Here is a 57,671-nt window from a genome sequence, read left to right on the forward strand (position 1 = left end):
GACGGGAGCCACCGGTCCGACGGGAGCTACGGGTCCGACGGGAGCCACCGGTCCGACGGGAGCTACGGGTCCGACGGGAGCTACGGGTCCGACGGGAGCCACCGGTCCGACGGGAGCTACGGGTCCGACGGGAGCCACCGGTCCGACGGGAGCCACCGGTCCGACGGGAGCTACGGGTCCGACGGGAGCTACGGGTCCGACGGGAGCTACGGGTCCAACGGGAGCTACGGGTCCGACGGGGCCAACGGGTACAGCAGGATTATCGACGTTTGGTTATGTTTATAACCAGTCGATACAGAATGTACCTGTAGGGTCAGATGTAATCTTTGACACAAACGGACCTCTAGTTGGTATTACCCATACACCCGGGACAACGCAAATTATTCTGCCAACAACGGGTCATTATTCTGTACTTTTCGGGGTTACAACTGTAGTGGGAACTGGTAAACAATTTGCTTTATTCCTAAATAATAATTTGGTTCCTGGTTCGATATACGGCACCAATAATACTCCCCAATTGAATGGGAGAGTTATTGTTAACGTAACCTCTGCTCCAGCGACACTAACTTTAAGAAACTTCATATCCCAAACGGGTACCGTTACTTTAAATACACCCGTTGGGGGAACGGAACCAACTGTGGACGCTTCGGTGCATATTATGAAGTTAAATTAAGATAAAAAACCGGCCGATTATACATTGGCCGTTTTTTGTTTCAAACGGGAATATTTTTTGTATCTTTCCTTTATCATCTAAGTAGTATAATTTAAATTTGGAAAATGAGGTTAGGTGGGGGATTTATGAAAACCAGCATCATCATTTTAACTCACAATCAATTGGAATTAACAAAACGGTGTCTGGAAAGTATACGGAAATATACGCCGAATGAGTATGAGCTAATCGTTGTAGATAACGCATCAAAGGATGGAACAGTCGATTATTTGAAAGTCCAACCGGATGTGAAGGCGATTTTTAATCAGGAGAATTTGGGTTTCCCGAAAGGTTGCAACCAAGGGACAGAAATTGCGACTGGTGACAATATTCTTTATTTGAATAACGATACCGTCGTAACGGAAAATTGGTTAAGGAACATGCTTCGGGTTCTCTATATTAATGAAAAAATAGGAATGGTGGGACCAGTTAGCAATTATTGCGGATATCCGCAACAAATTGCTGTGTCCTATCAAGATGATAGTCAACTGGATGATTTTGCGCGAAAATATTGCATCCAGAACGAAGGACTTTCGATGCCTAGTAACCGCTTAACAGGATTTTGTTTACTCGTTAAAAAAAACGTATTAGATGAAATTGGGTTATTTGACGAACGATTCGGTTTGGGAAATTTCGAAGATGATGATTTATGTCTCCGCGCTAGAATAAAAGGCTTTGAGCTTATGATTGCCCTGGATTCCTATGTACATCATGAAGGCCATTCAACGTTTAATAACTCTGAAGTAGACTTGAATAGATTACTCAATGAAAATAGAGAGAAAGCTCAAGAAAAGTGGGGAAAAGACATTTATTCTTTACTATTGGAATTTGAAAAAAACATCTCAATTAGTTTATGTATGATCGTTAAAAATGAGGAAGATACAATTTCAAGGTGCCTTGACTGTGTAAAAGATATCGTTGATGAAATTATCATAGTGGATACAGGATCTACTGATCATACGAAAGAAATCGTTAGAACATATACAGACTTAATTTTTGATTTTGATTGGATCGACGATTTCTCAGCAGCACGTAATTTTGCCTTTAGTAAATCAACCAAAGACTATATTCTTTGGTTAGATGCAGACGATGTTCTTTTAGAGGCTGATCAGATGAAGCTTCTTGAGTTAAAACGTACCCTAGACCCCACTGTGGATTCGGTAACGATGCTATACCATTTGGGTAAAGATGAATCTGGAAACCCAGTTCTTAGCTATAGACGGAATCGGCTTGTAAAAAGAATCAAAAATTTCCAGTGGCATGGGGCTGTTCATGAGTACCTGGAAGTCGACGGATATATTATAAACAGTGAGGTTATTGTTACTCATAAAGGCATTCATCATAATTCTAAACGGAATTTACAAATCTTCGAACAACGAATCGCCAAAGGAAAAGAGTTTACTCCCAGGGACTTATATTATTTTGCGAACGAACTGCTGGATCATCAACAATACGAAAAAGCCATTGATTACTACCTTGAATTTTTAAATTCTAATAAGGGTTGGGTAGAAGATAATATTTCTGCATGTGGAAAATTAGCAGATATATATTATCATCTGGGTAATGAAGCAAAAGAAAGGGAATATACATTCAAGTCATTTGAATATGGTGTTCCTCGTGCAGAATTTTGCTGTAGGATTGGCTTTCAGTTTTTAAAGAAAAATGATTTTCACTCCGCAATATATTGGTACAAAACAGCCACTGAATTGGAAAAACCGAAAGATAACTGGGGATTTATTAACAAAGCTTGCTGGACATGGCTGCCACATATACAACTTTGTTTATGCTATTATCATTTAAGCGACTATAAAAAAGCTTATTACCACAACGAAATAGCACGAATGTATAATCCGAATGATGAAAAAGTATTGTACAACAAACAATTTTTTGAGGAGTTATTAAAAAAACAGAAACCGGAATTAGAGAACAACTGGATTTTTCATATACCTGAATTTGATTTTGAATTAGATCATCCGTCTATTGTTCAGGGATCTGCATGGGTTGGTCATCAACGTTTTGCCTATGATTTAGTAAGGTTTATGAAGCCTAGGACGATAGTAGAATTAGGAACTCATTGGGGAGTCTCCTTTTTTAGTTTTCTTCAAGCTGTAAAGGATCAAGGGTTGGACACGAAGTGTTACGCAGTAGATACATGGGAAGGAGACCCACATGCTGGCTTTTATGAAGATAATGTATACCAGGTCGTTTCCGAAATAGCAGAGAAATATTATTCAACTAATTCTTCCTTAATTCGCTGCAGGTTTGATGAAGCCCTGAATAGGTTTGAAGAGTCTTCGATTGACTTACTTCACATCGACGGGTATCACACCTACGAATCTGTTTCCCATGATTTTGAAACTTGGCTGCCAAAGTTAGCGGAACGAGGTGTGATTCTATTTCATGATATTGCTGTTAAACGCGGTGACTTTGGGGTTCATTTACTTTGGGAACAATTGAAAACTCGATATCATTTTATTGAGTTTAAACATTCATACGGTTTAGGCGTATTGTTTCCAAAAGGATATAACCAAGAATTTTCCCACGTATTTTCAATGAAAAACATTTTCCAAGATACTTATAGAACCTCCTATTAGGCTTAGATTAATAATCTAAAAGTTTATTATATATTAAAACCTCGATTAATCGGATATCGATGAATGGCTGTTATTCTTATGACGACGAAAGTTGCAGGAGGTTGGTTGTTAAGTTGAGAAAGACATTAGATGAAGTCATTTTAGCTTAGGTTCCATATTGGGTTTTTAATGAACTAACAGAAGCGTGGAGCTGGCTTTAAGGCAGCTCTTTTCTTATGGAACTAAAGGGGCAGGTAAGTTCAACAATTGGGCAAGATTAGAATAACACTTGGAAGTTAATTTGGATATTTTGGGGAATTAACTTTTTTGCAACATGAGTATAGACCTTCCCTCCTCAACCATCTCAATGAAATTCATATTTTCTTATTTTACTAAAAAAACCCCAATTTATAAAATGTATTTAAGTCATTTTTACTAAAATTCGCATGAGGAATGCTTTTTTTTAGATCATTCAAAAGAAAGATAGGTAGAAAGAAATGTGAAATAACCCCAATAGCAATTCAATAGAAAGGCAATTAATATTATTATATAAATCTTTTGAATTTTTAGAAAGATATATTTTTCCGTAAATCTTCTATTAACTAAGAAAGTAGGGAACATATGAAAATTTATTCATTCATTAAACGAACAGCGGCGATTACGCTGTCAGCTGGCTTGCTGCTATCATCAGCAAACACGCCTTTCATTCCTTATGCAAATGCAGCGAACATAAAGGCAGAAGACGTCTTGGCTTCGTTGACCAGTGAACAACGAAAAGCATTAAATCAACTTGAAATGACGGATAATGTCGGATTGCAAGGATTTAAAATGGCAGAGTTAAAAAAGGAGAAAGAAATCTCGGTCATTGTCCAGTTTAAATCAAAGCCGGGGAAAGTTGCAGTCTTGGATGCGAATGTAAAAGGAAAGAAGCTTTCTAAAAAACAAGCGGATGATCAAGTAGAAAAGGAACATGCTCAGTTTAATAAAGACATTCAATCGATTCTTCCATCTACTAATCTTAAAAGCAAGAAAACAGGTCATAAAATCACTTCTACCTTTAAGACCGTTTATAACGGGGTAGCTATGAAGATGCCAGCTAATCAGGTAGAGCAGCTTTTACAATCCGAAGTCGTAAAAGCAGTATATAAAGATGTAGAATTTAAGGTCGATCCGATCGCCATGGGAGAGAAATCAGCCCCTGGTACATCCGTTGAAAGTATTCCATATTTAAAAATTGACCAGCTGCACAATGAAGGTATTACAGGAAAAGGAATCAAAGTTGGGGTTCTTGATACAGGGATTGATTACAACCACCCTGATCTGAAGGGTGCATATAAGGGCGGTTACGATTTAGTTGATCAAGATAATGATCCAATGGAGGCAACGTACAAGGATTGGCAAGCGTCGGGGCAATCAGAATTTAGCTGGTCCGGTTCTTCCTATTATACTTCCCATGGAACACATGTTGCAGGTACCATTGCTGGACAAGGAACGAATGCAGAGGTTTCTGTGAAAGGTGTGGCTCCTGATGTGGGATTATACGCGTATCGTGTTCTTGGACCATATGGATCAGGATCATCTGAAGGGGTCATTGCAGGTATAGAAAAAGCTGTAAACGATGGCATGGATGTTATCAACCTTTCCCTCGGATCGGACATCAATGATCCTTATGATCCAACCAGTACTGCCATTAACTATGCTGTCCTTAATGATGTAACAGCAGTTGTAGCAGCCGGAAATGCAGGATCAGATGGCTATACATTAGGTTCACCTGGCTCAGCAGCACTTGCTTTGACAGTCGGGGCGAGTGACGTACCGATGGCGGTTTCTACTTTCAACGGGAAAATCGGAAATAAAGATTTGATCGAACTTGTTAGTTTGGCACGCCACTATTCAGACCATTTAAAGGAATGGGAAGGGAAATCCTATGAGGTAGTGAATGTCGGTTTAGGAAATAGCTCTGATTATTCCGGCAAGGATGTAAAAGGGAAAATAGCACTTGTGGAACGCGGAGAATTCGCCTTGGCGGAAAAGGTCAGCAATGCAAAACAAAATGGAGCAGCCGCCGTTCTTCTCTATAACAATGTGGAAGGGCAAATTAATGCCAATCTTGGAGAGTCCGTTGACTTTGTGCCGTCATTTTCTTTAACAAAAGAAGCGGGAGAAAGCATTAAAGCACAGATTCAAGCAGGTGAAGCGAATTTTACTTTCTCCAAATACGCGGATAAACAGACAGAAGGTGACCACTTAGCGGACTTTAGCTCAAGAGGCCCGGCAAGAGAAACATACGATATGAAGCCAGAAGTGACGGCACCGGGAGTAAGTGTTCTCTCAACAATCCCTTCTTATATGGTGGACGCTGAACATCAAGAAAACTATCAATATGCATATTCAAGATATTCTGGAACATCTATGGCTACTCCTCATACAGCGGGGATTGCAGCACTCATGCTTCAAGCGAATCCGCAATTAGAGCCGGAAGATATTAAAGCTGTTCTAATGAATACGGCAGATCCTCTCAACGGAGACTATAGTGTATTTGAAGTTGGAGCAGGAAGAGTTGATCCATACCAGGCTGTGTATAGTGGAACAAGCTTCAAAATTAATGATAAAACATTTGTTCCAGGTGCTGAGGAATTAATCAAGGTAAAAGAATTGACGGGCGGACTCAGCTTTGACGTTCACTATGCAGATAAAAAACTAAATCTAAAAAAATCAATCACTATTGAAAACCATGATAAAGTAAACAAAACTTTCAGTGTATCTGTAACTGAATCGAATGGTTCAAACAGCTTGAAGGAAAATGGAGTGAAGCTGGATATTCCAAGCAAAATTTCTGTAAAAAGTGAAGACTTCAAAAAAGTAACACCACGTTTGCTTATCCCTAAGAAAGCAAAGGATGGAATTTACGAAGGCTATATTACATTAACAAACAATGCAAATTCATCAGAGCAGTATCGGATTCCTTTCAGCTTCCGGACAATGGAAGATGGGTTTAATAAGGTTGGACTACTAAACCCTGCCTATTCCCCAAGCCATTTAAACCAAGTGGCATGGGATCCTATGCGTACTCCATTTGTATTTGCTGATTTTAACCTTCGTGCACCAATGGAAAAAATGGATGTCATTCTTCAAGACGGCAAAACAGGAAAGGACCTCGGGTTGGTCGGAACAATAAATTTAGAAAGCGCTTATGACAATGTAGATTATGGATTAAATGCATTTAATGGAGCTTATTATGAGTTTACAGGAAACTCAAGACAGCCCATTTCGGAAGAAGCAAGTTATGTGAAAAAACGGGGACATTACAAGTTGAAATTCATTGGTACAGGTTCTTCCGGGAAGGTTACAACTGAAACGCAGCATTTGCTCATCGATCTCGATGCACCGAGCTTCAAAAGTTCACTTGATGGAAAGTCTCCATTTATTGAATATAAGCCAGGTCAAGAAACATATCCATTCGAAATTCAAATCACAGATCCAACCATTGATGAACTAAAGAAATTGGGCGTAAATATCGATCAATCATCGAACTCGATGGTGTATTACTGGGGTCAAGGTGGTTTCCCTTCTACGCCAATTCCAATGGATAAAGAAGGAAAGTTTGTCGAAGAAATCGCCCTGGATGAATCCATCCCAGCACTTCAATTCCGCATGAATGGATATGATATGGCAGGAAACAAACCGGCAACAAAGCAATATTACTTTGTAAAAGAAGGTACACCTGTCGCGTATGCTATTGGCGAAAAATATGAGGTGAAAACAGGCGATACGGTAAAAGCAACGCTATCATTAGATAACCTTAACGCAGTGTCAAAAGCGGAATGGAACTTTAATGATGACGGAGGCAATGACAGTGGTTTAGATAGCGTAGAGTTAGTTGATGCCAAGCTTCACAGTGAATTCTCGGACAAAGCCTCTTTAACGATTAAAGATAATGTCGTTACTGTCCAATTTAATGAAGAGAGTAAAGCATTAGACCATGCAAAAGTCGTTGAGGTTACCTTAAAGGTGCAGGATGATCAATATACCCTTGGAGCAGCCATTAAACCGATTGTGAGCGTAACTGATGCTAATAATCAGACAAGCAGTGTGTTAAAATCTGATTTAAGTTGGAAGGTTAACCCTCAATTCTCAATGGCTAGGGGTTATGTCACTCCGCAAGGATTTAAAAATGAAGATGGTACTGTTACAGAGAAAAGGGATTGGAGCAAGGTTGGCGGTACAGTGAAAATCTTTGATTCAGAAGGAAATGAGTTCGATGCGACATCAACGGTAGAAGAAAATGGACAATATGTATTCAACAAGCTGCCGTTAAGCACAAATGACTTCACGATTGAAATGAAAATCCCAGGCCACTTTGTCACGAAAGAAAAACTAAATTCTGGTATAGGTTTTGAGCACAATGGTGAGTTATACGGTCAAAATCGCTGGATACCTGCCCTTGATATTACAGCAGGTGATGTGAACCAGGACAATGTCATTGATGTTCTAGATGCGATCGAAATTCAAAATGCTTGGAAAACAAAGAAGCGTGCAGCGGATATCACCTTTGATGGAATGGTTGATGCCAAAGATATGAAATATGTTCAAACAAACTATCTCAAGCAAAATGAGCATGTTGTGGATGCCCCAAAACCAAAGAAGAAGTATAAAGGTAAGACATTAGAATCAATTTTAGTTGAGTTGGGAATACAGCCATAAATATTAAAAAACACGATGAAAGCTTAATTTCATCGTGTTTTAACTTTTAAATAAAGTATAAAACTTTCCAAAAGTATTTATAAAGAAAGAGTATTCCAATAAGGTTGCGTTATTTGGATTTTCTTTTGAATAAAATATTGAGGTGGTTGGGAATTCGTAAAAAAGGAAACAATAGTGAATATTGAAAAAGCTAATAAATAGAGGAAGGGTATTAAAGTAGTCTTGCGCTTTTCTTAATTTTACTAGAATATATAGATTATATATTCATTTTTTCTATATATACTAGATAAAATTACAACCTAGAGGTGAAGCTATGATTGAGGGGAAACTTATCAAGTTTTATCGTGAAAGAGCGGGGTTGACGCAGGGGCAGCTTTGTGAAGGGATTTGTTCGGTTACACATCTTAGTAAGATAGAACGAGAGATAACAGAATATTCAGGGGAAATTACTCACTTATTATCCCAAAGATTGAATATCTGTCTTGATGATGAATTTGTGCGGTATCATAATCTTCAACAGAAACTAAAGTTATGGCACAACACGTTCGTTATGCAACAAAGCAAAGAATCAGAAATTTTAAAAGATGAAATCGAAAAAGAAACACTGATTCAATTGCCAGATTTTCAAGTTTTCTATCAATTACTCTCTGCAAGGTATTATTTATCTAATAATCAATTAGAAACAGCGTTATTAATTATTCAAAACCTGCAAAAAAATGAATCATCTTTTTCTCTGCAAGACCGCAATATGTTAAAGCATGTTCTAGGTATGTATTATTTTTACAACGGACAGTATCGAGATTGTATTCAAATTTTAATATCGATTGATCAAAGTCAATATAATCAATTTGAATATTATTACCATTTGGCACTAGCCTATCATCTTATTCATTCTAATATAATATCGTATTATTATGCAGAGAAAGTTCTTGACTATTTTCAAAAAACGTTAAATGTCATCCGAATAATTGATACAGAGACGATCATGTTATTACAATTAAATGCAAAGGAGCTTCATGATTTTGAAGAGACGAAAGAACGTTACGAACAATTAATACGTACCTGTGATACCATTAATGAAATAGACCGTAAATCAAAGCTCCTTAATAATCTTGCATTTGAACTTTACAGAAGAAAAAAATACAAAGAAGCATCCGAAATATACAAAGAAGCCATGAAACTAATGGATGAAAAGGTTCCTCATTATTTAACTGCATTAGATGGTTATATTAATACTTGTTATAAAGGAAAACTACTTTCAAACGAGACTTTATTGGAATTAGCACATAAAGGCCTTAGAATAGCAAAATCGACAAAATCGTATAACTGGATTTTTTTTGAATTACACCTTTATCAGCTTAATCATGAAGAAGACGATTACTATCATTTTATTGAGACTACAGCCCTTCCTTTTTTTAAAAATATGGGCTTCACCATGTTTATTGAACACTACGAAAAAAAACTCTTCCACTTCTATAACCGAATTGGTGCCGTTCAAAAAGCATTGGACCTTGCCAATTCTTACATACAAGGCAGAAAGAGCTACTATGATCATGAATAAGTCTTGATAAAAAAAGATACTCTATGCAGATGTTAATGCTGCATAGATTGGATTGAAGCTGAAAGTCAGCGTGAAAAAATAGTCAATCAAAGAAGAATTAAAATTGGAAAAGCAATTAAAAGTTTACTTGAAAAATATCGAATAGAAAATATGTAAAGCTGATAAGTCCATCAACTTAAAGTATGATGAACTATCAACAATTCGGCTACCTTACCTAGTGATATTTAGTCAAACAACTGAATTCCATTTATTATATAGATACTTTCCTGATCCATCCTTTATTTTAAGTGGTCTTAAAATGCTTGGAGGACCTCAAGTAGATTCCGTGTCTTCCATTTATAGGAATAAATAAGAAAATGAAACCTAATGACTGTTGTGTAAGGGATTGTTTTAACATTCAATATGATTATCTTGAACCTTTACTAAAAGTTCAGGGCTTTCTTTTATGGATAGCCTAAAAACGCAATCAAAAGTGATAATCTATGTTTTGGTATTTTATCAAAAACCTTGGTAGAATATTTATGAAGGCACTCTTCTTTCAAATAGAAGTGGAATGAGTGTAATAAACAGCGTCGAAGTAAATACAATTGACCCAACTGGTGCAGGTGATGCATTTGTCGGTGCTGCTTTATTTCAATTTGAAAATCTTGAGTCCTATGACACAACTCTTAGTGTTTTTAGTAAGCTTAAAGAGAGCATTCTTTTTGCAAATAAAGTAGGTGCGAAGGTAGGAGCGATTTCTTCTCTACCAAACGAAGAGGATATATATAAGATTTAGTCTTCATTGTTTTTGTTTCGGATTGTGAAATAATCGCGGTACACCTGGCTTAGGAGGCCTAGGTGCATCGCGATTATTAGTTTATATAAGCGGTTGTTCAAAAAAACGATGGAAGTTCAGCAGCCACTGATATAATCCGTAAGTTGATAGGAAAGTTACCACTTTTTCTTCAATAAATCATTTTTGCATCGAAACCATATAACCTATATCATATCAATATGAGATATTTTCCAATGCTCATTCTTAATAAGTTGCTCTAAATTTTCTTTGTCTCTTTTTTTAAAGTAATGGATAATTTGTTTATGCTGTTCATTCATTTGTTCTAATACGGCAAAAAGTTTTTCTTCGTCTTTACTCAAATAAATTTGTCTAACAAAACTGTTTTGCAAAGAATTAAGAAGGTCTATTAATGTATCGTTTTTACACTTATCAATATAAACTTTATGGAATTGATTTTGGTATTTTTGATAATCTGAATAATTTTTTTGTGAAATTGACAGGTCAATTTTTTTAACCAACTTTTCCATTAGATCTATATCACTTTCTGTAATATGCGCTATAGATAATGAGGCTGCTAAGGCGTCCAGCACACCAACAACTTGAAAAACATCAAGCTTTTTATTTGTATCAAGTTCTTTAACGATAAATCCTTTTCGAGGGAAATACTCAAGTAAATTTTCTGAGGCTAATTGTATCAAAGCTTCCCTTACGGGAGTTCTGCTCACTTCTAATTTCTCGCTTAGTGCTACTTCATTTATTTTATGCTTAGGAAGCAATGTTCCATTCTGAATTTCTTCAGCTATATGATTATATACAATGTCTTTAAGTGATTGGTATCTCTTTTTGATAGTCCTTCTCTCCTATGCTAAAAGTTGATACCATCTATTATACAATATACAATATAAAATTGAAAATTCTTGATTTTTAAATTAGCGTCGGCTTCTAAATTCTTCATAGGACTACTGTTTTGTAATATAGTAACTCACTATTACTTTCATTACTATCAGTTTCTAAGTTGAAACATGAAGCGAATGGAACCGAGTATAAGAATTTTTCATTTCAAATGAATTTAAGGAATGAGGGTGAAGGCGAAGGCGATCATTTAAGACTGCTACATGTATATAGAATATGGAGCATTATAAAAACTAGTTGTTTTAATTTGAAGGTATTTTTAAAATTAAATTAATAAAACATTGAAATGGCGAAGAGTCCAGTGTATTATATTTCATAATATGAATGATATTTCTGATTATTCAGCACATTATACAATATATAATATAACTAAAAAATATGCTGAGTTATTAGCTTTTTTAACTAAATACCTTCATATTAAAAATAGTGAAAAGTAATTTTAAGTAAGTAAAAAAAGGTAGTGGTGACAAGTATAAAGAAAAGGAGGGAACATTAAATATACAATATACAATATATAATATAATAAAATTTTGTTATAAGTTGCTAATAAAGCATCATTTTAAAAATGGCAAAGAATAAATTTAAGCAATAAAAAAAGGAGAAATAACAAGTACGGAAATGTAGGTAACTATTCAATATACAATATACAATATATTGTATAAATACGAACAACAAAGAGATGTAGCTGAAAAAACTATGAAAATTAGAGGTGAGAGAACATGAGGAAGCCAAACGATATACGAGACGGTACCAAGGCTGTATGGGCAGGAGAAAAAGAATCTCTTGCTTACAATGCAACTCAAGTTCCCGTGGTGCTAAGTGTAGCCTACAATTACGATGACATAGACGAGTGGCATGAAGTGGCCATTGGAAATAAGCATGGGTATATATACAACCGCATGGCAAATCCTACTGTTCAAGCTCTAGAGGAAAAAGTAAGAATCCTCGAGGGAGCTGAAGCAGCAATTGGTTTCTCATCAGGAATGGCAGCTATTAGTAGTACGCTATATACATTTTTAAGACCGGGAGACCGGGTTATATCGGTTAAAGACACATATGGGGGAACCAATAAAATCTTTACAGAATTCTTACCGAATCTCGATGTCGATGTGCAGTTATGCAACACAGGAAATCATGAAGAAATTGAAGCTGAAGTGACTAAAGGCTGCAAGGTTTTATATTTGGAGTCTCCTACCAATCCTACGATGAAGATTACTGATATTGAGAGAATGGTAAGAGCCGGAAAATCGGTGGGGGCATTGGTCATCATAGACAATACTTTTGCTACTCCCATTAATCAAAATCCGATTCAATTAGGAGTTGACATTGTAATTCATAGTGCCACTAAATTCTTAAGCGGACATGCTGATGCATTAGGCGGTGTGGTATGCGGCTCCAAAGAACTGATGAAAAAAGTCTATCATTATCGAGAAATCAATGGAGCGACGATGGATCCCTGGTCAGCCTATCTTATCTTAAGAGGGATGAAAACGTTAAAACTTCGGATACGTCAGCAAGAAAAGAGCGCAATGGAAATCGCAAAGTATCTGCAAAAGCAAAAGCTTGTAGAAGTGGTCAATTATCCTGGGTTAGAAACGCATCCGCATCACCATATTGCAAAGAAACAGATGAGAGGTTTCGGCGGAATATTAAGTTTTGTATTGAAAGGGGAGATGGACGCAATAAAAATTTTATTGCCAAAATTACAATATGCAAACAAAGCCGGAAATCTTGGAGCTGTAGAAACTATATATGGACCCGCAAGAACTACTAGTCATGTGGAATGTACTCTTGAAGAACGCAAAGCTCTTGGTATTCCGGAAGGTTTGGTTCGTATCTCCGTAGGAATTGAGGATACGGAAGATCTTATTTCTGATTTAGAGCAAGCTTTTGCTCATTTGGAATCACAACTACCAGTATCGGTAGCTGCAAATAAAGATATTAATAATGGAAGAGGTATGGGGATATGACACAAAAAATTGCATTGCTTGGATTTGGTGTAGTCGGCCAAGGATTGGCAGAAATTTTACAAGATAAAGGTGAGTCTTTACGCAGTGAACTTGGCTTTGATGCTAAAATTGTTGCTATTTCCGATGTCATGAAGGGCTCTCTTTATCACCCTGAAGGGTTGGATATCTCTCAAGTATTACAAGCTGTAAAGGAAACGGGAAAGCTGGAGAGTTACCCTGAAACCCCTGGGTTGATAAGGGGATGGGACAGCTTTAAGACAATCCTGGAGAGTAATGCGGATACCATTGTGGAGATTACTTTTACTGATGTAAAAACTGGACAACCCGCTATCGATCATTGTAAGACGGCATTTGAAAGTAAAAAGAACGTAGTAATGAGCAATAAAGGTCCCGTTTCTTTAGCCTACCAAGAACTAGCTGAGTTAGCCAAAAAGAATGAAGTAAGATGGGGCTTTGAAGGAACTGTAATGAGTGGAACACCAGCGTTGAAAATGCCTCTCGTTTCATTGGCAGGAAATAATATTTTCGAATTGCGGGGGATTTTAAATGGAACGACTAATTATATTCTGACCAAAATGGAAGAAGGATTGAGCTATAAGGAAGCATTAATTGAGGCACAAGCTCTTGGCTATGCAGAGGCAGATCCTACCAGCGATGTAGAGGGATATGATTCTCAGTATAAAGCTACTATTCTTGCTAATGTTGTAATGGATATTCCGATGAAACGAGAGGAAGTAGAATGTGAAGGAATTAGTCATCTTACACAGCAAGACATTCAATGGGCAAAATCTGAAGGGAAAAGGTGGAAGCTTATTGCTAAATGTAAAAAGGATGGTGATAAAGTATTCGCAAAGGTAGGCCCTGAAGCTATCCCTCTTACAGATCCTCTAGCTGGAGTTCTGGGAGCACAAAACGCTATTACGTATAACTGTGACTTAGCCGGTCCGATTACGTTGATTGGTGCCGGAGCTGGTCGCAAAGAAACAGGATTCTCTATTCTGATTGATTTAATCAATATGAGCCGTGGGCAATTATGATCTTGTACACCATTCAAGTAATAAGCTGGAAAATTACTTATACGGGGTGATTATCGATGACAATTATTGAAGCGCTTACAAATAAATATAAGATGTTTCTTGCTGGAAAATGGGTATCCGGCGACAAAAAAATTGAAATTCTCGATCCACAGGATAATAGTTTAATTGCAACCGTTCCTGCTGCTAATGAGAAGGATGTACTTCATTCCATAGAAGAGGCAAAAAAGGGAGCGAAAATAGCCGCGGACATGCCAACACATGAAAGAATCGCTATACTAAATCGTGCCGCCGATTGGATTTATGAGCATAAGGAAAAATATGCAATGACCATTGCCCGTGAGGGAAGTAAGACCATTAAAGAGGCGAGAAAAGAGGTAGTGCGTTGTATTGAAACACTTCGAATTAGCGCAGAAGAAGCAAGGCGAATTAATGGAGAAACGATTTCGTTTGACCAAATGCCGGGAAGCGAAGATCGAATGGGATATTATTATCGTTTTCCTGTTGGGATTATTGTAGCTATAACGCCTTTCAACGATCCATTAAACCTTGTTGCCCATAAAGTGGGACCTGCTATTGCTTCTGGAAATGCCATCATCGTAAAACCAGCACCTGCCACACCTTTAAGTGCTCTTTTATTGGCAGAAGCCTTTGAAAAAGCAGGTTTACCGCCTAAAATATTGTCCGTCATTACAGGGTATCCGAGTGATATGGGCGAGAGCCTGATTACTCATTCAGCCATACGAATGATTTCTTTCACAGGAGGACTCGCCACTGGCCAAGCGATTATGCAAAAGGCAGGTCTGAAAAAGATGAATATGGAGCTAGGATCGAACTCACCGGTTATCGTACTGGAAGACGCTGACTTAGAAGAAGCGGTTGAATCGACTGTATCCGGCGCCTTTTGGGCTGCAGGTCAAAATTGCCTAGGAGTGCAAAGAGTATATGTTCAAGAAGATGTTTATAGGGACTTTATTGGAAAGTTTGTTAACCGTACTCAACAATATCGAGTAGGCAATAAACTCTCAGAGGAAACCGACATGGGGCCTATGATTTCAGAGAAAGAAGCAAAGCGAGTTGAGAGTTGGGTAAATGAAGCTGTTGAGAAAGGCGCAAACTTGCTGTGTGGCGGCAAACGTCAAGGTTCTTTTTATTATCCAACTGTTTTAGAGAATGTTCCAGCACATTGTAAGCTGGCAACTGAAGAAGTTTTCGGACCAGTTGTTACCATTCACAGCGTGCCCGATCTGGATACCGCTATTTTCCAATCTAACAATGTGGATTTCGGCTTGCAAGCAGGTATATTCACTCGTGACTTAGATAGGGCGTTTGGAGCTATACGTAAATTGGATGTAGGCGGGGTTATGGTAAATGACAGCTCTGATTATCGTATAGATGCCATGCCTTTCGGGGGAGTGAAGGGTTCTGGTTTAGGTCGTGAAGGAATTAAGTTTGCACTTCAAGAAATGACTGAAACAAAAGTGGTTTGTTTTAAAGTTTCGAGCAAAAGGTGATAGAAAAGGTAAAATGTGATAATGATAGCTTTATAGGAATCGACCCGAGGTCAATCTTCGCGCTACAAGTAAGGTACTGCATCATATATATAAAGGGGGAGACTGGATGATAGACGCCAATAGTACCGATCAAAATCAGTTGAAGCGTTCTATGAAAAGCAGGCACTTGTTCATGATTTCGCTAGGTGGGGTAATTGGAACGGGTCTTTTTCTTAGTACAGGTTATACGATTAATCAGGCTGGACCGGGAGGAACGATTCTCGCTTATTTGGTTGGTGGGCTGATCATGTATCTTGTCATGCTATGCCTTGGCGAATTAACTGTAGCTATGCCTGTAACCGGGTCGTTTCAGTCATATGCTACGAGGTTTGTGGGTCCTGCTACCGGATTTACCATTGGTTGGCTCTACTGGCTTACATGGGTAGTTACGGTAGGTTCAGAATTTACTGCATCCGGTCTTTTAATGAAGAGATGGTTCCCTGAAACTTCCGTCTGGATGTGGAGCGCACTCTTCGCGATCATACTTTTTCTGCTGAACGCCTTTTCTGTAAAATTTTTCGCGGAAACTGAATTTTGGTTTGCCGGCATTAAAGTAATTACTATTATTTTCTTTATCATATTAGGTGGAGCAGCGATGTTTGGCTTCATTCCAATGAACGGCAGTGCAGCTGCTCCGATGCTTTCTAATTTCACCGGGGAAGGAGGCCTTTTTCCAAATGGACTCCTTCCGATATTTATAACAATGATTTCCGTGAATTTTGCCTTTTCAGGAACAGAGCTTATCGGCATTACTGCTGGAGAAAGTGAAAACCCCGAAAAAGACATACCTCTAACCATTAGAAATGTAATTTGGCGAACTATGTTCTTCTTTGTTGGTGCCATTTTTGTGCTATCTGGATTAATCTCCTGGAAAGAAGCGGGAGTCATTGAAAGTCCGTTCGTTATGGTTTTTGATAGCATAGGGGTACCCTATGCAGCGGATATCATGAACTTTGTTATTATTACAGCTCTACTGTCAGTAGCAAATTCTGGTCTCTATGCATCTACCCGTATGTTATGGTCTCTTTCAAATGAGAAGATGATAAGTCCTATCTTAGGTAAGGTAACGTCAAAAGGAGTTCCGTTTAATGCTTTGATTGTAAGTATGGCAGTAGCCTGCTTGTCATTATTCTCTAGTGTAGTAGCACCAGATACGGTTTATATGGTGCTTGTGGCTATATCTGGATTTGCAGTTGTGGCAGTTTGGATGGGAATAGCTTTATCACAGTATGTGTTCCGTAAACATTATCTTAAAGCAGGTGGCGATATTAGAGATTTAAAATTTCGTACACCACTTTACCCTTATGTGCCCATTGCTGCTTTTGTTTTATGTTTCGCTTCTATTGTGGGTCTTGCTTTCGATTCGAGCCAACGAATTGCACTGTATTGTGGAATACCATTCATTGCTTTATGCTATCTCCTATACTATATAAAAAATCGAGGAAGTAAGAATCAAATCGATTCTCATGGTGATTCAGATCAATATATTGAAATTATTAAGTAGAGAGGGAATAGTATAAAAAACCTAATAAACTATAATATCAAATGCGCTTTTTGTCTACATTGGAAGTAAACTGTGATTAGACGAACCCAAACATCTCACTAAAGGAGAAGCAAAGTCAGCTGGTTATAGAGAATCTAAAAGATAATGTTATCGAAAATGGTGTTACTGTTACTTACAGTAACACTCCTCTTTTTATCCCTAGAAGATATGGACCTAAAATGTACATGGATAGGTCATTTGCAAAAAAGACTAAGGCTGCAGAAACAAAGTAGTTAAATTAAAACTATATGTAGCAAAAAAGGGAGCTGGTATCAGTTCAACAATATCTTCTCGCAGCTCATAGCCATTTTGCTTTGCTAGTACTAGTGTATAATCCGTTTCCCCATCCCCATCCCCATCCCCATTACCGTTCAAACGACAGCCGATTCGGGCGGCTGCACTACGGTCTGATGGGAAAAGGGAATCCAGTACGTGTCCCCGATAACCACGGACTGTAAGGCTAACGCCTACATAGTTATATCTAAGTAGATAAGAAGAATACAAAAGTATAAAGAGGACAGTATGAGCCATTTAAAGAGGGAGGGTTTTAATGGAAATGACCATGCCTTCTTTGTACACAAAATGAAGAATAGGGTGGGAAGAACCTTTTCCTTTGATTACTTTCTTTAGAGATATATTTCCCCTTTATATAAATTTCAGCAACCAGTAATGAACCGGGAATAGGGGAAAGCCCCTGTCAGGAAGGCTTCCCTTATTACCAGCAGTTTCATTTATGACAAAATTTTTGATTTGTTTTCCCAAACAACATTGCCGTCTATAATGGTGGCTAACACGGGAATGTCCTTTATCTCTTTTGGAGGGCAAGTTAATGGATCCTTGGCCAATACAGCAAAGTCTGCTTTTTTGCCTACTTCTATTGTCCCTTTTTCATTTTCTTCAAAATTAAGTTTGGCTCCATAAATAGTCATTGATTTTAGTGCTGTTAACACATCAATCTTTTGCTCTTCTCCTAATACACTTCCGTTCCTGGTAATTCGGTTCACAGCTGCCCAAACAGAAAATAGCGGTGAGATTGGGGTGATTGGACAGTCGGAATGCAATGTATACAATAAATCTAGATCAAGCGCTTCGGCTAATGGATTTATTCGTGCAGCGCGCTCTTGTCCTAAAAATATATCTCGATGTCGATCTCCCCAATAATAAACGTGATTAATAAAGAAAGAAGCAGCAATTCCTAATTCCTTCATGGTCTGTAAGTCATTAAATTTTGCTGTCTGAACGTGTTCGATTCTATGGCGATGATCGTCTCTAGGGCTGCCCTTTATGGCTGACCCCAGAGCTTTAATATTAGATTCAATCGCTCGGTCTCCATTCCCATGTATGGCGATGCGGAAGCCTCGATTATGCAAGTCTAATATTTCTTCATTGAAAGCTTCTTGTTCGTTTAAGAGTTCACCATACTCCGAGCCTTTGCTGGAATAAGGTTCCCTAAGCGCGGCTGTATATCCTTGAATGGAACCATCCTGGAAATGTTTGGCGCTATCAAGCCGGATGCGTTTTTCTGACCTTTTGTCGAACTCTTCCTGCAGTTGTTCGACCGTGTAATTAGCAAAGGGTCCATCTTCACGTAATAAATGATTCATGATCATCAACCGCATTTTTAATGGGTTTTTACCCGTATTGACCGCATCTATATGGGCATCAAGTTCAAATAACCCTTTATCCAGTCCTACTCCGGCGTCTGTGCAAGTTGTAATCCCTTGGGCTAAATAAACTTTTGCTCCTTTGGCAATGTTTTCGATACTTTCTTCTTTGCTTGGGATAGGTAAAAAAGGATTAATCATCTCTAATGCTGGGATTTCATGGATCACTCCATCCAATATGCCTTCCTCATCCCGCCCAAAAAAGCCGCCGGGAGGGTCTACCGTAGCTTCTGTAATGCCAGAAATTTCTAATGCTTTAGAGTTTACAGTAGCGAAGTGTCCAGAGATATGTCTGATATAAACAGGGTTGTCTGGTGCCACTTTATCCAAATCAGATTTCATTGGATGCCTTTTTTCATCCAATAATGTATCATCGTATCCCCAGCCCATAATCCATTGACCCGGCGTACTTTGGCTAGCCTTTTCATGTACTTTTTGTGTAATGTTTTCAATGTTTTTATTTTCAGGTGAACGGCAATCGATAAAATTCAACATTTCCCCAAACATAAATAAATGGCTATGTGTATCAATGAATCCTGGTAGAAGGGTCGCTCCGTTTAAATCAATTACTTGTGTATCTGAATTAATTGAATAGCCTGCTGTGTCTGGTTCTGTTTCAGAAAAGATTTTTACAATATCTCCATTTGATGCAATTAGGGATTTTGCAATAGTGTCGCTTTCATCCAAAGTTAAGATATTGGCATTCTTTATAATCAGATCAATATTCATTTTAATGACTCCTTTAGAAGAATAGTGGGTTGTTAGAGAATTGAATATTCGAACATCGACATTTGAAATAAAGAGCCGTGTGGAGCTGGAAATAATCACACGACCTACTTGAATAAATAGAAATGTTAACTGATAACAAGATGATCTTACTTGGGCGGCATGATTTTCAACCTTAGGAGGGGATGAGGCCCCTAGAGTTGAAAATCATGCCTTGGAAGGAATCAACCTCTTAAGCTAATAGGTGCTAATGGGATGTCTTTACTTCTTCTTGAATTTGTTTTAAAATAGCTGCTTTATAATCCAGGAATTCAAATGTTGTAATTACATCAATTGTTCGTGGTCGCGGAAGTTCAATTGCATACTCCTTTTTAATGAGGCCAGGATTACGCGACATCACGCCGATTCTATCACCTATAAAAATTGCTTCATCAATATCATGGGTGATAAAAAGTATGGTTGTATGGAATTGCTCCCATACATTCATCACTAATTCCTGCATTAAAGACCTTGTTTGGGCATCCAGAGCAGCAAAAGGTTCGTCCATAAGCAAAACGGTCGGATCATTGACTAAAGCTCTTGCAATCGCAGCGCGTTGTTGCATCCCTCCAGATAGTTCGTGTGGATAATGTTTTTCAAATCCCTTCAACCCAACTGCCTCGATGAATTTAGAAGACTTTTCTTCCAGTTCATCAGGGGAGGATCTTTTCATTCTTAGTCCAAATACGACGTTTTCATATACTGTTAACCAAGGAAATAGATTAGGAGTTTGAAATACAACCGCTCGATCTGGCCCGATACTTTTTACAATTTCTTGATTAACTGTAACATTGCCTCTAGTTGGTCTTTCAAAACCCGCAAGCAATTTAAGTATGGTGCTTTTCCCGCAACCACTCGGACCTAAGAGGCAATAGATTTCCCCTTTGTTTATGGTTAAATTAATATCATCAAGAACATGAGTCTGTTTACGATCCGAAGTAAAGATCATATCGATATTTTGCATGATAATTTGCGATGGCATAAATCCTCCCCCTTTTTATTTTCCGCTCCAATGGCAGCTTTTCTTTTCAATGATGGAGATGATATTTTCAAGGATTAAGCCAATTAATCCAATAAGAACTATGCCAACATAAACAACAGGCATTCTAAAGAAAGTAGCAGCATCCATGATCATATAGCCTAGCCCTTCTTGTGCAGCCATTAATTCCGCAGCTACTACAATCGCCCAACTGACGGCTAATCCAGCTTTTAATCCCGTCATTATTGATGGCAGAGTGGCTGGAAAGATAACTTTGCTAAATAATTGAATCCGATTTGCCCCAAGGTTCTTAGCTGCCTGGATAAGCCCATTGGGGATTGTCTTAACACCGCTATACGTATTTAAGACGATGTACAAAAAGGCTGACATGAAAATAAGCATAACTCTTGCGACTTCACCAATGCCAAACCACATAATAAACAGTGGTAAGAAGGCAATTGCCGGTATCGGGCGGATAACAGCGAATACTGGACTTAATATGGCTGAAACATATTTATTCATGCCCATCCATAACCCGATTGGGATAGCTAGCAATATAGCTAATACGTATCCTCCAATCGTACGGAAAAGACTTGCAACAATATGTGTAGTTAAGTTGGTCCCTACGTATCCATCAGTAAATAATACCCCAATAGTGGTAACGATTTTCCCTGGAGAAGTGAGATACTTTTCTCCTACGGCTAAGGAAATCATCCACCACAATATGAGCATAACCAGAGGAGTACAAACGCTTACGATTCGTTCTGGTGACAATTTTTTACGCCTTTTCACTTTAACTGGGATTGCAGAGTTAGGCTGGACTGTCGTTCGGCTCATCTTATAAGATCACTCCCATGGATACTTTAATTTTGAAGCTTTTCAACAAACGAACCGTTTATATGCTCTTCTATGTTAGGTTTTTGGGTGATTTTATCATTTTCATCCAAGAAATCCGCTAAGTCATTTAGAACCTTTGCTAAACCCTCATTTTTTTTGATTGCTTCCGGATTCATCGATAATTTATAACTAGGGTCCCATAATTCCTTGTATGTTGGATACTCAGAGTTACTTAAAACAGACTTCGCTTCTTGTTTCTCTAGTGCTAGTGCATCTTGCAGTGCCTTTTCTGATTTTTCCTTATCTTCACTGATAATCGTGTTCGCATCAGCTAAACTCTTTAGAAAAGATTCTACCGATTCTGGATTTTTCTCAACCCAATCATTTCTTGCCATCCACACACCTGAAGCTCCGACTCCTACATCCGCATCCCGGGCAATTACTTTTCCACCCGCGGTTACGAGTTTGCTTACCCACGGATCCCATACCCATACCCCGTCAACATCTCCTTTTTCAAATGCGGGGATAATTGTGGTAATATCTAGGTTGATTATTGTTAGATCTTTTTCTGTTAACCCGACCTTTTTTAAAGCATGCATCATGGCATATTCGGCTGAACTTCCTCTTAATACTGATATCTTCTTACCTTTAATGTCTTCAAGTTTATTAATCCCGCTCTTTTCATTTACAACCAATCCTTCTCCATTTGATGAGTCTACTTCTACTGCAATAACGCTAACGGGAAGGTTTTCCGCCATAGCAATGATAGCGGGCGGGTTTCCCATATATGCCACATCGATACTTCCGCTATTGAAAGCAGCAAACATTGGTGGACCTGCCGTGAATTTTGTATATGCGGGCTTAATGCTATTTTTCTCGAACAATTTTTCATTTTGAGCAATATAGAACTGAGTTTCAACACTAGGCTGCCAACCAATTTTTACTGAATGACTTCCATCGCTCTTTTCAGTTGAGGTTGCGTCCTCATTTGACCCACAGCCCGCTAACAAACCGAGTACGAATAGCAAAATGATCCCAATATAAAAATTTTTTTTAATTGTTTTCATTCCAAGCCTCCCTTTAATAATCTTTTATTTTTTTATTGACAAAACTGTGGTAGGTTACCAAAGGTGGATATTTTCAAATAAGAAAATAAGGGATGTAATCCCAATATTCTTAAAATCATCGAACTTTAATGGGTGGGAACTTAGAAAGAATGAATCCTGGTGTCGACTCTTTTAGTTGTGAATGGTATTAGATAGGTTTTGTAGGGTAATATCTGCAATTATTTTCTGCTGATATCTAAGAAGAGAAAAGTAGTGTGTGTCTCGCGGGTGAGGTTTTTTGCTCTTACATTTCATTACATATCAATCCCCTCCTGGTATGTTAAATCTTAATTAAGAGCTAAGATGAGAATTCATTTACAAAAAAGTGTAAGGATGAGATGTACACAAGATACACCTTTCTGTATTTGAATTAAGATATCATGACATCGTGACGTCATGACGGCTTAGGTGTTATACAATTCTAACAATAATATTCAGAATATTCAATAAAGTTGTGGCGCAAAACTTCAAAATATCTGAAGACAATCCCCCCCACCTGCTTAGGGGAATAGTCAGTTGGTGAAGTATTCCCGCATGACATTTCCCCATATTAGATGAAGAGTTGAAGGTTAAGGATTTACTGGTGAGTGTTCATGGTAAAGAAAAGGGAACCTCAAGCCAAGCCATGAAGGCTATTTTATTGAACTTGGAGGATTACTTTTGATAAGAGGTCAAAGAAATCAGGCACAGAAAGGATAGTTTCACAACTATCCTTTTGATCTTTTGCCCGCTGTGATAATTCCGATGAAAATGGAAGGAGCAAGACAAGCACTTTACAAAGTAATAATAATCCTCAAGATACTCAGTATAATAGAAAAAAGGTAAAGGAGTTGGTTTCTTATGGAAAAGCAATTGCCTGAAACGATACTGGAACCTGAAGTGACCGCTGGAATGGTACTAAAAAGAGCCCTTGCCGATTACAGGAAAGCCCAAATTGAAAAACAAATCGACGACTCATTGAAAAACCGTAATAAGGAAGACTTTATCCGGTTAACAAATGAATTAAAACGGACAATATAAAATACAAACAGAACTTAATAAAAAAAGATGACTCCTCACTTAAGAAAAGATGGATCAGGGCATGCTACTTAATTTGCTGATCCATTTTTTATTTTAAGTGGTCTTAGAATGCTTGGAGGATCTCAAATAGATTCCATGTCTTACATTTATAGGAATAAATAAGAAAGTGAAACCTAATGACTGTTGTGTAAGGGAGCATTGTTTTAACATTCCATATGATTATATTGGACCTTTACTAAAAGTTCAGGGCTTTCTTTTATGGATAGCCTAAAAACGCAATCAAAAGTGATAATCTATATTTTGGTATTTTACCAAAAACCTCGATAGAATATAAAAATTGCAACCACCTTTATCTTAATTTGTCTACAGGCTTGATAGATTCAACCAGTAATGACTGGTAGGTTCCATGCCCACGATGGCTTTTTCCAAACGGTTTATTCGTTTAAGTTCTTTAATCCAACCTAGTAATTTAGTAAATCCCTCATCGTTATTTTCAAAGGTTAGAGGATGACCGATAACAATTCCTCAATAATTAACAACTCGAGCAACATGAAATTGTTGTGCAATATCTATTCCTACAACATGATGACGATTTGTGATTCTTTCAATTAGTTGATTTTGTTTGTTTTGCATTTTAAAATTCATAGTAGAGCTTCCTCCTAAAGATGAGTTTTGGTTTGTGTGTACTCTCATCATACTGAGGGGCTCTGTTTTTTTCAAAGCTGATATTTAACGCTCTACAGGAATGCTAAAGGGGCAGGATAGTGAGATAATTAAAAACAACTTTTATACATTTGAGTTTTAATCTTAAAATAATTGGAGGAGTTAGGATGTCCATAATAGATCATTTTATATAACGTTGTTTATTACTAATTAGAGGACCTCCTAATAGAAATAAGAATTAAGAAATTAACTATTCAGGAGGAGAGAAAATGCGTTCAGAAAAAGAAATGATGGAATTGATATTACGAGTTGCCGAGAAAGAAGAGAGAGTACGAGCTGTTGCAATGAATGGTTCTCGAACGAATTTTAATGTACCTAAAGATACTTTCAGAGATTATGATATTGTTTATCTTGTATCTGACTTTCAATCGTTTCTAATCAATCCTGATTGGGTAAATGTTTTTGGGAAAAGAATAATAATGCAAACACCAGAAGATATGGCAATGTTTCCACCTGAATTGGGTGGGAGATTCACCTATCTAATGTTATTTGAGGATGGTAATAGAATTGATTTAATGCTGATTCCGATTGAGGAAAAAGATATTTATTGTACTGAAGATGGATTAACAGTAATTTTATTAGATAAGGATGGGAATATGCCTAAGCTTTCTGAACCAACAGATAAAGATTACTGGGTAAAAAAGCCTTCTGCTGAATTTTTTGCTGATTGTTGTAATGAATTTTGGTGGGTTTCAACTTATGTAGCAAAAGGGTTATGGAGACAAGAAATACTTTACGCTTATGACCATTTAAGTAGTGTAAGGGAAATGTTACTAACAATGCTTGAGTGGAAAGTTGGTATAGAAACCAATTTTTCATTGAGTGTAGGAAAAAACAGCAAGTACCTAAAGTGCTACCTTGATAACGACATTTGGGGAAGATTAATGAAAACATATCCTAATGGAGATTACGAACAAGTTTGGAATTCGTTGTTTGAAACAATTGACTTGTTTGAGCAAGTAGCTATTGAAGTAGCTAGTATTCTCGAATATCAATACCCCTCTGAAGATGCGAATAGGGTAAAACAATACCTTACTAAAAATTAAACACAATATTTGAGACACTTAAACTAACGGGTGTGCAAAAGGCGAGTAGTTTTTTTAAATACAGAATAATAACAACAATGGACCATGCTGATATTTGAGCATGGTTCCTTTTCTTAGGTAGTGCTGGAGAAGGAACCGTGACTTGTTTGCAAACTGAAATACGAAGAAGTTAGAAGGCTACCTAAATTCTTTTCAATTTTAGAAAAATATTATCAATTTTGATAAATTGGTAAGTTCGATAATTACTATGTTTTGCAGTGCACCTTGCCAAAAATGAAAATAAATAAAGAATTTTAATATTAAAACTGTAGATTTTATAAGGTTGACAGAATTGGCATAATTTTTGCATATAAAGATTTGCATACAACTAAGGGAAGAAATAAAATAAAAACGGCAGCAATTCAGTTTACTAAAATTAGGAGGCATTAAATAATGAACTATTCATCAAAGCTAGTAAAAGTAAATAAAGATCCAGGGCATGGCTCACACATCTCCCCTGTTTATATGACTTCAACATTTGTTTTTGATAATGCAGAAGTAGGAGCACAACGCTTCGCAGGAGAAGATCCAGGTTTTATGTATTCACGCCTGGGAAATCCAAATGTAAGAGAACTGGAAGAGAAGGTAGCGGCATTGGAATTTGGTGAAGGTTGTTTGGCTTTCTCATCTGGAATGGCTGCCATAACTGGCTGCCTTTTGGGTGTTTTGCAGGCAGGAGATCACGTTGTTGCACACACAGCGTTGTATGGGGCGACGCACGCATTTCTATCCAAAACGGTAAAGAAATTTGGAATTGATGTAACATTTGTACCGTTTAAGACAGGGGAAGAGCTTGAACCACACATTACAGATAGAACGAAAGTGGTCTACTTTGAAACTCCTTCTAATCCCACGCTTTCCTTAGTGGATATGAAGAGTGTAGCGGCGATCGCCAAGCAAAAGGGTATCTTGACTATTGTTGATAATACGTTTTTGTCCCCATATTTACAAAATCCTATTCTATGCGGCATTGATATTGTTGTCCACAGTGCAACGAAATATTTGTCGGGTCATGGGTATCTTATTGGCGGACTAGTGATTTCCAGCAAGGAAATTATTGATCCGATGAGAAAAGAAGTGCAGAAGACTATGGGAGCAAATTTGGCCCCTATGGATGCATGGCTTCTTTTTCAAGGAATACGTACATTGCACATTCGCATGGATCGCTCACAAGAAAATGCACAAATTTTGGCTGAACGCTTGGAAAAACATAAGGCTATAGAGAAAGTTTATTTTCCAGGGCTAGCAAGTTTTGAGGATAAAAATATCATGGAGAAACAAATGAAAGGTCCTGGAGCAATGATTTCTTTTGTCTTGAAGGGAGGATACGAAACAGGTGTTAAAGTTATGAATTCTGTAAAACTGAGTACTTTAGCAGTTTCCCTAGGAGATGTAGGTACATTAATTCAACATCCAGCTTCGATGACACATGCGATAATCCCTAAAGAAGAAAGAGAAAAAGCAGGCCTTTATGATGGACTCGTTCGTTTTTCGGTTGGAATTGAAGATGTAGAAGATATATGGAAGGATCTCGAAATGGCATTAGAATAACGGTACGGCTGGAGGATTTGTCAATTTCATTGCGGTTAAAGGAATAATAATGCTGGCATGAATATTGCAAATTAATATTCATATTTAAAAGATTAGCGAAGCAAGGATGCAAGTGATGTATAAAAAAGGGAAAGGGAGTTTATCGACACTTTATTGTAAGCTAGAATGATAAAATCTAAAAGTTTGATCCACTTTACCTAAGATTGCAAATTTTATTTGCAATCTTTTTTCGTCTCCGTGGGGGGGGTTCCCAAATTTGGAATTATTCTTTCCAAATTTGGGAACCAAAAAACGGTACGGAGCGGTAGGTTATCACTATATTCGTCGCGGAAATGGGAATTTCTCAACTGGTTCGATAGTAGGAATGTTGAAATAACAAGGGTTTTATTTTGGCACAACTTTTGCATAATATGATAACGAAAAGGAGGAGGTGGAGTCTATTTGGGAAATATAGACTAAATTTTCGGAATATTAGAATTATAAAGAATAATGAGTGAATTTCCACAAATCATCCATTTTTAAAAAAATAAAGGAGGGAACACTAGTGTTCTATTTACCAAATGGACATTACCACCTTTTATAAGGTATTTACCTTTTGGCTCCAAACAGAAAGAATAATTAAACTGAAAATTATGGCACTATTTATACGACGTTACTTAGGGGGAATTATTTATGAAAAAAATTTTCATCATCATCGCTTTTTCGATACTCGTATCACTTATATTATCTGCATGCGGAAAGGCCGAAAATCAGGCAGCAAGTCAACCAGGCAAACAGGCAGATGGGCTAGAGCAAATTAAATCGAGTGGGACCATTAAAATTGGAACAGAAGGAACCTTTGCACCTTTTAGCTACCATGATTCTTCTGGGAAGTTAACCGGTTTTGATGTTGAAATCGCGGAGGAAGTAGCAAAAAGACTTGGTGTGAAACCAGAATTCATTGAAACCCAATGGGACGGTATGTTCGCAGGACTCGATTCAAAGCGGTTCGATATTATTGCTAATAATGTAGGAATTACTCCTGACCGCCAGAAAAAATACGATTTTTCAGTGCCGTATATTATGTCAAAACCTTTCTTAATTGTTAACAAGGATAATAATACGATTAAATCATTTGAAGATTTGAAAGGAAAAAAATCAGCTCAGACATTAACTAGTAACTATAAAGATATAGCAGCATCTTATGGTGTTGAGATCGTTGGAGTGGAAGGTTTTAATCAATCCATTGATTTATTACTTTCAAAACGTGCGGATGCGGTTGTAAATGACGGACTATCCTACCTAGATTTCAAAAAGCAAAAACCTGATGCACCGGTTAAATCTGTCGCAGAACTTGATGATCCGGCAAAAATGGGGTTCATGATGAGAAAAGGGGACAAAGAATTGGAAGAGGCCGTAAATAAAGCGCTTTCCGACATGATGAAGGATGGTAAATATTTAAGTATTTCACAAAAATATTTTGGAAAAGATGTTTCAAAATAGGGAGGGTTCTACATGTTTGCTGATGATAGAATGGACCAAATTGTTGACATCATTGTAAATTCCTTTTTCCCGATGTTAAAAGCTGGGGTTGCGTTTACGGTTCCCTTGACATTAGTATCCTTTTTACTGGGGCTCCTTCTTGCTTTACTTACGGCATTGGCTCGAATCTCGGGAATTAAACTCCTAGACGCTGTTGCAAGATTTTATGTATGGGTGATTAGGGGAACACCGCTGCTTGTTCAGTTGTTTATCATTTTCTATGGCCTTCCGAGTATAGGCATTACGATCAGCCCCCTTCCTGCTGCGATTATCGGTTTTACGCTTAGTGTTGGCGCCTACAACTCAGAGATTATTCGTGCGGCTATACTCTCCATTTCCAAAGGTCAATGGGAGGCGGCTTATTCTATTGGGATGAGCTATCCGCAGGCATTAAAAAGAATTATTCTCCCTCAGGCAACAAGGGTATCTGTCCCGCCTTTGGCAAACAGTTTTATTAGCTTGGTAAAGGATACATCGTTGGCTGCTACCATTACGGTGACTGAAATGTTTAGAGTTGCTCAGCAAATTACCGCAACAACCTATGAACCGTTGGTACTCTATTGTCTAGCAGGATTTATATATTTGATTTTCAGTACCGTTCTTTCGAATGCACAAGGGCAGATGGAAAAACGGCTCGATCGTTATGTGACGGGCTAATTTGATAGGGGGAAATATACATGATTGAAATAAAGAACCTGCATAAACAATTTGGACAAACAGAGGTTTTAAAGGGAATCGATCTAAAAATTGAGGAAGGCCATACAGTTTGTATTATTGGTCCATCGGGTTCAGGGAAAACAACCTTGTTACGTTGCCTGAATTTATTGGAAACGCCTACAAAAGGGACCATTAAGCTTGGAAAGTTTTCTTTGGATTTTCAGGATAAAAAACCAGTTCCAAAAGATACGGTGATTAAATTCCGTCAACAAACGGGTATGGTTTTCCAAGGTTACAATTTGTTCCCTCATATGACTGCCCTTGAAAATGTTATGGAAGGTCTTGTTTACGTTCGTAAACAAGACAAGGAATCCTCTCATACGAAGGCTCTTCAATTGCTGAAAAAGGTAGGATTATCAGAACGGGCGAACCACTATCCATCCCAGCTATCCGGTGGACAACAACAACGTGTAGGAATTGCACGGGCGATGGCTATGGAACCCGAAGTTTTGCTTTTTGATGAACCTACATCCGCGTTAGATCCTGAGTTAGTTGGTGAGGTTCTAAAGGTCATGAAAGAACTTGCTAAAGAAGGAATGACCATGGTTGTAGTGACACATGAAATGAATTTTGCGCGTGAAGCAGCGGATAAAGTCGTATTTATTGATAAAGGTGTAATCGTTGAAGAAGGAACACCTCAACAAATTTTTGAAAATACAGGGCATGAACGGACATTACAATTTTTAAATAGACTTTGTTCATAGTAAGGGCAGGTACCCCAAGCTGCGGAGGAATAGAAAACTCGTTACTCGGCACTTTCCCGCAGGTTAGGACGACAGAATCTTAAAAGTTTTACCCTGGGATTGCAAATTTCAATTGCAATCTTTTTTTGAATATTTATGAAAATATTTTCAAACTTGGGAATCGAAAACTAGTACGGAACGATACACGATGGATTTTGCAGTTTTAGAGGCTCAGAATGATTCTTCCGTTAAAATGTTAATCCTTTGCAGCCCGCATAATCCGGTGGGAAAGGAAAGGTCTGGACACGAGAAGAGCTCACATGGTCTAGGGGGAGAAGGCTTTATGAGAATGAATATCGCATGTCCCCGCTCTACTATGGAAAAAGCTCTACTTCAGTTAGAACAAGCAGTCAAGCAACTTTCCCAAACAGGAAAGTAAAACATAAGGAATATTGGGGAGGAATTAAAATGGAACACACGAATGAATATGATTTCAAAAATTTTGTTCATGATATGACGGTTATGGTGGAACGGAGTCAGAATGATAACGAATGTGTTGTGGAAGCAGAAAGGTTAGTTGGTAAATTAATTCAATCCCAGTCATGGCTTCCTTCTGAGAAAATTGGACCAAGTGAGGAAGGGTACTCGCGGCATCCGTTGTATTGTGACCCAGAGGATCGTTTCGAAGTGATTGCGCTAGTCTGGAAGCCCGGTCAGAAGACCACTCTTCATGATCACGATGATACATGGGGAGCAGAAGGGGTTGTCGCGGGTAAGGTTAAAGTGACTAATTATATACGATTAGAGGAATTATCTGGGGGCAATATTGTTAAGTTACAGCATACTGATACTATCATTGTAAACGAGCAGAATACAGGAAAGCTACTGCCACCAGCAGATTGTCATATCTTGGAGGGGGTAGGTAATAAACCAGCTATCACGATCCATGTTTATGGAAAGCAATTGAGAAAATTTCGTGTATTCACCCCTTTAGACGAAGAGGGGCTATATCTTGCAAAAGAAAAGCGGGTTGAATACTCCCCTGCTTAGAATCGGATAAATAGTAAAAGTGTGGTCCGGTCTGTCCTTACATCCAAAGATGAGGCAGGCTCTACTGTTTAATGAGCTCATTCCTTGTTGTCCTTTTAGCCATGTGTGTAACGGGAATGCTGGAATAATCTAGGGTTCTTAGTTCTTTAGTGGTGCCAATGGATTTGCAAATATTGTTCAAGTGTTACAACAACTATCTTGTATCTTTCCTTTATAACTTTCTTGGCTTTTAATCCATCGTTTGAAATTTGAGTTGGTACATGTTTTCTTGGTCTTGAAAAAAATTTTTCTCAAACGTGATAGAAAATAGGAATGATTATCCTATAAGAGGCTGAAAAAATAGTGATTTTGCAAGGAATTAAAGATTGGCACGAATATTGCAAATTAATATTCATGATAGGAGATAAGGAGGTAAGCGATGTATAAAGCCGTTATTCTAGGAACTGGACCTGCTGGGTTAACCGCAGCAATCTATTTAGCACGTGCTAACATAAGTTCTTTGGTCATTGAAGGGCCTGAACCAGGGGGGCAATTGACATTGACAACAGATGTCGAGAATTTTCCTGGTTTCCCTGAAGGGATTATGGGACGAGAGTTGATGCAGAACATGCGAAAGCAAGCTGAGTTTTTTGGAGCAAAGTTTAAAAGAGGCTGGGTTAAAAAAGTCGATTTTTCCAATAACCCTTTTACCTTAACGGTGGAAGGAATAGGGGAGCTTAAAACGCAATCTTTAATCATTTCAACGGGAGCCTCAGCAAAACTTTTGGAGATTCCAGGGGAAAGAAAAAATATTGGGCGTGGGGTAAGCACCTGTGCAACATGCGATGGATTTTTCTTTAGAGGAAAGAAAATTATCGTTGTCGGGGGCGGAGATTCTGCTATGGAAGAGGCAAATTTTTTAACGAAGTTTGCTTCTGAGGTTCAGGTTGTTCACCGCAGAAAGGAGCTTCGCGCTTCCCAAATTATGCAAGACCGTGCCAAAAAGAATCCAAAAATTACGTGGAGCTTAAATTCCATTCCTGAAGAAGTGATCGCAGGGGATCGACACGTTACTGGCTTGAAAGTAAAAAACAGCGAAACAGGAAAAGAGGAAGTTCTGGAAACTGATGGTATTTTTATAGCCATTGGGCACAAACCGAATACAGCATTTTTAGACAATCAAATCAAAACAGACGATATGGGATATATCATGGTGAATCCTGGTACAACCGAAACGAATATCCCAGGTGTATTTGCCTGCGGGGATGTTCAAGATCATAAATACCGCCAGGCCATTACAGCTGCGGGAAGTGGTTGTATGGCTGCTCTGGATTGCGAAAAATATCTTGATGCAAGTGAATTATGTAGTGAAAACAATCAATCTATCAAAGAGAACCAAATATGGGGAGGATTTTAATAATGAAAGAGATTAAAACAAAGCAAGAGTTTGAAGAGGCGATTTTATCAACAAAACCAGTTTTGGCCAAATTCTATGCCGAATATTGCCCAGACTGTCAGCATACCGATTTATTTATGCCTATCTTGGAAGAAGCGTATAGAGAAAGAGTAGATATGTTTGCAGTAAATCGTGAACATTTCCCAGAGGTATTAGAGGAGCTGGAAGTGTACGGAATTCCAAGCTTTATTGCTTTTAAAGAAGGGAAGGAACTGAACCGCTTTGTAAGTAAACTTGGAAAAAGTCAAGAAGAGGTTGAACAGTTTCTTAATCAAATTGTAGAGGCAAGTGGAAAACTGGGATAGAAAACCCTTCTTGCCTGGAGTCTATATTGACCCTCTTTTTAGTCTCAACAATCTTATCAACTATTTATTCATAGAAACTATACAGCCTATAGAGTTCAAATAACACAAAGCCTAATTTCTCGGTGTTAAAAGCGAGTAATTAGGCTTTTTAATATGTGGATTTCCTTCCTGTTGTAAATCTGAATTTTTCCTGATGTTACTCCCTTAGCGTTGGGAAAATCGGCTTCTTTAATCCTAAATTTCTCTTAGCGTAAGTTTTCCGCGTTTTGGTGGCAGGATCCCTAATAAGATAATGTTCTACCAATGGTTAATATCTCAGTATTTCTATATATTAATATAATTGTTTTGCCTGAATCTTTTATTATTTTGGGTAGCGCGGAAAATTTATGTACAGTTTGCTATGGAATGATTATACTTGCTGAAACTGGATTCCTTATGGAGAGGGGCGAAATAAATATGTACTCTGATGTTAAATTATCTGTACAAGAAATATTAGAGAAGAGAAATTTTAGAAATGCAAAAGTGATCGCAGGCACAGGTGGATTGTATAGAACGGTTAAATGGATTCATGTTATGGAAGTAACTCAAATTGAACAACTCCTTAACGGAAGTGAACTAATCCTATCAACAGGAATGGGATTGAAAGAAAGTAAAGAGATTTTCATTACATTCTTCAAACAGCTTATTGATTCCAATGCTGCTGGACTGTGTATTGAATTAGGAACATATATGGCTAGTATCCCAGAAGAAATTATAGAATTAGCCAACCAGCATCATTTTCCCTTAATTGTTTTTTACGAAAAAGTACGATTTGTTGATATTACACAAGATTTGCATACTCTCTTAATCAAAAAACATTATCAAATGATTTCAGATTTAGAAGATTATTCACATCAGTTAAATCAATTACTTCTAAAATCTAACCCACAACAAAAAATCTTGAATTTACTACATAAATATGTGAATATGTCAGTTTGCTTTATTCAAAATCAAGGTGAAACCTATATTGTATCCAACAAATCATCGAAAGAACAGAAGCAAATTCTTCAACAATTGAAAGAGGAAAATATACAAAAACACATGAATGTCGCTCATCAGTCTATTCAAGCATTGAATCAGAAATTTGCCGATTTATTTATTATATCCGAATCAGGTCCGATTTCAGAATTTGAATCACTCATTTTAGACAGAAGCGCTACAGCATTAGCACAATATATATTACGTGTGTTATACGCGGAAGAAAGAAGAAGGACGGAAGTAACGGAATGGATTCAAAAATGGTTAGAAGGAGCACATAGTGAGGATCAAATAAGCAGATTCCTCTCAGGTTTGGACCCTGGTCTTGAACCAAACGGATGTGTCGTTTTACTGTTTAAGATCGATCAGTTAGATGAGGGAAATCCAGAAATTACATACTTAAAAATACTTTTTCGTTCTGTTTTCCTATCACAGGGTTTCTTCCTTTTATCTACTATAAGAGAAAATAAAATCATTTTTATATTAGTAAATAAGCGAAAAAACAATGATTGGAAACATAGAATTGAAGTTGGAATACACCATATACAACAAGCATTGATAGAGGATCGGAAATTTGTTCAAATTAATTTTTGTATTGGAAAGTTTATGGAACATCTAAGCGAAATAAAAAAGAGTTATCACACGGCACAAGAGACATTTATCATTCAAGAGAAAATACCGAAAGCATGCTTTAGTTATTTTTATGAAGAATTATTTATTTTTCGATTAGTGTCTATAGTCAATGAACAAGGTGCACTTGATGATTTTATCTTTGATTATTTAAACCCTGTCCTTCAATATGATCAGCAAAACAATGGAAAACTAATGGAAACATTAAAAACTTATCTTAAATGTAATGGGTCAAAGCAGGAAACCGCAAATAAATTATATATCGTTCGTCAGACTCTTTACCAACGACTTCAAAAATTAAATGATCTATTAGGTGAAAATTTTATGGAATTCCATAAACGACAAGCGATAGAATTTGCTATCACCGCCTATGAATATGTATCTTCTCCTAAATCATAAGTTAATACCATGATCCTGTTATTTTAGACTATTTGTAAATGGTCATACTTGAAATTACCAGAATGTCGTGAAAATTTTGCAATCAAATTTACATACTGTCTACTGAATGCGTTTTCATAAGTGGATAGAATAAATTCATAGAAAGATAATTTCAATCCAGGAGGTTTTACTATGGTAGTAACCCAAAATGTACAAACGTTAAAAAACTTTATTGGAGGAGAGTGGATAGAATCTACAAGCAAACAGATTGAAGAAATACCTAATCCAGCTACGGGAGAGATTATTGCTCGTGTACCACTTTCAAATAGAAAAGAATTAGATGAGGCTGTTGCAACGGCTAAAGAAGCATTTAAAAAATGGAGAAAAGTGGCTGTTCCTCGCCGTGCTCGTATTCTCTTCCGTTATCAACAATTATTGGTCGAAAACTGGGAAGAGTTAGCTAACCTGATTACGCTAGAAAACGGAAAAAGTTATGAAGAAGCTTACGGTGAAGTCCAACGTGGGATTGAATGTGTTGAATTTGCCGCAGGTGCACCAACTTTAATGATGGGTCAGCAACTTCCGGATATTGCTACTGATATTGAATCTGGTATGTATCGTTACCCAATCGGAGTAATCGGAGGAATCACACCATTTAACTTTCCGATGATGGTTCCATGCTGGATGTTCCCTCTGGCGATTGCATGTGGAAACACGTTTGTATTAAAACCATCTGAAAGAACCCCTTTGTTGGTTAATCGCTTAGCTGAATTGATTAAAGAAGCAGGTCTGCCTGATGGCGTATTAAATATTGTGCATGGTGCACATGACGTTGTTAATGGCATTCTGGACAATGAGGATGTGAAGGCCGTATCCTTTGTTGGTTCTCAACCTGTTGCTGAGTATATCTACAAAACTGCAGCTGCTAACGGCAAACGTGTCCAAGCTCTTGCAGGTGCAAAGAATCATTCCATTGTCATGCCGGGTGCTGATTTAGACAACGCTGTAAACAATATCATCAATGCGGCATTTGGATCTGCAGGTGAACGTTGTATGGCAGCTTCCGTTGTTGTTGCAGTAGGAAACGTTGCTGATGAATTAATAAGTCGAATCAAATTAGCAACTGATGGCATTACAATTGGAAATGGTATGGATGAAGGCGTGTTCCTTGGGCCAGTCATTCGTGAGTCACACCAAAAACGTACGATTCATTATATTGAAATGGGTGAAAAAGAGGGAGCTTCTTTGATCCGGGATGGAAGAAAAGATGTAGTGAATGAGCAAGGATATTTTGTTGGCCCTACGATCTTCGACAACGTCCAACCTGAAATGAAAATTTGGCAGGATGAAATTTTTGCTCCAGTGTTATCGATTGTTCGAGTTGATACCTTAGAGGAAGCCATTGAAATGACAAATAAGTCCGATTTTGCAAATGGGGCATGCTTATATACTGACAGTGCTAAAGCAATCCGTGAATTCCGTGAAGAAATCGATGCAGGTATGCTAGGTATCAATCTTGGAGTACCCGCTCCTATGGCATTCTTCCCTTTCTCTGGTTATAAGAAATCCTTCTATGGCGATCTCCATGCAAATGGAAAAGATGGAGTAGAATTCTATACCCGTAAGAAAATGCTTACTGCTCGTTATTAAAAATAGTGATGAAATAAAAAAATGATTGGAGGTCGGTTGTGGTGCTAACCCAAACACAAAATTTGCAAAAATTAGATGAAAAATATCTTTGGCATTCAATGAGAGGGGCGAATCCTAGCCCATCCAATTTAGTTATCACAAAAGCAGAAGGAGCATGGGTAACGGATATTGATGGAAATCGTTATTTAGATGGTATGTCTGGTCTTTGGTGCGTGAATGTTGGGTATGGGCGAAAAGAGCTCGCGAAAGCGGCTTATGAGCAGCTTGTAGAAATGCCGTACTTCCCATTAACCCAGAGTCATGTTCCCGCGATTAAATTGGCAAAAAAGTTGAATGAATGGCTTGGGGGCGATTACGTTATTTTCTTCTCGAACAGTGGATCAGAAGCGAATGAAGCCGCGTTTAAAATTGCTCGCCAATATCACCAACAAAAAGGGGATCACGGACGCTACAAATTTATTTCTCGCTATCGCAGTTATCACGGTAATTCAATGGGTGCGCTTGCATCAACAGGTCAAGCACAACGAAAGTACAAATATGAACCATTAGGGCAGGGGTTTCTGCATGTTGCACCACCTGATACGTATCGCAATCCAGATGATGTTCATACACTAAAAAGTGCCGAAGAAATTAATCGTGTCATGACTTGGGAGTTAAGTGAAACGGTGGCCGGGGTAATTATGGAGCCGATTATTACTGGGGGAGGAATTTTAATGCCCCCTGATAGATACATGGCGAAAGTAAAAGCGATTTGTGAGAATCATGGCGCCTTGCTGATTTGTGATGAGGTCATATGCGGGTTCGGTCGGACAGGGAAACCATTCGGATTTATGAACTATGGAGTCAAGCCTGATATCATTACGATGGCGAAAGGAATTACTAGTGCTTACCTTCCGTTATCGGCAACGGCAGTCAAAAGAGAGATTTACGATGCTTACTTAGGCAGTGAGGATTATGATCGTTTCCGTCATGTGAATACGTTCGGGGGAAGCCCTGCCGCTTGCGCCTTAGCTTTGGAAAATTTAAGGATTTTAGAAAATGAAAATCTCATCGAACGCTCCGAAGAATTGGGGGAACGCCTATTACGTGAACTAGAGGATGTAAAGACACATCCAAATGTGGGGGATGTACGCGGAAAAGGCCTACTTCTTGGTATTGAACTGGTAGAAGATAAACAAACAAAAGAACCTGCGTCCATTGAAAAGGTGAACAAAGTTATTAGTGCTTGTAAAGAAAGAGGTTTAATTATTGGTAAGAATGGTGACACCGTTGCGGGATACAATAATATATTGCAGCTTTCTCCCCCCTTAAGTATTACAGATGACGACTTTGCCTTTATCGTCAAAACACTTAAAGTAAGCTTAACTCAAATATGATATTTGTAAGTAGGTCACGTTATTCTTGATTATTCAATAATCACCAAAAAGGTATACTAATAGCCGAAGTAATAAAATCTGGGCGATGGCGATGTTGGGTTAAAGAGCAAAAAGTTTTGTGGACTTATAATGATTTGAGATTGTTCTGATGAGTCAATCGTGCTATTCCCAAAATGAGCTTTCAATGACTCCAAACTTTGTTTTTGAATAGGGATTTATTTGCGGCAAAAAAGGTAGGTTAACCTTCTATAGGATAGTAGATCACCTGTAAGGAAAGCATTTGGGAGAAAGTTTGCGGGATTGAACTGGTGGTTTTTACCTTAATGCTTGATTACGATAAATTTTTAAAGAATGATTCTAACTCTCTTAAAATTTTTACATTGCACTTGATAACCAAGGTGTGTAAATTAGTGATAATTTTAGCGAATTTAACCTTTATATAAAAGGGAAATTATGTATCTCAGCTGGGTCAATGATTTCATGGAAAATACACCCCTAACTCAATGCAAAAGGCAGAAGCATTTTGTCGAACGAGATTTTTAAGATACGACAAACAAACGTTTTTGTCACCATAACTTTTAACCAGGAGCTGGATAGATAATGGGGAAAACTGCGATTGAATCAAATAATCAAGAATCGAACAAGCAAGTTATAAAGAGGAAAAGAATTAACTTCACAATGCCCCATAGTTATGTTTTTATGGGAATGATGATTTTCTTAGCTGGGATTTTAACATACATTGTACCTGCAGGTGAATTTAATAGAGTGGAAGATCCGGCTACTGACAGAATAGTTGTCGTACCTGATTCTTATAAGCTTATTGAACAATCACCAGTTAGTTTTTTTGATTTGTTTTTGAGCATTCAAAGAGGAATGATAAATGCAGCGGAAATCATTTTTTATGTCCTTTTTTCCTATGGTTTTATTTTTATGCTAACAAAAACTGGAGCCTTTAATTGCGGCATTGGGGCACTGTTAAAGAAAATGAAGGGAAAAGAAAATTTCATTGCCCCTATTTTTATGCTTGTCTTTGGACTTATGGGTGCAACCTTTGGAATGTATGAAGAAAGCTATGGATACATTCCCCTAATGATGGGGATTGCTGTTGCCCTTGGATATGATGCATTGGTTGGTGTTGCCATTGTTTATGTGGGCATAACTACGGGTTTTTCAGCATCCATAACAAACCCATTTACCATTGGAATAGCTCAGAGCATTGCAAAAATCCCTTTGTTTTCTGGAACTGGGTTTCGCATTATAGCTTTTATAGCCTTTATGTCCCTGTCAATTTTTTATGTTATGCACTATGCAAATAAAGTGAAAAAAAACCCGGATGCAAGCCTTGTAAAAGACATAGAGTTTCCCTTTCTTTCAGATATAAGAAAAGGGGTGCTATCAGAGCAAAAATTTACTACACGGCATAAAATTAGCATAATATTGTTTGTAGGTACCATTCTAACTTTAATTATGGGAACGGTTAAATTTAAATGGCATCTTCCAGAATTATCAGCTGTCCTCATTATGATGATGATTGTCATAGGTTTAGTAAACAAGCTTACTTTTGCACAAATTGCAGATACATTTATAGAGGCATGTAAAACCATGGTATTTGCTGCTCTCATTATTGGCCTAGCTAATGCTATATTAGTTGTTTTTCAAGAAGGGCACATTATAGATACAATTGTGCATGCTATGGCGTATGTTATAAAGGACCTATCGCCGATGATTTCTGCAAGCTCTATGGTCATTGGACAAACCTTACTTAATTTATTTATTCCTTCAGCATCTGCCGCGGCAGCGATTTCAATGCCCATTATGACGCCGCTAGCGGATCTTGTCGGTCTGAATCGCCAAATTGCCGTTCTGGCTTTCCAATTTGGAGACGGATTTGCAAATATGTTTTGGCCTCATACTGTTGCTGTTATATGCGGGATTGCCTGCATACCAATTGATCGTTGGTATAAATTTTTATGGCCGCTTTTCCTTTCAATTCTAAGCTTGGAGATCATATTTGTCATCATTGCAGTAGCTATTGATTATGGACAGTAATTGAACGGTGAAAGGGATGGTCTACTTGTATAAAAGTTTAGAAGAATTAAAAAAACATCGAGTATTTTACTATTTTTCAGAAATATCAAATATCCCTAGGGGTTCTGGCAATGAGAAAGCGATCAGCGACTATTTGGTTCGCTTTGGAAAAGAACGTCATTTAGAGGTCATACAGGATGAGGCATTGAATGTCATTATAAAAAAGAAAGCTACACCTGGATATGAGAATATACCAACCGTCATTATCCAAGGGCATATGGATATGGTTTGTGAAAAGAATAAAGGGACTCTTCATGATTTTGAAAAAGATCCGCTTCTATTAAGGATTGTAGGAGATATGCTATATGCAACAGATACAACATTAGGTGCTGATAATGGAATTGCAGTTGCCTATGCTCTTGCTTTATTAGATTCAGATGAAATCCCCCATCCCTCCCTTGAGGTTGTTATCACAACAGAAGAAGAAACCACTATGGGGGGAGCATTAGCTGTTGATCCTGCTAACCTAAACGGTAAAATTTTCATTAATATTGATTCAGAAGAAGATAACAAGTTATTGGTAAGCAGTGCAGGTGGGATAAAAGTAATCCAAACTCTTCCGATAGTTTGGCAAGATATCCCTAAGGATGTATCGGCTTATTGTATTAGCGTAAGAGGATTAAAGGGAGGACACTCTGGTATATCTATCAATAAGGGAAGGGGGAATTCCAATAAGATAATAGGTCGATTATTATATGATTTGTTAGCTGAATTCCCTTATTTTATTCAACAAATCAATGGTGGCGTAGCAGTAAATGCAATTCCACGTGAAGCTGATGCAATTATTTTGCTTCATTCAGACTCTGTTGAGAAACTAGAAAATAAAATTGACGAGTGGAATGTTATTTTTAAAAACGAGCTGCAAACTTCTGACCCAGATGTATATATAAGCCTTGAAAACATCAAGTTTGATTTTACCAAGGTTTTTTCGGAAGAAACAATGCGTAAGGCAATTACCTCTCTGATGTTAATTCCAAACGGTATTCAAAGCATGAGTATGGAGATAGAAGGGTTGGTCGAAAGCTCGACTAACTTAGGAGTTGTTACAACATTAGATACAGAGATAAAGTTTGAAAGTGATACGAGAAGTTCGGTGAAAAGTCTAAAGTACAATATAGTTAGTAAAGCCAAAATAGTAGCAGATACACTTGGGTGCCAATTTACTACCGAGTGCAATTATCCAGAATGGCCATATAATCCCAACTCAAACATTCGAAAGTTATTTGAAAAAATTCACAAGCAGAAACATGGTACGGATATTGAGATTATCGCAGTTCATGCTGGAATTGAGTGTGGTATCTTTATCGAGAAAATTCCTGGATTAGATGCTATCTCTATTGGTCCTGATATGTACAATGTTCATACTCCCGATGAACATTTGAATATACATTCTACGATGAATAATTGGAAATACTTCCTTTCAGTACTAAAAGAAATGAAATCATATAATTGGAAGGAAAATAGTATGTAGTAAGAATCGAAAAATGATTCTGGTGCAAAAAAATAGGGCAAAATTAAATGAACTTTAATTAATAATGCTTCAGTTTTATTCGTAATAAATCCTTTATGATGAACTTTTATGATAAAAAAGGTAACTGGTAGGTATGTATGCTAGCACAAGAGCCTTACCAGGTTAATAAAGCTGGTGACTATCCCTATACCTGTCACTTTGACCGAATAATTTGCGCTTATTTTAAGTGTTATTTTACACATCCAACTTTAAAAGCCCAGCTACCTTCACATAAGAAGATAAGCTGGGTTTCTTAATAATTTACATCAAATCATTTATAGAACTATTCTAATCTGTTTAGTAAAAAAAGCAACTGCAGCAACTGCTTATTGTTCAGCAATCGCTTCGTTTTCTTGAATACTAACTGTAACTGATCACGATTCATTATTCCTCAGTGTCTCTTCAAAAGGCTTTCCAAGCTGGGCTAATCTCAGAAGACAAGTCTCATAAATCAAACCAAAGCAGGTTACTTCATATCTATTTTTTCCTCGAAATCAATCCGTCATTTTCCGAAACACCGCAATGCAAATCATGATTAAAGGTAAAAGAAACCCAACGGTATATGAAAAAAGTACTGCAAATTCTTGATCCCAAGTTTGTTGCTCAATGACATTTGAAAACATTACGAGTGAAAGGGTCAAACTAACTCCCCCCAAAGGTAATGTTAAAGGTCGATGATTTTTTAAATTAAAGATTTGTGCGATACCGATAGTAACTGCATATAAATAAATTGTCATTTTCATATAAATCGAAAGAATCCACATGATAGCTAATACTGCTTCAATACGTTGTACAAAATTTCCTATATTAATTTTTCTCGCTAGTGCATAAGTGGGATAAGTATGCCTAGCAGTACTATCAGTTCCAAGTACAGATATAGTTAAGAAGATGACGAGAATCATTACAATACCGCCGATTAGGTATCCAATCATGAAAGATTTACTTGCGGCTTTTGGTTGATTCACAAATGCCGGAAAAATCATTAACAATACTACGGAAGTAACTGTAGAGAATTCTACAAAGAAAAAGATTGCCCTCAACAATGGTTTAGTTTCTACCTCAAATACAGGCTGAAGGTTTTCAAGATTGATTTGAGGAGCAATAAAAACTATCAAAATGATAAAAAGAATGAAGAAAAACACAATGAAAATTTCAGCGCTACGGGTAAACGTCTCTAATCCAAGACGAACACTCATGATTACAATAGTGGCCATTGAAATATGAATTGCAGCTATAGGTGTCTGTGGGAAAAATTGTATACTAATGAATTTTCCTGCATAGAACAAAAGTTCAGATCCATATAAAAATATCATTGAAAGAAAAAAAAGAGAAATTATTTTACCGATCCATTTTCCAAACAGATTTTCATGCATTTCTACAAACGTTTTACCAGGAAACAACAGCCCAAGCTTGCTGTATAACCAGATGATAATTAACCCAACAGCTACGCCTAAAACAGCTGCAATCCAACCATCCTGTTTCGCCTCGGCAGCCATTGTTGTCGGAACAGTGATAATTGTTGTACCAATCGTAAAAAATGTCACTAGTGTTCTGAATTGGCGCGCTGATATTTTTTCGGTTTCCAGCATCTATTTTCCACCTTCTTTATTTAACAAAAATCCATAGTTCATTTAGATTCTCACCCTCTTGTGATCTATAAGCATTTTTGGCTTTACTTGGAGATTTTAAACATACTTTAAAGTCGAACTTATTTGCTCAATTTAAAAGAGATTTAACTTCTGGAAGGACAAAGGAAGGGATTTAGGCCGCAAGGAAACGAGGGAAACATCTTGGAAGAGCGAAAACCGATGAGGAAAGATGAATTATGCCTTATATCTAATAGGTCAAGGGATGAGTCGTACGGATGCTGTGAAAAGGCGGTATCTCGTATGATTCTGTACCAGAAGATACAGGAAGGTAACGCAGACAATAAATAATGAACATGGCAAAGTATAGATACTGCATGATTATTGTCCTTTGCCCCTGGTTACACGAACGCTGGTACTGGACCTATTTGCTATTCCCGAAAATAAGTATTATTGAAGAGAGCAGCCCCTGTATTCGATATAGGGTATTGGAATCCAATTATTCGTTAAATTTCAATTTTAAGTGCAAATGTTTTTTGGTGTTTAAATCCTTTATGTGATTTCCTTTTAGAGGGGATGTTCTCTTTTTTAAGATTGTCCTTTACAATGGGTACAGTTTAATTTATAGACTCCGCTTTTATTGTCAAAGTAAGATTCAAAAATATTTGGTCTACATAATACTCATTAGAAACAATCATAAAGCACCTGAAAGCCTTTGGATTCAGGGATTTTTCATGGAACTGTTGTATAAAAATAAAGATGTTTCATTTAGCCGTTTATGGACACAAGTAATGTTATCCCATAATAGAGGCATGAACATTTATGGACAAGTATATAGAAAGACTTTTATATAGCCATAGGGTTGAAGCAGTCTCTGAATTTGATGATAATTTTAATTTATTGTCATATCAAATTGTTGTTTTCCATTTCCATTCCATACTGGCTCACATGGAAAGTTGTTGGTAGAATAAGATGAATGCTTTTGAAGCTGCTGATGTGAACTTGTGCTAGAAAATATTAAAATGAGGACTATGACAGAGGTTCGGAGTCTTTTTAATTAAAGGAAGGTAAAGAGCAGGGGGATTTCGATTATGAGAGAGCAAAATAACCCAGAAGATGGAAGGCATTTAAGGTCAATGAAAACGAGATACAAAATAATTAACGCTGCCCATCATGTCTTTTTAAGGGAAGGGTTTCAACAGACAACGATTAAACAAATTATAGAACAAGCAAAAACAGGGTATGGAACAGCTTATGGTCATTTTAAGGGAAAAGATGACTTGTTAATTATAGTAATGGATGATGTAATGGATAAGTTTTTTAATGTAGCACATATCCCCTTTTTTCCTTCAACAAAAGAAGAAGCAAAAGGAATTATCTTGGATCAGGTATTCGAATTTTTAAAAATAGCAGACACTGAAAGAGAAATAATGAAAGTTTTTTCAGAAGGCATTGGTATTTCAACTACTGTTAACGACAAGTGGGAAGAAATTAGACAAGGGTTTATTCAAAGTATTACTAAGGATATTACTTATTCGCAAGTAAAAGGACTGGCTCGCACAGACTTAAAAGCTGAATTAGTAGCTCGCAGCTGGTTTTTTTCTAATGAAATGTACCAATGGGAAATCGTTTTTAATAAAAATAATAGTCCCCTTGAAGAAATAGCCTTAACATTAACAACGATGTATGTAGACGCAATTTATTTATAAACCTCTTCCTCATAAATATTCTATTAAAAGGAAAGAGTTGGATCAAAAAACGAACATGAGTTAAAATCTCTTCCAATTATGGTATGTTTGTCAGGTAATAGGACTGACTAACTAATAATAAGCGAGATCGCCCTTTCACACAAAAAAAGGCCAATGCTCTTTTTCGAAAGCATTTGGCCAATTTTTATTATATTACGCAATTGCAAGAGTCGTTAAATTTTAAGCTACTACATTTCGCTGAGAATCGAACTTTTCATATTGTTTCTCTACCATTATTTTTCTCAATGTGTTTATAGTACGCCAAACATCTTCATATGAAGTGTAAAGCGCTATTGGCGCAAGGCGAATGATATTTGGTGCGCGGAAGTCTGGAGTAATATTATTTTCTTTAAGTGCCTTACAAATACGAACAGCCTCTTTATGCTCCAGACTAACATGTCCCCCTCGACGCGAGTCATCATTAGGGTTAGCGATGATAAATCCCATATTATCTAATTCAGTAATGATTAAGTCCATCATATATCTAGTAATTTGACGAGACTTTCTATAAATTCTATTGATAGATGCTTCTGAAAAGATTTCTAAAGATCCGATTAATGGAGCCAAACTAAAGATATGTGGGGTCCCGATTTGATAGGCACCTGCTGAATGTTCAAGAGTTAGAACATGTTCCATATCAAACTGCTTTTCTTTGTTGGAACTATACCAACCGGTTAAACCAGGCAATTTTCCAAAGTGCTTTTTATTAATATATATGGACCCAACACTCCCAGGACCAGCGTTTAAATATTTATAGTTGCACCAAATGCCAAAGTCTACATCCCATTCACTAAAAGAATGCGGGATAACACCAGCGGAATGACATGCGTCAAACCCAATTAAAATACCACGTTTATGTGCTTCCTCAGTTAACATTTTTATGTCTAATAATTGCCCACTGCGATAAAGTACTGTAGGTAATAGTATGAGGGCCACTTCATCAGTCATAGCAGCAACCACATCTTCTTCTTCTATTAATCTCCCATCCCTGCTTTCCAAACGAATGAGATGTTCATCTGGATTATAACCATGTAACCGTATTTGGCTTTGTAGTGCATAAATATCAGTTGGAAAATCAAGTGCTGTCGCTATAATTTTGGTTCTATTTCCTTCAGGCTGATAAAAGGTGGATACAACTTGATGTAAATTTGATGATGTAGAACCTGTAACGATGACCTCAGATGGATTAGCACCAACGATTGGTGCCATCTTTTCACCTAATTTTTCCGATAAATAAAACCATGGATAACTACCTTCAGTCCAACCTTCTATCTGAGAACGCCTCCAAGATTCCATAAGCTCTAATAAGCTTTTTTCGGATCGTTTGGACATTAAACCGAGGGAATTTCCATCAAGATAAATCTTATCCTCTGGTATATAAAACTCATTTCGAAATATGGATAGATCATCTCGCTTATCTAGTTCAAGTGCATGCTCCAAAGAAGGATTAAAACAATTACTGTTCATAATATTCACACCTTTCAATTAGTTTAAAATGTAAATACAACTATAAAATAAATACGACTCCATGTCTATAACTTTTATTTTTCAATATTCTAAAATAGAACGATATCTCAATTACAATAGATATAAGCTATTTAAATTCACAAAAAGGTTAGATGGCAAGTCGAAAAATGTTATGGACATGATGTCGGTTTGATATTATAATCCGAATTATAAGAATTTACAGAAAAGTTAGAGGGCGATAAATGGGCTAATAATTTTCTAGATTAGTGATTTATGAAAGCGTTATAAGAGATTCATTAACTACAGTTATTGAGGAGGAAAAAATAATGAATACAAAAAGCTTGGTTTCTTTTAATTTAAACAAATGGATCGAAGAAAATAAGGACTTATTAAAACCACCTGTAAATAATAAGGTCATTTGGGAAGATTCTGAATTTATTGCCATGATTCTTGGTGGACCGAATAGAAGACGTGACTTCCATGTTGACCCGTCCGATGAGTTCTTTTATCAGATTAAAGGTGATTGTTTTGTGGAGTGCATTACGGAAGAGGGGGAGCGTAAAGTTATAACGGTGAAAGAGGGAGAAGTGTTTATGCTTCCCGCAATGGTACCGCATTCACCACACCGGGTCGCCGATACATACGGACTTGTAATCGAACGGAAGCGGGATCAAGGGGAGATGGAAGATTTCGTCTGGTTCTGTGACGAATGTAATGTTGAAATGCATCGCGTAACCGTTCAACTATGTGATATTGAAACACAAGTGAAAAATGCGATTCATAGTTTCAATTCAAATAAGGAAATTAGAGTATGTAAAAATTGCAGCCATGTGATGCCGGAGGAAGTGGAGGAATGGAAATGCGAATAGATTTTCATACACATATCATTCCTGAAAGCTTTCCGGACTTTGCCGAAAAGTATGGTGGTGAACGCTGGCCTGTGCTGGAGCGAACCTGCACATGTGGAGCATCCATTATGGTAGGGGGAAAGAGTTTCCGAGACGTAACCGACCAAGTATGGTCTCCTGAAAAACGCATAGCAGACATGGACCGTGAAGGAGTGGACATCCAAGTTCTATCTCCGATTCCTGTTACCTTCTCGTATTGGGCAAAACCGCAGCATGCCGAGGAAATGGCAAAAATCCAAAACAATTTCATTGCAGAGACCGTAGCTAAGTATCCAGACCGTTTCGTCGGACTAGGAACGGTTCCGATGCAGGATGGTCCAACCGCCGTAAAGGAGATGGATCGCTGTATTAATGAATTACAGCTGCATGGGATTGAAATCGGAACGAATGTGAATGGCAAAAATTTAGATGATCCTTCCTTCATTGAATTTTTCCAAATGGCCGAGAAATGGGAGGTGCCCCTTTTCATTCATCCGTGGGAAACATTGGGTCGTGATCGAATGGCAAACCATAATTTTATGTATACGGTAGGAATGCCTAGTGAAACGGCACTTGCTGCAGCGACGTTAATATGGAGCGGTATTATGGAGAAGTTTCCGAGATTGAAAGTTTGCTTTGCACATGGAGGCGGATCCTTCCCATATATCCTTCCCCGACTAGATAAAGGATGGGAAGTATGGCCTCATTTGCGGTTGACGACTCATCCTCCTAGCTACTATGCAAAGCAATTTTATTTTGATTCGTTAAATTATGATCCAATAAACATTAAGTATATGATTGAGCGATTTGGACACGAGAAAATTTTTATGGGATCAGATTATCCATTCTTGCTCCGTGAAATCGACCCTGGAAAAGTGATTGATGAAACTGTTGAATTAACTGAACAACAAAGGGCAGATATGCTTGGCGAAAATGCTGCTAGGTTCCTGAATATTGAAAAGAAGAAAAGAGGTGCCGTCTATGCCAACAGTGCAAACACCGGAGAGTAGATTGAAGGAAATGGGATTAACCTTATCACCTGTTCGCCCTTCTGTAGGGAATTATGTTAGCTGTGTACGGACAGGGAATTTATTGTTTACAGCTGGACAAGGCGTTGATCAATATCACGGGAAATTGGGAAGAGATTTGACAATCGAGGAAGGTTATCAAGCCGCCCGTCAATCGATGCTGAATGTATTGAGTGCTGTCAGCCATGAGCTGGGTGGGTTAAGCAAGGTGAAGCGCGTTGTCAAAATTCTTGGTTTTGTGAACAGTATGGAAGATTTTACGGCCCAGCCTAAAGTGATGGATGGGGCTTCTGACTTGCTAGTGGAAGTATTCGGGGAAAAAGGTAAGCATGGTCGGTCCGCAGTGGGGATGGCCCAGTTGCCAAACAATACAGCTGTTGAAATTGAAATGACTTTAGAAATTGAGGATGAGGAGGGTGCATGATGAGTAAAGAAGCATTAGTCGAAAAAACAAAAGTAAAAGATGCCAAGCTGTTTATTGATGGAGAATATGTAGAGGCTCTTTCAGGTAAAACCTTTGATACCCTTAATCCTGCTACCAATGCGAAGCTTGCAACTGTTGCCGATGGAAGCGAGGAAGACGCAAAACGCGCCATCGAGGCAGCACAGCGTACATTTGAAAGTGGCGTTTGGAGCAAGATGCCGATTGAGGAAAGATCTGATATTCTTTGCAAAATGTCGGATTTGATCATGGAAAGAGTGGATGAACTCGCTTATGTGGAAACGCTTGACGTTGGGAAGCCGATTAAAGAAAGCCGTGGATTTGACATTCCACGTGCCGCTCAAAACTTCCGCTTTTTTGCAGAGATGGCCAAGTATATGGTGCATGAACATTATGATAAGCACAATGTTATGTCCTATGCCAAATACGCACCGGCTGGTGTTACAAGCTTAATTATCCCTTGGAATTTACCGTTCATGCAAATGACATGGAAAGCTTCTGCTGCTATGGCTTCCGGGAATACTGTTGTGGTAAAACCGGCATCCTATACCCCGTTAAGTGCCGTCATGCTCGGAGAAATCGCTAATGAAGCTGGATTGCCACCTGGGGTGTTAAATATCATCACAGGTCCAGGAAGTACGGTTGGTACGACTATGTCGACACATCCGTATGTCCGCCGCATTTCATTTGTCGGGGAAAGCAATACTGGCAAAAACGTGATGAGAAATGCCGCGAATAACTTAATTCCAGTTTCCTTAGAGTTAGGAGGGAAATCAGCCAACATCGTATTTGAAGATGCGGATTTAGATGAAGCAGTAAAAGGATCTATTGAGGCCATTTATCGTAACCAGGGGGAAATTTGCTTAGCGGGTTCGCGATTGCTCGTCCAAGAAAGCGTTTATGATCAATTTTTAGAAAAGTTCACAGAAGCCGTAAAGAAGATTAAAGTGGGAGATCCGACTGATGAAAATACGGACATGGGAGCCCTTGTATCGAAGGGACATCTAGAGACAGTCGATCAATATGTGCAAATCGGAATTTCTGAAGGAGCCAAACTTGCTCAGGGAGGAAAACGAGTAGCCGGATTTGAAAAAGGAAATTTCTATGAGCCAACCGTTCTTTATGATGTGAACAATAAGATGCGTGTAGCCCAAGAAGAAATTTTCGGTCCTGTTATTGTGATCATTCCATTTAAAACAGAGGAAGATGCCATCCGTATTGCAAATGATTCAATCTACGGCCTAGCAGGCGTCGTTTGGACAAATGATTTAAGGCGAGCACAACGGATCGTTTCTGAAGTGAATGCGGGATTAATGTGGGTTAATTGTTGGTATATCCGTGACTTAAGAACGCCGTTTGGCGGGGCGAAAGCAAGCGGTATCGGCCGTGAAGGAGGCCGTCATAGTTTTGAATTCTACACAGAAGCAAAAACGGTCACGATGAAACTATAATTTTACAAAATAATCTTATCGCGGTACTTATTGAAAGGATCATGATGAAAAGTCTTCTTTAGAATTTTACGATGGTTCCTTTCAAGAAGATAACTCTAAATGTATAGATCTTATACTTTTTGAGTTATCCTCCATTTTAAAAGAAGGGGTGGCTCAATCTATGCAAATGTTATTAGAAAATTTGGCGGAAGAGCTTTTGGAAGCGGAACGGACCAATCAGCCAATCGCTCCAATTACCGATCGTCATAATACATTATCCGTTGCTGACTCTTATCACATTCAGCTGGAGGTTGTAAAAAGGAAGCTTGAGGCAGGGAGAACGATTATCGGAAAAAAAGTGGGGCTGACAAGCAAAGCTATGCAAAATATGTTAGGCGTCGACGAACCTGATTATGGACATTTATTTGATGATATGAAGGTGGAAAATGGAGAAACAGTCAAAATCGATTTGATGGTCGCACCTAAAATCGAAGCGGAAATCGGCTTTATTTTGGGAGAAGATTTAACAGGTCCTAATTTGACATATTTAGATGTCATGATGGCAACGAAATATGTCGTTCCGACGATTGAAATCATTGACAGCCGCATTGCCGATTGGAAAATTAAGCTGGTCGATACGATTGCAGATAATGGTTCATCCGCCAAAGTGGTTGTAGGGGAGAAGTTATCAACGATTGATCAAATCGATTTACGTAGCGCTAGCATGGTTCTTTACAAAAATGAAGAATTGATTGCGGCAGGTGCGGGCGCAGCGGCTCTTGGACACCCTGCTCATGCTGTGGCATGGTTGGCAAATAAGCTTTCTGAATTCAATATTTCGCTGAAAGCAGGAGAATTGATTTTACCTGGGGCTTTATCTGCAGCGATTCTAGTATCGAGTGGAGATACGGTCACAGCTGAATTCGGCTCTCTCGGTTCGGTATCTGTTCGGTTTGAATGATTATAGAAAGAAGGTGGATAGACGTGAAAAAAATAAAAGCGGCCATTGTCGGTTCGGGAAATATCGGTACAGATTTAATGTACAAACTGGAGCGCAGTGATGTCATTGAATTAACGGCGTTAATTGGAATTGATCCGGAATCGGATGGATTAAAAAGAGCGGAAAAGGCTGGTTATCAAACATTTAACAATGGAATACAAGCTCTCGTTGACAACCCGGATTTAGCGGATATTGTGTTTGATGCCACTTCAGCAAAAGCACATGTAAGACACGCTAAGATTTTAAAAGATTTAGGGAAAACAGCGATTGATTTAACTCCCGCAGCGAGAGGACCATTTGTCTCCCCGGCGGTTAATCTTGGAGAAAACCTTGATGCCGAAAACGTAAATATGATTACTTGCGGCGGTCAGGCTACGATTCCGATTGTCAATGCCATCAATAAGGTAGCGGATGTGACGTATGGAGAGATTGTGGCGACTATTGCGAGCCTTAGTGCCGGTCCGGGTACACGAGCGAATATTGATGAATTTACGATTACGACAAGAAGAGGGATTGAGGAAGTGGGAGGAGCTGACCGTGGAAAGGCCATCATTATCTTAAATCCTGCTGATCCACCAATTTTGATGCGTGACACGGTGTATTGTGAAGTGAAAAAGATGGATGAAGAGGCTATTCGCCAGTCTATTTACAATATGGTCCAAAAAGTTCAGGAATATGTTCCAGGGTATCGTTTAAAGCAAGAACCTCTGTTTGACGGCAATCAAGTGACGGTTTTCTTAGAAGTAACGGGAGCAGGTGATTATTTCCCTTCTTATGCCGGGAATCTGGATATCATGACGGCTGCCGCAGCAAAAGTCGCGGAAGACTATGCCCGCCACATGTTGGGAATGACATCGACAGAACAAATAGAAAAGGAAAGGACTGTGGCACATGAGAAGAAATAGTGATAAGCCGATTCAAATCACGGAAGTCAGTTTAAGGGATGGAAGCCATGTAGTCAGGCATCAGTTTACAAAGGAACAAGTGCGGAATGTTGCTAGAGCACTGGATGATGCAGGTATGCATTATATTGAAGTGAGTCATGGCGATGGATTGGGGGGATCCACCCTCCAGTATGGAAAATCTCTTGTCAATGAAATGACGCTTATTGAGGCAGCAGCGGATGAATGCAAACAAGCGACTGTAGCTGTTCTTTTAATTCCGGGAATCGGAACCGTTCATGAATTGAAGGAGGCGCATAAACTTGGTGCGGGTTTGGTGCGCGTTGCTACGCATGTAACGGAGGCAGATGTATCCGCACAGCATATCCAAAAGGCCCGGGACCTTGGAATGGAAACGTTTGGTTTCTTGATGATGTCCCATTCTGCCCCGGTTGAAAAGCTGGTGGAAAAGGCGAAATTAATGGAAAGCTACGGGGCACAGGGCGTCTACATAACAGATTCCGCTGGCGCACTTTTGCCGCACGAAGTTCGCGAACGTGTAAAGGCTCTCCGCGAATCTCTTGAGGTTGAGGTCGGGTTCCACGCACATAATAATTTATCGCTTGCGGTTGCCAACACTCTTGTGGCGATTGAAGAGGGAGCGACGAGAATAGACGGAAGCGTACGCTGCCTGGGCGCCGGGGCAGGCAACACGCAAACGGAAGCCCTGCTTGCTGTACTTAATAGAATGGGAATGGATACAGGGATTGATTTATATAAAATGATGGATTTAGCTGAAGATGTGGTTGGACCGATTTTACCGGGTTCCCAAGAAATCCGTAAAGGAAGTCTTGTTATGGGATATGCGGGTGTATATTCTAGTTTTTTACTACATGCAGAGCGTGCCGGAAAACGATTCGGCCTAGATCCCAGAGATATTTTGATGGAACTTGGAAGAAGAAAAGCCGTGGGTGGGCAGGAAGATATGATTTTAGATGTAGCTGCGGAGCTGAGCAAGACTAAAGCGGGGGTGTAAAGGAATGACATTAACAAAAGGTGCGGATATTGAAATTGTCGAATATCTTCTTTCAGCTGAGAAGGAAGTCCGGGAAGTGATAAAAGTAACAGAACGTTATCCGGAATTAACGATGGAAATGGCATATAACCTACAACAGCAGTTGATTGAGCGGAAAATAAAAGAAGGTGCCAAGCATGTGGGTGTGAAGCTTGGCCTGACAAGCAAAGCGAAGCAAGAAATGATGGGAATCAATGAAGCCATCTATGGTTATCTATTAAATGATATGCTCTCAACCGAATGGGAACCGATAGACAGTAAAGAATTGATTCATCCAAAAGCAGAACCGGAAATTGCATTTTTAATAGGAGAGGATCTTCAAGGGACGAATGTAACATCGGAAGATGTTTTAAAGGCAGTCAAATATGTGGCGCCAGCTCTTGAAATCATTGACAGTCGTTATTTGAATTTCAAATTTACGCTTCCTGATGTGGTGGCTGATAACTGTTCTTCTGCACGTTTTGTAGTAGGAAGCAAGTGGGTGAAGCCAGAGAAACTCGATTTAGCCAATGTAGGAATGGTCATGTCTAAGAATGGTGAGGTTGCGACAGTTGGAGCGGGCGCTGCCGTTTTGGGTCATCCTGCAACAGCTGTTGCTTGGGCAGTCAATAAACTTGGACAAAGAAATGAAGGCTTAAAAAAGGGTGATATTGTTCTAACTGGTGCTTTATCAGAAGCTATCGCGTTTGAAGCGGGAGACTCTATTATTGCCCAATTTGATGGATTAGGCAGTGTATCTTTCTTTTGTAAATAATACTAGATTTGGAGGTTTTCTATGCCGGTCATTCAAATTCAAATTTTAAAAGGCAGAGATAACGAACAAATTAAAGGCTTGATTGCAGATGTAACAAAGGCTGCGATGAAGAACCTTCGTGTAAAGTCCGAGCAAGTAAGGGTATTGGTCACTGAAATCCCTGATACACATTGGGGGACGTGTGGATTTACTATGAATGAGTTTAGAAGTAAGGGAGATGAAGTGGAAAAGTGAAACAGAAATAGGGTTCTATATCAGGAGGGGATTAAATGAAAGAAAAAGATCCATTCCAAGATATTATGGAAAGGGAGAATGGATTAAATAAGGGATTGGAAACAACACAACTTAGGATTTTAACCAAATGGAGTATGGGGTATGTGGATTGGAGTTTTCATTTCTCTTTTTAGTTATTTTAGTAAAGAAATGATTGCAGTTAGTGCTGGAGAAGCCAAAGAACCTGAAAAAGCTGTTCCCTGTGCACTTCGATCCGCGGTTGTTCGATTAATCTTATTTTATTTGTTAACACTTTCTCTAATGCTAATGATTGTGCCTTGGAATGAGGGAAGTGGAAATGAAAGTCCGCTTGTTAACGTTATGGATACACTCTATATCCCTGGAGCGGCTGGAATAATGAACTTTGTTGTTCTTATTGCTGCACTTTCGGCTATGAACAGTCAATTATATTCTACTCTATGATGTTTTCACTATCTAGAGCTGGGTTTCGGAGTATATATAGTGGCTCGGATATAGCATTACAATATTATTAAAAAGAGGTGCATAGAATGTCAAATGTGAAACAACCCAGTTTATTACAAGCTATTTTACCGCTGCTAATAATTGTTATTTCAGCTGCTTTTTCGATTCTCCGTTGGAACGCAGGAATGTTTGTCCCTTTATTAACTGGTATTGTTACTACAGCATTACTTGGTCTGTATCTTGGGTATAAATGGAGCGATTTAGAAAAATTTTTGAGCGACGGTGTTTCCAGGGCTTTGACTGCAATTTTTATGCTTTTCATCATAGGCTCCATTATTGGTACATGGATTCTAAGTGGGGTTATTCCAACTCTGATCTACTATGGTTTGGATATTTTAAGCCCAGATATTTTCCTGCCCACCGTTGCGATTACCACTGCCATTTTGGGTCTTGCAACAGGAAGTTCCTTTACAGCTATTGCTACAATTGGACTAGCATTTATGGCTGTTGGGCAGGGAATAGGTTTTCCACCTGCTCTCGTTGCAGGGACGATCATTTCTGGTGCACTATTTGGTGATAAGTTGTCAGCATTATCTGACACGACTAACTTGACACCTGCAATGGTCGATACCGACCTCTTTAGCCATATAAAACATATGTTATGGGATTCTATTCCAGCATTTGCGATTTGTCTTGTTCTTTACTACTTCTTTGGTATGCAATATTCAGGAAATTCTATTAACCTTGAGAAAGTAAGCGCCATCATGGACGCTTTAAATCAAACGTTCAATATTAATCCTGTATTACTTTTATTGCCTGTACTAACGATTTATATAGTGACTAGAAAGTTTCCAGCCATTCCTTCTCTTTTACTTGTTAGTGTCCTTGGCGGCATAACGGCTATTGCTTTCCAAGGAAGCTCATTGAGCCAAGTGATTCAGTCCATTACAAATGGTTACACCAGTCAATCTGGTCTTGAATTACTAGATTCCTTACTTAATCAAGGTGGAATGAAATCAATGTTCGAATTAATTGCACTCGTAATACTGGCTACTGCATTTGGGGGTATACTTGAAGGTACGGGGGTACTTAAGACGGTCCTTAATTCATTTATAAACAAAGCTCGTACGACTGGCTCTTTGATATTTTCAACTATTCTGTCAACCTTAGTCATTGGGTTTGCTAGTGGGGCTCAATATCTTGCGATCATCCTTCCTGCCCGAGCTTTTGTAGGAGCATATAAGCAACGTGGTTTAGATACTAAAAATCTATCACGTTGTATAGAGGCCGCCGGTACGGTTGGAATTAATCTAGTACCTTGGAGTGTAAATGCTTTATTTGCTGCAAAAGTCCTTGGAGTTAGTCCTACAGAGTTTATCCCATTTATTTTCTTTTCTTTCTTAATCCCTTTGATTAATCTAATTTATGGTTACACCGGAATCAGCATTGTGAATAAAACTTATCCCGAAAAGGGGACTGATTCAATTTCTCAATCTGAACCTGATGAAAGGGAAGTGGTAATGTAAAACAGTTGTTTTCTTCGTTAAGGATTACTGATGAAGGAAAAGAGTTTAGCCTATGAACTTTAATAGGCCTTCCCAACATTGGAAATAAAAAAAGGGACAATTTATCTCCCTTTTTTTCGTATTTATATAAGTCTTTAGATTTAAAAAAGTCGCTAATATTGATTTAATTGCCGTGTTAAATTAAAGGCGATTTTTGTAACAAATAAGTGTGGGTGCATTAGGAGAGAATTATGTTTACTGTAGTGAATAAAAGTTTAAAAGATTTTGTGAACCATTGACATCATTAGTTTATATAATAGGAGGCAACAATGATGAAGAATAATCAACCTAATATTGTGATGATTTCATGTGATCATTTAAGAGCGGACTTATTGGGATGTACAGGTCATGACCTAATTCAAACCCCTCATATTGATATGTTAGCAAAAAAAGGAGTTCGTTTTACCCAAGCATACTCCACTACACCTATTTGTATCCCGGCTCGAGCAACTATCATGACAGGGCTTGAGGGTAACAGCTTAGGACTAACGGAATATCGGGAAGGCGTTGAACTACCTGTACAAGAAACCCTTCCTAAACAATTAAGTGATGCTGGTTATCAAACGATGGTAGTTGGTAAAATGCATACATATCCAGAACGTCGCCATTATGGGTTTAACAATATGATTCTTTGGGAAGAAGGACGTCCATTCGGGGCTCCAAATGGAGAAAAAAGAGGGTATGGAGACTATGAACAATGGTTAGCGGAACAAGGATATCCTGGCATGGCATTTGGTCATGGTATGTCAATAAACGGATACACCATGACACCATGGCATTTGCCGGATCATTTACATCCGACTGAGTGGATTGGCTATGAAACGTGTAAACAAATTAAACGGCGAGATTGGACCAGTCCATTATTCATTTGGGCATCATTTACTGCTCCTCATCCACCTTTAGCCCCTTTATTAAAGGATCTCTATATGTACGATCGAGATGAAATGCCTCGCCCCGTTATTGGTGATTGGGCTGAGAATCATTCGGTCTTTCATGAATTAGGATTATCCTTTGGAGAGACGATGACTGACAAGCAAATTGACCTGGCGTATCGTGCCTACTTTGCATTGGTTACTCAAGTGGATAGGCAAATTAATAGAATCATTGGCACTCTTCGTGAAGAGGGCATCCTTGATAATACATGGTTTATTTTCACATCCGATCATGGAGATAATCTAGGTGATCACCATCTCTGGCAAAAAACGAACTTCTTGAAGGGATCTTGTAATATTCCGTTAATCATAACTCCTCCGCTAGTAGGAAGAGGAGATAGTTCAAATGAACTTCATTCAGAATGGCTTCCGGGTACGGTTAATCATTCGGTTGTAGGTTTACAGGATATTCTTCCAACATGCTGTGAACTAGGTGGCGCAATAATTCCAAACAATATTGATGGAAAGAGTTTGATAGCGCTTGTAAATGATTCCTCTAAATCTGTAAGGGAAGTCATACTGGGGGAATTTGGGGCTACAGGGAAACGCTCTTTTATGATAACCAATGGCGAATGGAAATATATCTGGTATGAAGAAGATGGAACAGAGCTGCTTTTTAACATTCAGAAGGATTCGGATGAAATGAACAACTTAACCTTGAAGCAGCCTCAATTAGTAGATGAATGGAGAAGTAAGTTAGTGGAAATTATATCTAACCGTGAAAATGATCCAGCTGTTTTTGATAACAAACTA

At 38.2% G+C, this 57,671-nt stretch carries 43 protein-coding genes and 4 pseudogenes (1 of these 47 cut by a window edge); 39 read left to right on the forward strand and 8 right to left on the reverse strand.

Annotated features, from left to right (window positions below; all coding sequences use genetic code 11):
• The 7 genes and pseudogenes from ACQKNS_RS23970 to ACQKNS_RS24000 form a co-directional block, all read left to right on the forward strand.
• Nucleotides 1-673 (forward strand): BclA C-terminal domain-containing protein (locus ACQKNS_RS23970; RefSeq protein WP_427645760.1); only part of this gene is annotated, 673 nt, incomplete at its 5' end.
• 125 nt (nucleotides 674-798) lie between these two features.
• Nucleotides 799-1,437: pseudogene (locus ACQKNS_RS23975) on the forward strand (glycosyltransferase family 2 protein); the annotation flags it as partial.
• A gap of 129 nt (nucleotides 1,438-1,566) precedes the next feature.
• A pseudogene (locus ACQKNS_RS23980) lies at nucleotides 1,567-2,619 on the forward strand (tetratricopeptide repeat-containing glycosyltransferase family 2 protein); the annotation flags it as partial.
• Between the two features lie 129 nt (nucleotides 2,620-2,748).
• Nucleotides 2,749-3,303 carry a class I SAM-dependent methyltransferase gene (locus tag ACQKNS_RS23985; protein ID WP_427645880.1) on the forward strand — a complete coding sequence of 185 codons (555 nt, stop codon included), beginning with the start codon at nucleotides 2,749-2,751 and terminating at the stop codon, nucleotides 3,301-3,303.
• Nucleotides 3,304-3,903: 600 nt separating this feature from the next.
• Nucleotides 3,904-7,986, forward strand: coding sequence for a S8 family serine peptidase (locus tag ACQKNS_RS23990; RefSeq protein ID WP_427645761.1), 4,083 nt, complete (start codon nucleotides 3,904-3,906; stop codon nucleotides 7,984-7,986).
• A gap of 313 nt (nucleotides 7,987-8,299) precedes the next feature.
• Nucleotides 8,300-9,547, forward strand: a complete 1,248-nt coding sequence (locus ACQKNS_RS23995; protein WP_427645762.1) for a helix-turn-helix domain-containing protein — start codon at nucleotides 8,300-8,302, stop codon at nucleotides 9,545-9,547.
• Nucleotides 9,548-10,064: 517 nt separating this feature from the next.
• Nucleotides 10,065-10,325: a PfkB family carbohydrate kinase gene (locus tag ACQKNS_RS24000; RefSeq protein ID WP_427645881.1), complete on the forward strand. Its 261-nt coding sequence runs from the start codon at nucleotides 10,065-10,067 to the stop codon at nucleotides 10,323-10,325.
• Between the two features lie 203 nt (nucleotides 10,326-10,528).
• Here ACQKNS_RS24000 and ACQKNS_RS24005 read toward each other — a convergent pair whose 3' ends face one another.
• Complete coding sequence (locus ACQKNS_RS24005; RefSeq protein ID WP_283902758.1) at nucleotides 10,529-11,173, reverse strand: GntR family transcriptional regulator; 645 nt, start codon at nucleotides 11,171-11,173, stop codon at nucleotides 10,529-10,531.
• 783 nt (nucleotides 11,174-11,956) lie between these two features.
• Here ACQKNS_RS24005 and ACQKNS_RS24010 point away from each other — a divergent pair.
• The 4 genes from ACQKNS_RS24010 to ACQKNS_RS24025 all read left to right on the forward strand — a co-directional run bounded on the left by ACQKNS_RS24010 (nucleotide 11,957) and on the right by ACQKNS_RS24025 (nucleotide 17,298).
• Complete coding sequence (locus ACQKNS_RS24010) at nucleotides 11,957-13,207, forward strand: cystathionine gamma-synthase family protein (RefSeq protein WP_427645763.1); 1,251 nt, start codon at nucleotides 11,957-11,959, stop codon at nucleotides 13,205-13,207.
• Complete coding sequence (locus ACQKNS_RS24015; RefSeq protein ID WP_427645764.1) at nucleotides 13,204-14,244, forward strand: homoserine dehydrogenase; 1,041 nt, start codon at nucleotides 13,204-13,206, stop codon at nucleotides 14,242-14,244. Before ACQKNS_RS24010 ends, ACQKNS_RS24015 begins: the two co-directional genes overlap by 4 nt.
• Before the next feature lie 56 nt (nucleotides 14,245-14,300).
• Nucleotides 14,301-15,755, forward strand: coding sequence for an aldehyde dehydrogenase family protein (locus ACQKNS_RS24020; protein WP_427645765.1), 1,455 nt, complete (start codon nucleotides 14,301-14,303; stop codon nucleotides 15,753-15,755).
• A gap of 106 nt (nucleotides 15,756-15,861) precedes the next feature.
• Nucleotides 15,862-17,298 (forward strand): amino acid permease, encoded by a 1,437-nt coding sequence (locus ACQKNS_RS24025; protein WP_427645766.1) that lies wholly within the window; start codon nucleotides 15,862-15,864, stop codon nucleotides 17,296-17,298.
• Between the two features lie 770 nt (nucleotides 17,299-18,068).
• Here ACQKNS_RS24025 and ACQKNS_RS24030 read toward each other — a convergent pair.
• The 4 genes from ACQKNS_RS24030 to ACQKNS_RS24045 all read right to left on the reverse strand — a co-directional run bounded on the left by ACQKNS_RS24030 (nucleotide 18,069) and on the right by ACQKNS_RS24045 (nucleotide 22,649).
• Nucleotides 18,069-19,730: an amidohydrolase gene (locus ACQKNS_RS24030; RefSeq protein ID WP_427645767.1), complete on the reverse strand. Its 1,662-nt coding sequence runs from the start codon at nucleotides 19,728-19,730 to the stop codon at nucleotides 18,069-18,071.
• A gap of 244 nt (nucleotides 19,731-19,974) precedes the next feature.
• A complete protein-coding gene (locus ACQKNS_RS24035; protein WP_427645768.1) occupies nucleotides 19,975-20,748 on the reverse strand; it encodes an ABC transporter ATP-binding protein in 774 nt (257 codons plus the stop codon).
• A gap of 15 nt (nucleotides 20,749-20,763) precedes the next feature.
• Entirely contained in the window at nucleotides 20,764-21,582 is an 819-nt protein-coding gene (locus tag ACQKNS_RS24040; protein WP_427645769.1) for an ABC transporter permease, read from the reverse strand.
• Nucleotides 21,583-21,608: 26 nt separating this feature from the next.
• Entirely contained in the window at nucleotides 21,609-22,649 is a 1,041-nt protein-coding gene (locus tag ACQKNS_RS24045) for an aliphatic sulfonate ABC transporter substrate-binding protein (protein WP_427645770.1), read from the reverse strand.
• Between the two features lie 879 nt (nucleotides 22,650-23,528).
• On the opposite strand from ACQKNS_RS24045, the gene ACQKNS_RS24050 reads away from it, so the two are divergent.
• Complete coding sequence (locus ACQKNS_RS24050; RefSeq protein ID WP_427645771.1) at nucleotides 23,529-23,708, forward strand: IDEAL domain-containing protein; 180 nt, start codon at nucleotides 23,529-23,531, stop codon at nucleotides 23,706-23,708.
• A gap of 372 nt (nucleotides 23,709-24,080) precedes the next feature.
• Here the strand turns inward: ACQKNS_RS24050 and ACQKNS_RS24055 are convergent.
• Nucleotides 24,081-24,353: pseudogene (locus ACQKNS_RS24055) on the reverse strand (IS110 family transposase); the annotation flags it as partial.
• Between the two features lie 287 nt (nucleotides 24,354-24,640).
• Here ACQKNS_RS24055 and ACQKNS_RS24060 point away from each other — a divergent pair.
• The 13 genes from ACQKNS_RS24060 (at nucleotide 24,641) to ACQKNS_RS24120 (ending at nucleotide 41,388) form a co-directional block, all read left to right on the forward strand.
• On the forward strand, nucleotides 24,641-25,477 hold the full coding sequence (locus ACQKNS_RS24060; protein WP_427645772.1) for an aminoglycoside 6-adenylyltransferase: 837 nt from the start codon (nucleotides 24,641-24,643) through the stop codon (nucleotides 25,475-25,477).
• Between the two features lie 432 nt (nucleotides 25,478-25,909).
• Nucleotides 25,910-27,067: a trans-sulfuration enzyme family protein gene (locus ACQKNS_RS24065; protein WP_076370544.1), complete on the forward strand. Its 1,158-nt coding sequence runs from the start codon at nucleotides 25,910-25,912 to the stop codon at nucleotides 27,065-27,067.
• A gap of 672 nt (nucleotides 27,068-27,739) precedes the next feature.
• Nucleotides 27,740-28,549 carry an amino acid ABC transporter substrate-binding protein gene (locus ACQKNS_RS24070; RefSeq protein ID WP_427645773.1) on the forward strand — a complete coding sequence of 270 codons (810 nt, stop codon included), beginning with the start codon at nucleotides 27,740-27,742 and terminating at the stop codon, nucleotides 28,547-28,549.
• Nucleotides 28,550-28,561: 12 nt separating this feature from the next.
• Nucleotides 28,562-29,245 carry an amino acid ABC transporter permease gene (locus ACQKNS_RS24075; protein ID WP_283902018.1) on the forward strand — a complete coding sequence of 228 codons (684 nt, stop codon included), beginning with the start codon at nucleotides 28,562-28,564 and terminating at the stop codon, nucleotides 29,243-29,245.
• Between the two features lie 20 nt (nucleotides 29,246-29,265).
• Nucleotides 29,266-30,009 (forward strand): amino acid ABC transporter ATP-binding protein, encoded by a 744-nt coding sequence (locus ACQKNS_RS24080; protein WP_427645774.1) that lies wholly within the window; start codon nucleotides 29,266-29,268, stop codon nucleotides 30,007-30,009.
• 447 nt (nucleotides 30,010-30,456) lie between these two features.
• Nucleotides 30,457-31,038 (forward strand): cysteine dioxygenase, encoded by a 582-nt coding sequence (locus ACQKNS_RS24085; RefSeq protein WP_427645775.1) that lies wholly within the window; start codon nucleotides 30,457-30,459, stop codon nucleotides 31,036-31,038.
• Between the two features lie 418 nt (nucleotides 31,039-31,456).
• Complete coding sequence (gene trxB / locus ACQKNS_RS24090) at nucleotides 31,457-32,434, forward strand: thioredoxin-disulfide reductase (RefSeq protein WP_427645776.1); 978 nt, start codon at nucleotides 31,457-31,459, stop codon at nucleotides 32,432-32,434.
• A 2-nt stretch (nucleotides 32,435-32,436) separates the two neighbouring features.
• Nucleotides 32,437-32,778 carry a thioredoxin family protein gene (locus ACQKNS_RS24095; protein WP_427645777.1) on the forward strand — a complete coding sequence of 114 codons (342 nt, stop codon included), beginning with the start codon at nucleotides 32,437-32,439 and terminating at the stop codon, nucleotides 32,776-32,778.
• 456 nt (nucleotides 32,779-33,234) lie between these two features.
• On the forward strand, nucleotides 33,235-34,824 hold the full coding sequence (locus ACQKNS_RS24100) for a PucR family transcriptional regulator (protein WP_427645778.1): 1,590 nt from the start codon (nucleotides 33,235-33,237) through the stop codon (nucleotides 34,822-34,824).
• Nucleotides 34,825-34,995: 171 nt separating this feature from the next.
• Nucleotides 34,996-36,453, forward strand: a complete 1,458-nt coding sequence (locus ACQKNS_RS24105; RefSeq protein ID WP_427645779.1) for a CoA-acylating methylmalonate-semialdehyde dehydrogenase — start codon at nucleotides 34,996-34,998, stop codon at nucleotides 36,451-36,453.
• Nucleotides 36,454-36,491: 38 nt separating this feature from the next.
• Nucleotides 36,492-37,829 carry an aspartate aminotransferase family protein gene (locus ACQKNS_RS24110; RefSeq protein ID WP_427645780.1) on the forward strand — a complete coding sequence of 446 codons (1,338 nt, stop codon included), beginning with the start codon at nucleotides 36,492-36,494 and terminating at the stop codon, nucleotides 37,827-37,829.
• Nucleotides 37,830-38,429: 600 nt separating this feature from the next.
• Nucleotides 38,430-39,878, forward strand: coding sequence for a YfcC family protein (locus tag ACQKNS_RS24115; protein WP_427645781.1), 1,449 nt, complete (start codon nucleotides 38,430-38,432; stop codon nucleotides 39,876-39,878).
• 25 nt (nucleotides 39,879-39,903) lie between these two features.
• Nucleotides 39,904-41,388: an aminoacyl-histidine dipeptidase gene (locus ACQKNS_RS24120; RefSeq protein WP_427645782.1), complete on the forward strand. Its 1,485-nt coding sequence runs from the start codon at nucleotides 39,904-39,906 to the stop codon at nucleotides 41,386-41,388.
• A 533-nt stretch (nucleotides 41,389-41,921) separates the two neighbouring features.
• On the opposite strand, the gene ACQKNS_RS24125 is transcribed toward ACQKNS_RS24120, so the two are convergent.
• Nucleotides 41,922-43,016: a GerAB/ArcD/ProY family transporter gene (locus ACQKNS_RS24125; RefSeq protein ID WP_427645783.1), complete on the reverse strand. Its 1,095-nt coding sequence runs from the start codon at nucleotides 43,014-43,016 to the stop codon at nucleotides 41,922-41,924.
• Nucleotides 43,017-44,104: 1,088 nt separating this feature from the next.
• On the opposite strand from ACQKNS_RS24125, the gene ACQKNS_RS24130 reads away from it, so the two are divergent.
• The gene (locus ACQKNS_RS24130; RefSeq protein WP_427645784.1) at nucleotides 44,105-44,722 is read left to right on the forward strand and encodes a TetR/AcrR family transcriptional regulator; all 618 of its coding nucleotides are present in this window, start codon (nucleotides 44,105-44,107) and stop codon (nucleotides 44,720-44,722) included.
• A 219-nt stretch (nucleotides 44,723-44,941) separates the two neighbouring features.
• Here the strand turns inward: ACQKNS_RS24130 and kynU are convergent, their stop codons facing one another.
• Nucleotides 44,942-46,228: a kynureninase gene (gene kynU / locus ACQKNS_RS24135; RefSeq protein ID WP_427645785.1), complete on the reverse strand. Its 1,287-nt coding sequence runs from the start codon at nucleotides 46,226-46,228 to the stop codon at nucleotides 44,942-44,944.
• A 326-nt stretch (nucleotides 46,229-46,554) separates the two neighbouring features.
• Between kynU and nbaC the strand changes: the two genes are divergently transcribed.
• The 13 genes and pseudogenes from nbaC to ACQKNS_RS24200 all read left to right on the forward strand — a co-directional run.
• Complete coding sequence (nbaC, locus tag ACQKNS_RS24140; RefSeq protein WP_377450686.1) at nucleotides 46,555-47,097, forward strand: 3-hydroxyanthranilate 3,4-dioxygenase; 543 nt, start codon at nucleotides 46,555-46,557, stop codon at nucleotides 47,095-47,097.
• Complete coding sequence (locus tag ACQKNS_RS24145; RefSeq protein ID WP_427645786.1) at nucleotides 47,088-48,125, forward strand: amidohydrolase family protein; 1,038 nt, start codon at nucleotides 47,088-47,090, stop codon at nucleotides 48,123-48,125. The genes nbaC and ACQKNS_RS24145 overlap by 10 nt, the downstream gene beginning before the upstream one ends.
• Complete coding sequence (locus ACQKNS_RS24150) at nucleotides 48,097-48,567, forward strand: RidA family protein (RefSeq protein ID WP_427645787.1); 471 nt, start codon at nucleotides 48,097-48,099, stop codon at nucleotides 48,565-48,567. Before ACQKNS_RS24145 ends, ACQKNS_RS24150 begins: the two co-directional genes overlap by 29 nt.
• Complete coding sequence (locus tag ACQKNS_RS24155; RefSeq protein ID WP_427645788.1) at nucleotides 48,567-50,036, forward strand: aldehyde dehydrogenase; 1,470 nt, start codon at nucleotides 48,567-48,569, stop codon at nucleotides 50,034-50,036. The genes ACQKNS_RS24150 and ACQKNS_RS24155 overlap by 1 nt, the downstream gene beginning before the upstream one ends.
• Nucleotides 50,037-50,202: 166 nt before the next feature.
• On the forward strand, nucleotides 50,203-50,976 hold the full coding sequence (locus ACQKNS_RS24160; RefSeq protein ID WP_427645882.1) for a 2-keto-4-pentenoate hydratase: 774 nt from the start codon (nucleotides 50,203-50,205) through the stop codon (nucleotides 50,974-50,976).
• Between the two features lie 23 nt (nucleotides 50,977-50,999).
• Nucleotides 51,000-51,920 (forward strand): acetaldehyde dehydrogenase (acetylating), encoded by a 921-nt coding sequence (locus tag ACQKNS_RS24165; RefSeq protein WP_427645789.1) that lies wholly within the window; start codon nucleotides 51,000-51,002, stop codon nucleotides 51,918-51,920.
• On the forward strand, nucleotides 51,907-52,932 hold the full coding sequence (gene dmpG / locus ACQKNS_RS24170; RefSeq protein ID WP_427645790.1) for a 4-hydroxy-2-oxovalerate aldolase: 1,026 nt from the start codon (nucleotides 51,907-51,909) through the stop codon (nucleotides 52,930-52,932). The genes ACQKNS_RS24165 and dmpG overlap by 14 nt, the downstream gene beginning before the upstream one ends.
• A 4-nt stretch (nucleotides 52,933-52,936) precedes the next feature.
• Entirely contained in the window at nucleotides 52,937-53,725 is a 789-nt protein-coding gene (locus tag ACQKNS_RS24175) for a 2-keto-4-pentenoate hydratase (protein ID WP_427645791.1), read from the forward strand.
• 21 nt (nucleotides 53,726-53,746) lie between these two features.
• Nucleotides 53,747-53,959, forward strand: coding sequence for a tautomerase family protein (locus tag ACQKNS_RS24180; protein WP_427645792.1), 213 nt, complete (start codon nucleotides 53,747-53,749; stop codon nucleotides 53,957-53,959).
• Nucleotides 53,960-53,994: 35 nt separating this feature from the next.
• On the forward strand, nucleotides 53,995-54,132 hold the full coding sequence (locus ACQKNS_RS24185; protein ID WP_427645793.1) for a hypothetical protein: 138 nt from the start codon (nucleotides 53,995-53,997) through the stop codon (nucleotides 54,130-54,132).
• Nucleotides 54,083-54,447, forward strand: a pseudogene (locus ACQKNS_RS24190) (amino acid permease); the annotation flags it as partial. The gene ACQKNS_RS24185 and the pseudogene ACQKNS_RS24190, both read left to right, overlap by 50 nt.
• Before the next feature lie 60 nt (nucleotides 54,448-54,507).
• Nucleotides 54,508-55,947 (forward strand): Na+/H+ antiporter NhaC, encoded by a 1,440-nt coding sequence (gene nhaC, locus ACQKNS_RS24195; RefSeq protein WP_427645794.1) that lies wholly within the window; start codon nucleotides 54,508-54,510, stop codon nucleotides 55,945-55,947.
• Between the two features lie 311 nt (nucleotides 55,948-56,258).
• Nucleotides 56,259-57,671: the 5' portion of a sulfatase-like hydrolase/transferase gene (locus tag ACQKNS_RS24200; protein ID WP_427645795.1), read on the forward strand. The gene runs 93 nt beyond the window's last position; 1,413 of the gene's 1,506 nt are visible here — the first part of the coding sequence; the start codon lies at nucleotides 56,259-56,261; the stop codon falls past the right edge of the window.

Origin of the sequence: Peribacillus sp. NPDC094092, from assembly GCF_050279365.1 — a bacterium.
Lineage (GTDB): Bacteria > Bacillota > Bacilli > Bacillales > DSM-1321 > Peribacillus.

Coding starts and splice junctions, on each gene's coding strand:
- ACQKNS_RS23995 (WP_427645762.1), top strand. CDS start 8,300: ATGATTGAGGGGAAACTTATCAAGTTTTATCGTGAAAGAGCGGGGTTG.
- ACQKNS_RS24030 (WP_427645767.1), bottom strand. CDS start 19,730: ATGAATATTGATCTGATTATAAAGAATGCCAATATCTTAACTTTGGAT.
- kynU (WP_427645785.1), bottom strand. CDS start 46,228: ATGAACAGTAATTGTTTTAATCCTTCTTTGGAGCATGCACTTGAACTA.
- ACQKNS_RS24025 (WP_427645766.1), top strand. CDS start 15,862: ATGATAGACGCCAATAGTACCGATCAAAATCAGTTGAAGCGTTCTATG.
- nhaC (WP_427645794.1), top strand. CDS start 54,508: ATGTCAAATGTGAAACAACCCAGTTTATTACAAGCTATTTTACCGCTG.
- ACQKNS_RS24160 (WP_427645882.1), top strand. CDS start 50,203: ATGTTATTAGAAAATTTGGCGGAAGAGCTTTTGGAAGCGGAACGGACC.
- ACQKNS_RS24015 (WP_427645764.1), top strand. CDS start 13,204: ATGACACAAAAAATTGCATTGCTTGGATTTGGTGTAGTCGGCCAAGGA.
- dmpG (WP_427645790.1), top strand. CDS start 51,907: ATGAGAAGAAATAGTGATAAGCCGATTCAAATCACGGAAGTCAGTTTA.
- ACQKNS_RS24075 (WP_283902018.1), top strand. CDS start 28,562: ATGTTTGCTGATGATAGAATGGACCAAATTGTTGACATCATTGTAAAT.
- ACQKNS_RS24125 (WP_427645783.1), bottom strand. CDS start 43,016: ATGCTGGAAACCGAAAAAATATCAGCGCGCCAATTCAGAACACTAGTG.
- ACQKNS_RS23985 (WP_427645880.1), top strand. CDS start 2,749: ATGAAGCCTAGGACGATAGTAGAATTAGGAACTCATTGGGGAGTCTCC.
- ACQKNS_RS24095 (WP_427645777.1), top strand. CDS start 32,437: ATGAAAGAGATTAAAACAAAGCAAGAGTTTGAAGAGGCGATTTTATCA.
- ACQKNS_RS24150 (WP_427645787.1), top strand. CDS start 48,097: ATGCCAACAGTGCAAACACCGGAGAGTAGATTGAAGGAAATGGGATTA.
- ACQKNS_RS24100 (WP_427645778.1), top strand. CDS start 33,235: ATGTACTCTGATGTTAAATTATCTGTACAAGAAATATTAGAGAAGAGA.
- ACQKNS_RS24040 (WP_427645769.1), bottom strand. CDS start 21,582: ATGAGCCGAACGACAGTCCAGCCTAACTCTGCAATCCCAGTTAAAGTG.
- ACQKNS_RS24155 (WP_427645788.1), top strand. CDS start 48,567: ATGAGTAAAGAAGCATTAGTCGAAAAAACAAAAGTAAAAGATGCCAAG.
- ACQKNS_RS24105 (WP_427645779.1), top strand. CDS start 34,996: ATGGTAGTAACCCAAAATGTACAAACGTTAAAAAACTTTATTGGAGGA.
- trxB (WP_427645776.1), top strand. CDS start 31,457: ATGTATAAAGCCGTTATTCTAGGAACTGGACCTGCTGGGTTAACCGCA.
- ACQKNS_RS24180 (WP_427645792.1), top strand. CDS start 53,747: ATGCCGGTCATTCAAATTCAAATTTTAAAAGGCAGAGATAACGAACAA.
- ACQKNS_RS23990 (WP_427645761.1), top strand. CDS start 3,904: ATGAAAATTTATTCATTCATTAAACGAACAGCGGCGATTACGCTGTCA.
- ACQKNS_RS24050 (WP_427645771.1), top strand. CDS start 23,529: ATGGAAAAGCAATTGCCTGAAACGATACTGGAACCTGAAGTGACCGCT.
- ACQKNS_RS24010 (WP_427645763.1), top strand. CDS start 11,957: ATGAGGAAGCCAAACGATATACGAGACGGTACCAAGGCTGTATGGGCA.
- ACQKNS_RS24035 (WP_427645768.1), bottom strand. CDS start 20,748: ATGCCATCGCAAATTATCATGCAAAATATCGATATGATCTTTACTTCG.
- ACQKNS_RS24115 (WP_427645781.1), top strand. CDS start 38,430: ATGGGGAAAACTGCGATTGAATCAAATAATCAAGAATCGAACAAGCAA.
- ACQKNS_RS24060 (WP_427645772.1), top strand. CDS start 24,641: ATGCGTTCAGAAAAAGAAATGATGGAATTGATATTACGAGTTGCCGAG.
- ACQKNS_RS24085 (WP_427645775.1), top strand. CDS start 30,457: ATGGAACACACGAATGAATATGATTTCAAAAATTTTGTTCATGATATG.
- ACQKNS_RS24080 (WP_427645774.1), top strand. CDS start 29,266: ATGATTGAAATAAAGAACCTGCATAAACAATTTGGACAAACAGAGGTT.
- ACQKNS_RS24130 (WP_427645784.1), top strand. CDS start 44,105: ATGAGAGAGCAAAATAACCCAGAAGATGGAAGGCATTTAAGGTCAATG.
- ACQKNS_RS24020 (WP_427645765.1), top strand. CDS start 14,301: ATGACAATTATTGAAGCGCTTACAAATAAATATAAGATGTTTCTTGCT.
- ACQKNS_RS24045 (WP_427645770.1), bottom strand. CDS start 22,649: ATGAAAACAATTAAAAAAAATTTTTATATTGGGATCATTTTGCTATTC.
- ACQKNS_RS24185 (WP_427645793.1), top strand. CDS start 53,995: ATGAAAGAAAAAGATCCATTCCAAGATATTATGGAAAGGGAGAATGGA.
- ACQKNS_RS24065 (WP_076370544.1), top strand. CDS start 25,910: ATGAACTATTCATCAAAGCTAGTAAAAGTAAATAAAGATCCAGGGCAT.
- ACQKNS_RS24145 (WP_427645786.1), top strand. CDS start 47,088: ATGCGAATAGATTTTCATACACATATCATTCCTGAAAGCTTTCCGGAC.
- nbaC (WP_377450686.1), top strand. CDS start 46,555: ATGAATACAAAAAGCTTGGTTTCTTTTAATTTAAACAAATGGATCGAA.
- ACQKNS_RS24175 (WP_427645791.1), top strand. CDS start 52,937: ATGACATTAACAAAAGGTGCGGATATTGAAATTGTCGAATATCTTCTT.
- ACQKNS_RS24070 (WP_427645773.1), top strand. CDS start 27,740: ATGAAAAAAATTTTCATCATCATCGCTTTTTCGATACTCGTATCACTT.